Genomic DNA, 56,766 nt, shown 5'->3' on the forward strand with positions numbered 1-56,766 from the left:
CCGGTGATCGAACCACGGTCGACGGTCAGCGAGACCTTGTCGAGCGCAGTGAAGGCGCCGCTGGTGCCGGACGCGGGGAAATGCTTGGAAACGCCGTCGAAGACGACGGCCGCGTCAGCCGATGGCGCGGCGTTTTGGGCGGAAACGCTCATCGTTCGGAATTCCCCGAATGAGGCGCAGTCGGAATGTGCGGGTACATAAGTGCTCTCGGATGTTCAAAACTCATGATCCCGGGCCTGGCCGGGATGGAACGCGCGTCTGGTCAGGCCGACATTCGACAACGCATTCGGAACAGGGAGCACTTCTCTAACATCAAGCAACCAGTCAGTTCAACTTTGCTGCCGCATGGCCCGCATGCGACATAATCTACGGCTCTTATGGAGAATTGCCACGCCCTTTCACAGGCATGATTTTTCCGAATTTGCCAAGCAACGGCAAAACCATGCTCTTTTGCTTCGCAACGCGCCGTCATCCCGCAAATCGCCATCTTGGAAATCCTTGTTCGGGCGGACTGTGTCCGACCGCATTTCATGCTAACGGGCAGGAACAGGATTATGAGGTGAGAAATGCGCATCGTCTTGACCGGAAGTTCCGGCCGCATCGGCAGAGCGATCTACAACGCGCTCGCCGCGGCCGACCATGACGTCATCGGCATCGATCGCGCGCCCTTCGGCACGACGGCCATCGTCGGCGATCTCGTCGATGGCGAACTGCTGGAGCGCGCGATGGAAGGTACGGACGCCGTCATCCATACGGCGGCCCTGCACGCGCCACATGTAGACGCCGTCGCCGACCAGGAGTTCGAGCGCGTCAATGTGATGGGCACCCATCTGGTGATTGCCGCAGCCCAGGCCGCCGGCGTCGGCCGCATCGTCTTTACCAGCACGACGGCACTTTATGGTCATGCGGTCACGGAAGGCGGCTGCGCCTGGATCACCGAGGAGACGCCGCCGAAGCCGCACACCATCTACCACCACACCAAGCTTGCGGCCGAAGCTCTGCTCGAAAACGCGGCGGATCGTGCTTTGCATGTGCGGGTGCTGCGCATGTCGCGCTGTTTCCCGGAGGTCGCCGATCGTATCGCAAGCTACCGCCTGCACCGCGGCATCGATGCGCGCGACGTGGCTGCCGCGCATGTGGCAGCACTCGACAATGGCGGCCCGGCTTTTCAGCGCTACATCATCTCGGGCGAAACGCCGTTCCTTCCAACGGATTGCCGCCGGCTGGCGGAGGATGCCGCGGGGCTCCTGCGTGAGCGTGCGCCAAAACTGTCGCAGGCCTTTGCCGATCGCGACTGGCCGCTGCCCGCGACCATCGACCGGGTGTATGACCCGAGTGCTGCGATCGAAAAGCTCGACTGGAAGCCGCGCTACGGTTTCAAGGAAGTGCTGGCCCAGCTCGACCGGCAGAGCCTGGAAGTCCTGCCGGTCCGGCGGTGAATTGACCGAGCCGCACGGAAGCGTTGCGGGCGGGCCCGCCCGCTTGAGCGTCAGATGTGGTTGCCCTTCGGGAACTGCTCGGCCAGAGCCTGGTACCACTCACCGCTCTTCTTGATGGTGCGGACCTGAGTGTCGTAGTCGACATGGACGATGCCGAAACGCATCTTGTAACCTTCGGCCCATTCGAAATTGTCCATCAGGCTCCAGGCGAAATAGCCGCGCATCGGATAACCCTCGGCGATCAGATCCGCCGTCACCGACAAGTGGTCGGCGATATAGTCGAGCCGCGGCTGGTCGTCGACAATGCCGTTCTCGACGCCCATGTTGTAGCAGGCGCCGTTCTCGGTGATGTAGCAGTCGGGCAGCTGGTAGGTCGCGTTCAGCGTCTTGACCAGGCTGCCGAGCGCCGGAGCGTAAACCTCCCAACCGATATCCGTCTTTGTCTGGCTCACCGGCTTGGCATTGATGGTTGCCGGATATTCTGCGCCCTTGGCCGGATCGGCACTGACCCGCATCGGCGTGTAGTAGTTGAGCCCCCACCAGTCGAGCGGCCGGGAGATCGTCTCCATGTCGCCGTCTTCGATCGCCGGCATGCGATGGCCGAGCGCGCTCATGAAGCTTTCGGGGTACTCCCCCTTGAAGATCGGACCGAAGAAGACGCCATTGTGGAAGTCGAAGGCGCGATCGGCGGCTTTCTTGTCGGCCGCGCTGTCGCTACCCGGGTAGACCGAATGCGCATTGATGACGATGCCCGTAGGCAAGTTCGGCCGCTCGGAGCGGATGGCGTCGACGCCGAGCCCGTGCGCCAGATTGGTAAAGTGCAGCGCATGCAGGGCTGCGTCCATGTTGCGCTCGCCCGGCGCGTGGATGCCATAGAGGTGGCTGAGCCACACCGAGCACCAGGGCTCGTTGAAGGTCGCGACCGCGTCGAGCCGGTCGCCGAGGCGGGCGATCACGGTCTTGGCGTAGCGCTGGAAGGCATAGGCCGTCGTGCGGGCCGTCCAGCCGCCATCGCCCATCAGTGCCAGCGGCAGATCCCAATGATAAAGCGTGGCGAAGGCCTTGATGTTACGCGCCTTCAGACCGTCGACGAGGCGGTCGTAGAAATCGAGACCCTTTTCGTTGATCGGGCCGGTGCCTTCAGGAATGATCCGCGGCCAGGCAACGGAAAACCGATAGGCATCGACGCCGAGGCTCTTGATCAGGTCCAGATCCTCGTCGAGCCTATTGTAGTGATCGCAGGCGACATCGCCGTTGTGACGCCCGAAGACACGGCCCGGCATGTTCGAAAAGGCATCCCAGATCGACGGCTTGCGCCCGTCAGCTTTGGTCGCGCCTTCGATCTGGAAGGAGGCGGTCGCCACCCCGAATACGAAATCGCCCGGGAAGCGCTCTGCCAGGATCTTGGGATCGGTCATATCTTTGTCTCGTCTCGTTCCGGCCCCGCTGCCAGCGGGACCTTGGTTTTCGGTTTGTAGCGGGCCGACCTAAATCCATGCCGGCAAATGTCAACTCGCGAAAAAGGGCGGGAAAACCCCGCCCTTCCGCCGGTATTGGCCTGCGGCTATACCTTTACCCACGCCCCATTTCGTTTGGATGACTGTACGCAGGCATCGACGAAGACCATGCCCTTCATGCCATCGTCGATGGTCGGGTAAGTGACGGCCGGATCGATCTTCTCGCCCTTGCGCTTGGCAAAGATGGCGCGCGCCGCCTCCGTGTAGATGTTCGCGAAGCCCTCGAGATAGCCTTCCGGATGGCCCGACGGAATACGGCTGACGCGGTTTGCGGCCGCACCCGCCCCGGCGCCGGCGCGAGTGAGCAGGCGCTTCGGCTCACCGAACGGTGTGTACCAGAGATAGTTCGGGTCCTTCTGCGTCCATTCAAGCCCGCCCTTGGTGCCGTAAACGCGCACCATCAGGCCATTCTCGTGGCCGGGCGCCACCTGGCTGCACCAGAGCAGCCCCTTGGCGCGCTCGCCGTCCTTCGCCTTGAAGCGCATCATCACATGGGCGTTGTCGTCGAGCTGGCGGCCGCCAACGAAGCTGTCGAGATCGGCAGCGAGTTCTTCGAGTTCGAGACCCGATACGAAGGCGCCGAGATTATAGGCGTGCGTGCCGATATCACCCGTCGAGCCGCCGGCACCCGAGCGCGCCGGATCGGTGCGCCAGGCCGCCTGCTTCTGGCCCGACTGCTCGATGTTTTCGGTGAGCCAGTCTTGCGGGTACTCCATCTGCACCAGCCGCACCGCACCGATCTCGCCATTGGCGACCATCTCGCGCGCCTGCCGTACCATCGGATAGCCGGTGTAATTGTGCGTCAGCACGAACAGCGCATCGCTCTCGTCCGCCGCTTTCTTCAGCTTCTTCGCGTCGCCAAGCGTCGAAGTCAGCGGCTTGTCGCAGATCACGTGGATGCCGCGCTTCAGGAATTCCTTGGCCGCAGCGTAGTGCACATGGTTTGGCGTGACGATCGCCACCGCCTCGATACCATCCTTCAGCTTCGCTTCGCGGATCGCCATCTGCTTGAAGTCGGAATAGACCCGCGACGGATCGAGCCCGAGCTCTCGGCCTGAGCTTTCCGCCTTTTCCGGCGTCGACGACAGCGCGCCGGCCACCAGCTCATAGTGATCGTCGATACGGGCTGCGATGCGATGCACCGCGCCGATGAATGCGCCGGAGCCGCCGCCCACCATGCCGAGCCGGATGCGACGCTCGCGCTTCTCGCTCGTTCCTTCGATTGCCATGATCTTCTCCCCTGTTCGTTCCGTGTTGTTTGTTCGTTTCCTGGCGCAAGGGATGCCCCTCATTCGCCCGCCGGCACCTTCTCCCCGCACGCGGGGAGAAGGGCTCATGCCGCACCCGCTTGCGAAACCGCAGCAACAGCAGCCACGATAGCCCGTGGTCAGCGGCAATCCACGTCCCCTCTCCCCGCCTGCGGGAAGAGGGCCAGTCCTCGGGTTAACCCGAGGAGAGCGGGCAGTCGCACCCTCAGGTCCTACCTGCCTCAGATACCGAGCATGCGCCGGTTGGCCGCCTCGTCCGTGCCAGCCCCGGCAAAGTCGTCGAACGCCTTCTCGGTCACGCGGATGATGTGATGCTTGACGAAATCGGCACCCTCGCGTGCCCCATCCTCCGGATGTTTCAGCGCGCATTCCCACTCGACCACCGCCCAGCCGGCGAAATCGTTGGCGGCCATCTTCGAGAACACCGCACCGAAATCCACCTGGCCGTCGCCGGGCGAGCGGAAGCGGCCGGCGCGGTTGACCCAACCCTGGTAGCCGCCGTAGACGCCCTGGCGCCCGGTCGGATTGAACTCCGCGTCCTTGACGTGGAACATGCGGATGCGGTCCTTGTAGATGTCGATATTGTCGAGATAGTCGAGGCACTGGAGCACGTAGTGCGAAGGGTCATAGAGCATGCAAGCGCGGGCATGGTTGCCGGTGCGCTCCAGGAACATCTCGTAGGTGATGCCGTCGTGCAGGTCCTCGCCCGGATGGATCTCGTAGCAGACGTCGACGCCACAATCCTCGGCATGGTCGAGGATCGGCTTCCAGCGCTTCGCCAGTTCATCGAAGGCGGTCTCGACGAGACCGGCCGGCCGCTGCGGCCAGGGATAGACGAAAGGCCAGGCGAGCGCGCCGGAGAAGCTTGCCATGGCGTTGAGGCCGAGGTTCTTCGAGGCCGTCAGCGCCAGCTTCACCTGTTCCACCGCCCAGGCCTGGCGTGCTTTGGGATTGCCGCGCACCTCGGGTGCTGCAAACCCCTCGAAGGCTTCATCATAGGCCGGATGCACGGCGACGAGCTGACCCTGCAGATGGGTCGAAAGCTCGGTTACCTCGACGCCATTGTCGCGCGCCGTGCCGGCGAACTCGTCGCAATAGGCTTTCGAGGTCGCCGCCTTTTTCAGATCGATCAGCCGCGCGTCCCAGCTCGGCACCTGCACGCCCTTGTAGCCGCAATCGGCCGCCCATTTGGTGATCGCATCCCAGGAATTGAACGGCGCGGCATCGCCGGCGAATTGCGCAAGAAAGAGCCCTGGCCCCTTGATGGTCTTCATGCTGATTTTCCTCCCGATGGAACGGCCGAAATTGGTGTTGGCCTTGTCCTGACAGCCGGCATGAAAGGCGATTGCACGCCTTTGTTTTCTCCCAGAACTGCCGGATCTGAAACGTTGCAGGCGCCGAAGCTAGCAGATTTTCAGCGAGGGGCAACAGCGCACGACCGGATTCCGAAAAGTTTTGTAATCGATTTCATTGCACACGGCATTAGACCAGCCACGGCACGCCCTCGCTGCAGAAATCCGCGACATCAATGATCGCCTCCCGTGCGCGTCGACGAAGAGAAAGGGCGCTTTCAAGGCGCCCTTTCGATATCCATCTCCGCTCAGACGTAGCGGTTGACGACGTTTTCGAGCAGCTCCTGCTTGCCGGACTTCGGCTGCGGGTTGAGGTCCGACTTCAGCACCCAGGCCTCGATCTCTTCCAGCGAGAAGCCGCCGTCGAGCATCTTCTTGGCTTCCGGCACCTGCCAGCCGGCATAGCGGCCTTCGAGCGGTGCGGAGAGCGCGTTGTCCTCGATCATTTTTGCCGCTGCCTTCAGGCCACGCGCGCAGCAATCCATGCCGCCGATATGGCCGATCAGCAGGTCCTCCGGATCGATCGACTGGCGACGCAGCTTGGCGTCGAAGTTCGTGCCGCCGGTCGCAAAGCCGCCGCCGGCAAGAACCTGGTAATAGGCGAGCGCCATTTCCGGCACGTTGTTCGGGAACTGGTCGGTATCCCAGCCGGACTGGTAGTCGTTGCGGTTCATGTCGATCGAGCCGAAGATGCCGAGCGCGTTGGCAAGCGCCAGCTCGTGCTCGAAGGAGTGGCCGGCGAGGATCGCATGGCCCTGCTCGATGTTGACCTTCACCTCGTTTTCCAGGCCGTAGTTCTTCAGGAAGCCGTAGACCGTCGCGACGTCGTAGTCGTACTGGTGCTTGGTCGGTTCCTGCGGCTTCGGCTCGATCAGGATCGCGCCCTTGAAGCCGATCTTGTGCTTGTACTCGACGACGAGGTTGACGAAGCGGCCGAGCTGGTCGAGCTCGCGCTTCATGTCGGTATTGAGCAGCGTCTCGTAGCCTTCACGACCGCCCCAGAGCACGTAGTTCTGGCCGCCGAGGCGCTTGGTGGCGTCAAGGCAGGTTTTCACCGTCGCGGCTGCGAACGCGAAGACATCCGGATCCGGATTGGTCGCCGCACCCGACATGTAGCGCCGGTTGGAGAAGAGGTTCGCCGTGCCCCACAGCAGGTTGACACCGGTCTCGGCCTGCTTCTTTTCGAAGTAGTCGACAATCTCGTTGAGGTTCTTCGTGTTCTCGACGAAGCTTTTGCCTTCCGGGCGCACGTCGGCATCGTGGAAGCAATAGAACGGGACGCCGAGCAGGTCGAAGAATTCGAAGGCGACGTCGGCCTTCAGCTTGGCCGCAGCCATGTCGTCCTTGAACCAGGGACGTTCGAAGGTCTGTCCGCCGAAGGGGTCGCCGCCCGGCCAGACGAAGGTGTGCCAGTAGGCAACCGCGAAGCGCAGGTGATCTTCCATGCGCTTGCCGAGCACGACCTCGTCCTTGTTGTAATGGCGGAAGGCGAGCGGGTTGGCGCTATCCGGTCCTTCATATTTGATCTTGGCGATATCGCCGAAAAAGCCAGTGCTCACGGGTCTTGCTCCTCTTTCAAGAGTGGTGTCGGCCGGCGTCGCCCATGCGATAGGCGCGGCCATTACGTGGAAGGTAATTGGTTTCATTCCCTCGTCCGGCGATACCGGAAGCATCGAAACGCCAAACGAAAGGAACACTTCGATGCACGACTTCAACGCTATCGCCAGAGCCTACATCGCCGCCTGGAACACGACCGACGCCGCAAGCCGCGCCGGCCTGATCGAGAAGGCCTTCACCGCCGACGTCGCCTATCGCGACCCGATCATGCAGGGCGACGGCCATGCCGGCGTGGATGCGCTCATTGCCGGCGTGCACGGACAGTTCCCCGGCTTCCGCTTCACGCTGAAGGGTGCCGCCGACGGTTACGCCGACACGATCCGCTTTTCCTGGGCACTCGGTCCGGACGGCGTTCCCTCTGTCATCGAAGGCACCGATGTCTGCCAGATCGAAGATGGTCGCCTGAAGACGGTCACCGGTTTCCTCGACAAGGTTCCGGCCGGCTGAGCACGCGGCGGCGGATCGAGACAGGGGGCGCCGTATCACGACACGGCGCCCTTGATCGCCGGATAGAGCCGACGGTAGCGCTGGTAGCTCGCCTCATAGGCCGAAACCAGCGACGCCTCCGGCGCAATGGTCTCGGCCGTCTGTGGGGCGTAGCAGCTGACAACGGGATCGGCACCGGTCGCGGCGATCAGGCCGAGGCGGGCCGCCCCGAAGGCAGCGCCGAAATCGCCGTCGGCGGGCAGGTCGACCGGCAGGTTGAGCGCCGTGGCGATCGATTTGAGCCAGTAGCGCGAGCGCGAACCACCACCGATCGCCGTCACCCGAGAAAGCGTCGTGCCGGCGGCGCGCAAGGCTTCCAGGCTGTCGCGAATGGCGAAGGACACGCCCTCCATCACCGCCTGGGTCAGCACCACCCGGCCGCTCTCATGGCCAAGTCCGACAAAGGCGCCACGGATCGCCGCGTCATTGTGCGGCGTACGCTCGCCCGACAGATAGGGAAGGAAAGTGACGCCCGAAGGCGCCTTCAGATGATCGCCGAGTTCGGCGCTCAGGTCGGCAGCACTGCGGCCGGCGATGCCGGAGTACCAGTTCAACGCATCGGTCGCAGACAGGATCACGCCCATCTGGTGCCAGGTATTCGGCAGCGCGTGGCAGAAAGCGTGCACGGCGCTTTCCGGGTTGGGCAAGTAGCTTGCATTCGCCGCGAAGAGAACACCCGAGGTACCGAGCGAGACGAAGGCATTGCCCTCGCCGACCGTGCCCATGCCACACGCAGAAGCCGCATTGTCGCCTGCACCGCCGGCAACCACGACGTCACCGGAAATGCCCCAGCGCGCGGCCAGTTCCGAACGCAGCTTCCCGGCCGCATCGGTTCCCTCGACCAGGCTCGGCATCTGCTTTTCGTCCATGTCGGTGGCGGCAAGCAGGCTTTCCGACCACTGCCGCTTGCCGGTATCGAGCCAGGCAGTGCCGGCGCTGTCGGACATTTCCGACATGTGCTCGCCGGTCAGCCACAGGCGCAGATAATCCTTCGGCAGCAGCACCCAGCGCACCTTGGCGAAGATGTCGGGCTCGTTGGCCCGCACCCAGGCAAGCTTCGGTGCGGTGAAGCCGGGGAAGACGATGTTGCCGGTGATGGCGCGGAACTGCGGGTCCGCATCGAGCGCTGCCGCCTCTCGGAAGCTGCGGGTGTCGTTCCAGAGGATGCAGGGCCGAAGCACCCGGTCGTCGGCATCAAGCAGCGTCGCACCGTGCATCTGGCCGGAAAGGCCGATACCGCGCACCGCCGAAAGCTCCGCCGGGTGTGCCGCCTTCAGCCCGGCAATTGCCTCTTCGGTGGCGCGCACCCAATCAGCCGGGTCCTGTTCCGACCAGCCGGGATGCGGCCGCGAGACGTCGAGCGCGCCGGAGGCCGAACCGACGATGCGCTGGCCGCCATCGATCAACATTGCCTTGACGCCCGAGGTGCCGAGATCCAGTCCGAGATACATGCTTGCCTCCATTGAGCAATTCTTCGAAAGAACTGCGTAAATTCAAAGCGCTACGCCGGATCGACCGGCAGGTTGTCCTTCAGGAAAATTTCGATGCGGATGCGCTCCTGCGCCCCGATCACCGAAAGGCCGTCGGCGCGGGCCTTCAGCACCCGGATGGCGCTGCGCACCTCATGGCCGCCGTCCTGATTGAGGAGTGCGTCGAGCGTGCCGGACAGAAGTGCCGCGCGGCTGTGCGGCGTCAGTTCATGGGCGATGGCGCAGACAGCCTTTTCGCGACCTGCCTTTTCCAGTGCCGCGATCAGGCCGCGATTGCCGGCGCCGAGACTGTAGATGCCGGCAAGCTCCGGTTGATCGGCGAGAAGGTTGGAGACGAGGCGATCGACCTCGGCCGGATCGTCATGGCCTTCGACGACGGGCAGCAGCCGGCGGCCAGGCGCACTTTCTGCCATGGCCGCGCCAAAGCCTTCGAGACGGTCGCGATGGTCGCGCACCAGCATCGAGCCGGCTACGATCGCCACCGGGCCGTTTCGGCCACCGAGGAAACGCCCCATCAGGGTGCCGGCGGTCCGGCCGGCGGCAACGTTGTCGACACCGGCGAAATGATCGCGCGACGACCCCGGCAGGTCGGAAACCAACGTCACGACGGCGACGCCGTCTTCACGCAGCGCATCTACCGCACTGACGACCTCGGGCGCATCGATCGCAACGACCGCGACGCCGGCCGGGTCAAGCGCCCGCGCTTTATGAAGCGCTGCAGCTAACGCTTCCGGGTCGAAGGCCCGGACGGACAAGACCGTGATCGCCGTGCGCTCGACTGCCGAGCGCGCCTTCGCCGCCTCCACCTCGGCCGCAAGACCGCGCATGAAGGTGTTGTCGCCCTCCGGCAGGATGAAGATCAGCGGGTAGATCCGGCTCTTGGCGAGGTTGGCGGCGGCGACGTCGCGCACATAGCCGAGCGCTTCGATGGCGCGCTCGACCTTGTCGCGGGTGACACCACGCACGCCCGGCCGGTTGTTCAGAACCCGGTCGACGGTCGCGAGGCTGACCCCGGCTCTAGCAGCGATATCGTGAACTGTCGGGCGCATGTTTTCCTCCGGGTTCTGCCTTTAGAGGAATTTCTGATGTACGTAAATCAAAAATCCGCAAGACGTGGAAAACGGAGCGCCGCACGGCTGTCCGGAGACAGGGGATTCGACACCTTAAATATTTGATTCAGATAGAGTTTTCGACCTAGGAAAGGCGCTTGCTGAAGGTATCGGTAAAGACAACCTCGCCATGGCTCTGTCCAGCCTCCGCCAGCGCCACGTCCATGAAGCCATCGGTAACGCGCACGACGCCAAAGCCGCCCATGTAAGCGGCCTTCGGCTTGATGAGATCGAGCCCGCCCTGCCGGTAGATCATTGCGGTTTCGTGCTGATGCCCGTGGAACAGGCCTATGACGTTGCTGCCTTTGACGGTGTCGAGCAGCGCCTGGCGCTGAGGGATGCTCCACCAATGCGGAGCGCCGTCGCCTTCGTCGTCGAAAGTCCTGGCCTTCGCATCCCAGACCTCCGTCGAAAAGGCGTCCCAGCCGTAGTGCTGGAAGAGGATCACCGGCCGGCCGTCGGCGGCATAGGACGCCAGATCCTGTTTCAGCCAGGGCAGCGCATTGACCGCACCCTTGGTCTCGTCGCCGCCGAAGCGCTGCAACTGCACCAGATGCAGCCCGCCCCAGTCCCAGGAGTAGCAATCCGACAGCGGATCGTAGTTGGTGACCGGCACCGGAGGCTTGTAGAACACCGACTGGCGGTGGTTGAGCTCAACATAGTCGCGCAGTTCGCGGCGATACCAGTCGACATGCGGCGGGGGCCCATCCTGGTCGAGGTCGTGGTTGCCGAGGCCGACATAGACGGGCATGTGGACGTGGTCGGGTCCCGCCCCTTCCTGGTAGCGACTTGAGAATTGCTGCAACTGCCGCCCCTCGCGCGGCTGGCGCACCTGGCCGCCGCCGTCATCGGTGAGATCGCCGCCGAGCACCAGGCCGAGCGGCTTGCCGATCTCTCGCCCGGCGCTTGCAAGCCCGCTCGGCTTGCCGGCAACCGTCTCCGGCCAGCGCATGGCGTGCACGGCATTCAGCGCCGCGACGTGGCGCAGCAGATTGGCGTCCGTCTTGCCTTCGGCCGCGCAGTTGGGAGCCAGCCCTTCGATCGAAACGAGGCAGGCATGGATATCGTTGGAAAACAGGAATGTCGCGTCGATGGCCGGGACTGCGGCGCGGCTTCGGGAGGCAGCAAGCGCTGCCCCGAGACCAGCAAGGCCCGCAACGAATGATCGCCTGGATATGCCGTCAGAACCCGATCGCCGCATGCCGCTCCCCCTCTCACACTTGGGACAGAAGTGTGCCGCAAGGCGCGGCTCGCGTAAATCGAGAGTCGCGTCCTGCTTAAGAGGGGGAGCTAGTGACCGCCGCCGCTAGGGCCGACGCCCTCGGGCTTCTTGATCATCATGACGCCGAGGATCAGCGACAGGAACAGCACCGTCAGCAGCATGAAAATGTCGCCGAAGGACAGGATGATCGCCTGCTTCTGCGCCATGCCCGCAAGCTGCTTGATCGCGATCGTCGTGCCGTCGAGACCATGGGCGTTGAAGTTGGCGGCCATGTTGTTGAAGCGTTCCATGGCTTCCGGGTTACCCCACTGGATATGCTCGGCAAGGCGGGCATAGTGGAAGTCCTGGCGCTGGGTCAGGATCGTGTTGATAACCGCAAGCCCCACCGCGCCGCCGAGGTTACGGGTCAGGTTGAACAGGCCCGAGGCGCCGCGCATGCGCGCCGGCGGCATGGTGCCGAGCGCGATGTTGTTGATCGGCACCATGCACAGCATCAGCCCGACGCCGCGCAGGATCTGCGGGATGAACAGCTCGTAGAAGTCCCAGTCGGCCGTCAGGTGCCCCATGATCCAGGTGCCGCTTGCAAAGCTGGTGAAGCCGATCGTCATCAGCACGCGCGGATCGAGCTTGCCCGAGAGAATACCCGCAACCGGCGCCGTGAAGAACATGGCAAGGCCCGAGACGAACATGGTCTCGCCGATCATCAGCGAATCGTAGCCGCGGATACGGCCGAGATAGAGCGGATAAAGATAGGTGAGACCATACAGGCCGATGCCCATCACGAAGGAGAACATCGAGCCGAAGGCGAAGTTTCGGTTGGCAAAAGCCCTGAGGTCGACAACCGGGAACTCCACCTTGAAGGCGCGGTAGAAGAACACGATGGCGGCAATCGCCGAAGCGACGGCACCGATGACAATGTGCTCGTCGTTGAACCAGTCGTTGGTGTTGCCCTCTTCCAGCACGTATTCGAGCGCGCCGAGGAAGATCGCCATCGAGGCGAGACCCCACCAGTCGAACTTCTTGAACAGGCCAAGCTCCGGCTTGTCGAAGTCGATGAAGGTCCAGGTGAGCGTCGCAACGATGATGCCGGGAATGACGTTGACGAGGAACAGCCAGTGCCAGGAGAAGGCGTGGCTGAGATAGCCGCCGACCGTCGGACCGATCGTCGGGGCAAGCGTGGCGATCAGGCCGATGATCGGCGAGACGATGTTGCGCTTCGACGGCGGGAAGATGGTGAAGGCGGCCGCAAAGACCGACGGGATCATGCCGCCGCCGATGAAGCCCTGGATCGCGCGGTAGACGATCATCTGGTCGATGTTCGTCGCGGTCGCCGCAAGCGCGCTTGCCGCGGTGAAGCCCGCCGCCGAAACCGAGAACAGCACACGCGTCGAGACGATGCGCGCCAGCGTGCCCGAGAGCGGGATCATGATGACTTCGGCAATGAGATAGGAGGTCTGCACCCAGCCGATCTCGTCGGAACCGGCCGAAAGGCCGGCCTGGATCTCGGCAAGCGAGGCCGAGACGATCTGGATGTCGAGGATGGCCATGAACATGCCGACGACCATGGCGAAGAAGGCGATCAGCCTCTTCGGGTCCATATGTTCCTCGACCTTCGGTGCGGCGGCCGCCACCGAGCCTGCTGTTGCCGTTGCGGCCATCTCAGCCACTCCTTGCATGGGCGCGCTTGGGCGCCAGCGTTCTGGACATGCGCGTTTCGCCGCGCCGGCGTTCCGGACTTCACCGCGCTCCGTAGCGCCGGGGTCTCGACAAAAGGCGCGCCCAAGGGCGCGCCGGCATTTCGTCCGCTTACTTGGTCGCGGCAACCTTGGTCTGATCCGGCGCTGTGCGCGTGTCGACATCGACGACAACGCTCAAGCCCGCGCGCAGGTGACCTTCAGCCAGCACGTCGGCCGGCAGGGTGATGCGCACCGGCACGCGCTGGATCACCTTGGTGAAGTTGCCGGTGGCGTTTTCCGCCGGCAGCAGCGAGAAGACCGAACCGGAGGCCGGCGAGATCGAGGCGACCGTGCCTTCGATCGCATGATCCTCATAGGCGTCGACATGCACCTTCACCTTGGAGCCCGGCACCAGATGGGCGATCTGGGTCTCCTTGAAGTTGGCGTCGATATAGAGCTGGTCGACCGGAACCAGGGCGGCAAGCCGCTGGCCGGCCGACACGAGGTCGCCGACCTGTACCGCGACGTTGCCGACGATGCCGTCATAGGGCGCCTTCAGCACGGTGAAGCCGAGGTCGCGGTTGGCCTTGTCGCGCGCAAGCTCCAGCGAACGGATCTCGCTTTCGGCTTCCGTGCGCTGCGCTTCGAGAACGGTGATGCTGGCGTTGGCAGCGGCGATGTTGGCGTCTGCCCCGGCAAGATTTGCCCGTGCCTGGTCGAGCGCCACATCGGCGTTATCAAGCGAAGCGACGGTGCCAACGGCCTTGGACTGGAGGTCGCTCGCGCGCTTCTGCGCGAGTTCGGCGCCGCGCACCGTCGCTTCGAGAGCCTTCTTCTGCGCTTCGGTCTGGGCAAGGCTCGCCTTGGCGCCGGCGATCTGCGCATCGAAGCGGCTGAGCGCAAGCTTCTGGGTGGCAATCTTCGCCTCGGCCTGCTCGGCGGCGATGCGGTAGTCGCCGTCATCGAGCGTGACCAGCGGGTCGCCGGCCTTCACCTTCTGGTTGGCGACGGCGTCGACCTTGGCGACATAACCGGAAACCTTCGGCGAAATCGTCGCGATGTCGCCTTCGATATAGGCGTCATCGGTCGAGATCATGAAGCGGCCATTGGTCCACCAGTCGTAGCCATACCAGGCACCAGCAGCCAGAAGCGCCAGGCCGAGTACGGGAAGGATGGGCTTGCGCGCCTTCTTCTGCGGCGCGGCGGCTTCCTTTGCCGGAGCCGGCGCGACCGCCTGCTCCGCAGCGGGCGCCTTCGCCTCAAGCGCGGTTTCCTGCTGCACTTCGAAAGTCTCGTCGACGGGACGGACGCGGGCAGCGCTGGACGTGTTGGATGCGGACATTGGGCACCGGCCTGGTTAAGGATTGCTGAACGAACTGAACCGTTCGGTTCGATTGGAACTTGACATAGGCCCTTTCTGGTCGCATATCAAGAGGAAATCGAACCGCGTGGTTCGATGACTTAAATTTAATATGAGCAGGGCGGAAACAAGCGACCATCATGAGCGAGGCAAAGAACGGAACCCAGGACGTCATGCAGCCGGCAGCCGGCATGGATGAGGATCTCTGTTCGGGTGGCGGCCGTCACGCCGCCGGCGAGGATCCAGCCAAGCGTGAACAGATCCTCGAAGGCGCGCGACGCGCGTTCCTGAGCCAGGGTTTCGATGCCGCCAGCATGAACGACATCACCCGCGAGGCGGGCGTCTCCAAGGGCACGCTCTACGTCTATTTCGAGAACAAGGAAGACTTGTTCAAGGCACTGATCATCAAGGGCAAGACCCGGGTGGTCCAGACCGCCAAGCACGCGCTCAACGATCACGACGACGTCGAAGAATCACTCTACGATTTCGGCGTGACGCTGACGACGAGCATGACGGCGGAAGAGACGATCCGCTCCATGCGCATGGTGATCGGGGTGATCGACCGCATGCCGCATCTGGCCGAGCGCTTCTTCAGCGAAGCACCGGAGAACGGCTACACTGTGCTCAAGGCCTATCTCGACCGCCAGGTCCCGACCGGCTTGCTCGACATCGACAACACAGAAATGGCCGCCCGCCAGTTTATCGAGATGGCCCAAGCCGGCCTCTTCAAGCACCGGCTTTTCGGCGGCATGTGTTCGGCACCGCCGAAAGAGCAGATCGAGGCGACAGTGACCGCCGCCGTCCGCGTCTTCATGTCCGCCTACGGTCCGAAGAAGAAGAAATAGGCGGACTGACGCCGAACCTCCTTCAGCCCTCCTGCGTTTCAATCGAGCAATTTCGATCAAGCGCGCCTTCAGCCGAGCCCCTATCAAAAGGGCGTTGCCAGGGGAGTGAAGATGAGTGCCATCGGACGGGCGGTCTGGTTCATCGAGAGCCATTTCGCAAAAGAGATATCGCTGGATGAAATCGCCGGGGCCGCGGGCCTTTCGCGCTTCCATCTTTCGCGCGTTTTCGGGCTGGTCACCGGCCGCTCGATCACCGCCTATATCCGCGGACGGCGTCTCAGCGATGCCGCCAGCGCGCTTGCCGATGGCTCCATCAGCATTCTCTCGGTGGCACTCGATGCGGGCTACAGCTCGCACGAGGCTTTCACCCGTGCCTTTCGCGACCAGTTCGGCGTGACACCCGAAACGGTTCGCAAGCAAAGGCACATTCGAAACATCGAGCTGATGGAGCCTTTAAGAATGGACGATACCCGCCTTCTCAAGATCGACCCGCCCCGCTTCGAAGACAGCCCGCCATTGCTTCTGGCGGGCCTTTCGGAAACCTACACCTACGGCCGCACCGAAGGCATCCCGTCGCTCTGGCAACGGTTCAATCGCCATTTCGGCGCGATACCCGGACAGAGAGGCGACATCGCCTACGGTGTGTGCACCGACAGCAACGGCGAGGCTGGCACCTTCCGCTACATGGCGGCGGCCGAAATCAGCGACGCCGACGACCTGGCGGAAGGCTTTTCGACGCTACGGCTGCCGAAGCAGCGCTACGCCGTCTTTCTGCATCGCGGGCACATCTCCGCGATCGCCAAAACCGCCGACTATGTCTTCGGCACATGGCTGCCCGAATCCGGACTGCAGCATGGAGAAACGCCCGACCTCATCGAACGCTATGATGCGCGCTTTGACCCGCATTCGGGCATGGGCGTGGTCGAAATGTGGATTCCTGTCAAATCGTAAACGGTAAAGCGCCGCTGCAATCGGGCAGCGGCGCTTGTCTCTTCCGCAATGTTTCTTAAATACTTTCGGCGATTCTTGCGCGTCGACGCGCCATCCCCCACAGCGCCGCGCGTCCATCGGACGCGCGGCGCTGTGGAACTTATGAAGTGCTGAAAGAGAAAGATCGCCGATGCAGGATATCCTGTTGCTTGCTCAAGACCCCGCCGCCTGGGTCGCCCTCGTCACCCTGGTCGTCATGGAGGTGGTTCTCGGCATCGACAACCTGATCTTCATCTCGATCCTCACCAACAAGCTGCCTGTCGAGCATCGCGAAAAGGCCCGGCGCATCGGTATCGCCCTTGCCCTCGTCATGCGCCTTGCGCTGCTCGGTACGGTTGCCTGGATCGTCAAGCTGACGACGCCGGTGTTCGAGGCCTTCGGCCATGGCTTCTCCTGGAAGGACATGATCCTGATCGCCGGCGGCCTGTTCCTCGTCTGGAAGGCGACCAAGGAAATCCACCACAATGTCGATCCGGCCGATCACGGCGAGGACTTCATCGCCTCCTCGGCGATCAACAGCTTCGGCGCCGCGATCGCCCAGATCCTTTTGCTCGACCTCGTCTTCTCCGTCGACAGCATCATCACCGCCGTCGGCATGACACCGCACCTGCCGATCATGGTCATCGCCGTCATCGCCGCCGTCACGGTCATGCTCGTTGCCGCCAACCCGCTCGCCAACTTCATCGAGAAGAACCCGACGATCGTCATGCTGGCGCTCGCCTTCCTGCTGATGATCGGCACGACACTGATCGCCGAAGGCATGGGCCTGCATGTGCCGAAGGGTTACATCTACGCCGCCATGGCCTTCTCGGCGCTCGTCGAAATCCTCAACATGGTCGCGCGCAATGCGCGCCTGAGGAAGGCCGGAAAGCTCGACTGACGCGCCGGGCCGAAAACAATCCCGTCATGAGAAGGGCCCGCATCCAAGATGCGGGCCTTCTGCTTGCGGGAGTTCTGGAAGACGCGGAGGCTGGCTGACCGGCCGTCAACCGCGAGCCATCGGCGGCAAGACAAACGGGGTCGTTTCCTCTTTCCGCCAAGCTTGCCGGGGCCAGTCCCCACGCCTTCTGGTTGGACAACGCATCTCCTCAGGAAACGTTCCGATCCGGTTTCAGCCGCTCAAACATCCGGGCGATGGCCGACCTCGACCAGAATGTTGCCGGGTATCACTACGTAGAAAACATAGGCGCCGTGCCGATCGGCAGGCGGGATCACCTGGGCGCCGGATCCAAGCACCCGCTGATAGGCATCGTCGACGTCGGCCCGCACCGGCAGCAAAAAGCCTATGTGGTAGGTCTGGGTCCCGAGGCTGACCTGGTCGCCGCCGCCGAGCGCAGTGATCGGCGGGCTGACGACGAGCACCAGGCCGGAACCGTCCGTCAGGCGGAAAAAGGCATCCTTGCCGCGTTTTTCGACCAGCGTCAGGCCGAAATGATCGATGAGGAAGGACGCCGTTTCGGCAACGACAGGGCTATAGAGGTCGATATGGTTCAGTCGCATGTTTACAGTCTCCGTGTTCGAGAAACGCGGCGGACTGCGTCGATTGCATACACCCCGCCGCGGACCGATGCGATTGCATCGGAACCACGTCGCGGGTTCGAACGGGACGTTCGAGCAGAGCTTCGTTTAGAAAACCGAAGGGACCGGGCTTACCATATCCGGTCCTGCCTTTTTCGACGTCCCCTGCTTAGCGCAGAACGGCCAAGGACGGAAGACGGGCCGGCGATCAGTTCTTGCCGGCACCGGGGTCGACATGCTGGAGTTCCTGCAGATAGGCGTCGAGACGGTCGAACTTCTGCTCCCAGAAGCGACGATAGCCGTCGAGCCAGCTGTTGACGTCCTTCAGCGGGGCGGCTTCAAGCTTGCATGGTCGCCACTGCGCTTCGCGGCCACGGCTGATCAGCCCGGCGCGCTCGAGAACCTTGAGATGCTTGGAGACTGCCGGCAGGCTCATTTCGAAGGGCTCCGCCAGCTCGCCGACCGAGGCCTCTCCAAGTGCGAGGCGGGCGAGAATGGCCCTTCGCGTTGGATCGGCCAGAGCTGAGAGCGTCGTCGACAAGCGATCTTCCGGCATTTTCTAAAAAACCTTTCAGTTAAATAACCTTTCGGTTCATTAACGCCCGCAGGCGGCAGTGTCAACAAAAACCGGCGTGATCGGGTTTCCGTTGACATGATCGGCGTTCTATGGTCTCACGCGAGCCTATTGGAATAGCCTGCCGATACCGTTGTTGCGGCACCCTTGCGGGCCTTTCCTTCCCATAAAATGCGCGCCCCCGGCGGCCGGTTTCTTCTCCGGCAAGGGGCGAAAAGCACGTCAGACGGGCAAAGACCATGGCAAATTCAGCAGTCCGGGTACGCATCGCACCCTCCCCCACCGGCGAGCCGCATGTCGGCACCGCCTACATCGCTCTGTTCAACTACCTCTTCGCAAAGAAGCACGGCGGCGAGTTCATCCTGCGCATCGAAGACACCGATGCCACCCGCTCGACGCCCGAGTTCGAACAGAAGGTGCTGGACGCGCTGAAATGGTGCGGGCTCGAATGGTCGGAAGGTCCTGATGTCGGTGGTCCCTATGGTCCCTACCGCCAGAGCGACCGCAAGGACATGTACCGCCCCTACGTCGAGAAGATCGTCGAGAATGGTCACGGCTTCCGCTGCTTCTGCACGCCCGAGCGGCTCGAGCAGATGCGCGAGAGCCAGCGCGCCGCCGGCAAGCCGTCGAAGTATGACGGCCTGTGTCTCCACCTGTCCGCCGAAGAAGTGACCTCGCGCGTTGCCGCCGGCGAGCCGCATGTCGTGCGCATGAAGATCCCGACCGAGGGCTCGTGCAAGTTTACCGACGGCGTCTATGGCGACGTGGAAATTCCGTGGGATGCCGTCGACATGCAGGTCCTCTTGAAGGCCGACGGCATGCCGACCTACCACATGGCCAACGTCGTCGACGACCACCTGATGAAGATCACCCACGTCGCCCGCGGCGAGGAGTGGCTGGCCTCCGTGCCAAAGCACATCCTGATCTACCGCTATCTCGGCCTCGAGCCGCCGGTCTTCATGCACCTGTCGCTAATGCGCAATGCCGACAAGTCGAAGCTGTCGAAGCGCAAGAACCCGACGTCGATCTCGTACTACACGGCGCTTGGCTATCTGCCGGAAGCGCTGATGAACTTCCTCGGCCTGTTCTTCATCCAGATCGCCGAAGGCGAGGAGTTGCTGACGATCGAGGAACTGGCTGCAAAGTTCGACTCGGAGAACCTCTCCAAGGCCGGCGCGATCTTCGACATCCAGAAGCTCGACTGGCTGAACGCCCGCTGGATCCGCGAGAAGCTTTCGGAAGAAGAATTCGCCGCCCGCGTCCTTGCCTGGGCCATGGAAAACGACCGCCTGAAACAGGGCCTGAAGCTCAGCCAGTCGCGCATTTCGAAGCTCGGCGAACTGCCTGATCTCGCAAGCTTCCTTTTGAAGTCCGACCTCGGCCTCAAGCCCGAAGCCTTCGCCGGCGTCAAGTCGACGCCCGAAGAACTGCTCGAGATCCTCAACACCGTTCAGCCGGACCTTGAAAAGATCCTCGAATGGAACAAGGAATCGATCGAAGCCGAACTGCGCGCGGTCGCCGAGCGCATGGGCAAGAAGCTGAAGGTGATCCTGGCGCCGCTCTTCGTGTCTGTATCCGGCTCGCAGCGCTCGCTGCCGCTGTTCGACAGCATGGAAATCCTCGGCCGCGCCGTGGTCCGCCAGCGTCTCAAGGTCGCGTCCCAGGTGGTCGCCTCCATGGTCGGCAGCGGAAAGTAAGGAGAGCACGATGAACGACAAGACCGAGACCACTGGCCTCTCCTCCGACGCCACGGAAGTGCGTGCACAGAAGCTGAAGCTTTTGCGTGAGCAGATCGGCGACGTCTATCCGGCGCATTTCCACCGGACGATGAGCAATGCCGAGCTGACCGCAAAGTACGAGAGCCTGGAGCCGGACACCGAGACCCAGGATGTCGTGACCGTTGCCGGCCGCGTCTATTCCTCGCGCAACTCCGGCATGTTCATGGACATCCATGACGCCTCCGGCAAGATCCAGATCTTCAGCCATAAGGACACCACGCCGGAAGACGCCCGCGCGCTGCTGCCGATGATCGACATCGGCGACATCATCGGCGTGACCGGCGTCGTTCGCCGCACCAAGCGTGGTGAGTTGACGATCAACGCCCAGGCAATCACCATGCTGACGAAGTCGCTGCTGCCGATGCCCGAAAAGTGGCACGGCCTGTCGGACATCGAGATCCGCTACCGCAAGCGCCACCTCGACATCATGACCAACGAGGAATCGAAGCTGCGCTTCCAGCAGCGCAGCAAGATCGTCTCGGGCATCCGCCGCTTCATGGAAAACGACGGCTTCATGGAAGTCGAGACGCCGATGCTGCACTCGGTCTACGGCGGCGCCACCGCCGAGCCGTTCAAGACGCATCACAACACGCTGAAGCTCGACATGTTCCTGCGCATCGCGCCGGAACTGTACCTGAAGCGCACGCTGGTTTCGGGCCTCACCGACAAGGTCTTCGAGATCAACCGCAACTTCCGCAACGAAGGCGTCTCCACCCGGCACAATCCGGAATTCACCATGATGGAGTGCTACTGGGCCTATGCCGACTACGAGGACATCATGGACCTCGTCGAGCGGCTGTTCGGTGAGCTTGCCATGGCGATCCACGGCTCGACCGAGTTTGCCTATGGCGACAAGGAAATCTCCTTCAAGGGTCCGTTCCGCCGCGTGCCGATGCCCGACGCTGTCAAGGAAGCGACCGGCATCGACTTCCTGGCGATGAAGACCGACGAAGAAGCCCGCGCTGCCGCCAAGGCTGCCGGCTTTGAGGTCGAGAAGGACTGGACCTGGGGCGAGTGCCTCGCCTTCATCTTCGAAGAGAAGGTCGAAGGCACGCTGATCCAGCCGGCCCACGTCACGCATTTCCCGAAGGACATCTCGCCCTTTGCCAAGGAAGTGCCGGGCGAACCGCGCCTCGTCGAGCGTTTCGAGACCTATTGCAACGCCTGGGAACTGGGCAACGCCTTCTCCGAACTTAACGATCCGGAAGAGCAGCGCGCACGCATGGTCGAGCAGCTGGAACAGGCCCACGCCCGCGGCGAAAAGGCCAAGCAGCTCGACGACGAGTTCCTTGACGCGATCGACCAGGGCATGCCGCCGGCCGGTGGCCTCGGCATCGGCGTCGACCGCCTGATCATGCTGCTCACCAACGCACCGTCGATCCGCGACGTCATCCTCTTCCCGGCCCGCCGGCAGAAGGCTGACTGATCAAGGTCGCAAAACCCACGAACACGAAGGCCCGCCGCTCACGCGCCGGGCCTTTTTCAATTCTCAGAAAGAACGGATTACCGAACGTAACCCGGGCCTAGTGGCCCGCAGGCGCCTCGGCGGTCTCGGCCGGCTTGGCCTCCTGCTCACCGGCGCCGCCCTCGGCGCTCACGCCATCGGCCGGTGCGGCCGATGGGTCGATGCATGGCGAATGGTCGTCCATGGCCGCCATCATCGTGCGGATGTCGTCCATCGAAAGGTCGACGGTCTTGCCATGGAAGACGCCGACAGAATTTGCCGTGCCGTCATTGTAGAACGCCCGAAACGTCTCGCTCATGCCCGGAACGCTCTGCGGACCGGGGGCGAAGAGCACCTCCGCACCGATCGCCGCACCGCGCACGTCAGCCCGGTTTTCGGGACCGGCGGAATCGAGCACGACGACCTGATAGAGATCTGCCCGCTCGGCCTTCGCGAGGGCGCCCACGACGCGCAACGCCGTGCGCATGCGCGCCTGGCCGTCGGCGCGGTCGGTCTTGACGTGCATGCGGATCCAGCGCTGGCCGTTGTGGCCGAGCTTCAACGTGCGAATGGTCGTGCACTCGAGGCCCGAAACCTTCGGCTTGGAAAGTTCCGCCATGAGCGCATCGCGGCTGACATAGACGGCAGCACCGCCCGAAGCGGCGGAAACACCGAAAGCCGCCGTGAGAATGACGAGCAGTCTCTTTGATGGCCTGATCTTGCCGAGGATAGCCTTCACGAGCGTGGACTCCGCCATCATATCCAGAAATTGCAGAAAGCCCGGAACGGGCAGCACAACATTAGGCGCGCGACCTTTCGGAAAGTTTAAATTGCGGTAGCGATCTTCCGGCAACCCGCAAGACACCGGCGGGTGGCAGATCAACAGACAGGAGGCCGGTGATTGTGCGCCGGCCTCCTGTCTGAAGCATGCACGCCGATCAGTCGACGGCGATATCGATCCGGTCGCGGCACTCGCGGTAAGGCGAAAGATGCACCTTGCCCGAGGCATCGATCCACCGGCGGTTTTCAACGCAATAGGCGCCCGACTTCGTCAGGATGACCTTGGGGCGCCGTCGGTTGTAGCTGTCGTTGGCATGGGTGAAGGAACCGATGCCGGCATACCAGTCGCTGCTGTCGGAAGAACCGTGTCCGCCACCACCGCCGCCGCGGCCCTTGCCACCGGCACTTTGGGCAAAGGAGGGAGCGGCAAACGACGTTGCAACGGTGACGACGATCATGGAAACAAGGACCAGCCTATGCATGACATTACCTCCCGGTTGACTGGATGAGCCGTTCCCATCCACACGCAAAAGCTTGCCATGCTCGCCCGGTTGGTGATGTTCCCATGGAAACCATGGCCAGAGGCGCGGCCGCTCCCCGCGTCAACCCGGATGGCGATTGACATTCGCGGCCATCTTGCCTCCATTGCGAGCCGTCAAACACAAGAACAAGAAAAGAAGAACGAGAATGCATAAAGTCATCTTTGATACGGATCCGGGCATCGACGATGCAATGGCGCTGCTTTTCCTGCACCGTCACCCGGCCATCGACCTGATCGGCATTACCACCGTATTCGGCAACGCCTCGGTCGAAACCACTACCCGCAACGCGCTGTTCCTGAAGCAGCGTTGGGGCATCGGTGCGCCCGTCGCCAAGGGTCTCGACAAGACTTTCAATCCCGACCGCCCGCATGTCGGCTGGCCGACCTTCATCCACGGTGACGATGGCCTCGGCAACATCGACGTGCCCGAGACGGTCGACCTGCCGGTCGATCCGCGCCCGGCGCACCGCTTCATCATCGACACCGTTCGCGCCCATCCCGGCGAAGTGACGCTGATCGCCGTTGGCCGCATGACCAACTTGGCGCTGGCACTGCGCGAGGATCCCGATTTCGCAGCGCTCGTGCGCGAAGTCGTCATCATGGGTGGCGCCTTCGACGTCAACGGCAACATCACGCCGGCTGCCGAGGCCAACATCCACGGCGACCCGGAAGCTGCAGACGTCGTCATGACGGCCCCCTGGCCGGTCACCGTCGTTGGCCTCGACGTCACCACCCAGACCGTGATGACCAAGGCGATGATCGCCGATATCGCCGAACGCGGCGGCGACGCCGGCAAGCTGCTTGCCGATATCTCGAAATTCTACGTCACCTTCTACGAGCAGCACGTGCCCGACGGCATGGTCGTGCATGACAGTTGCGCCTGCGCCTATGTCGTGGCGCCCGACCTCTTCACCGTCAGGAGCGGATCGATCCGTGTCGTCTGCGGCGGCATTGCCGACGGCCAGACGATCCAGAGCCCCGACAACCGTTTGTTCCCGCCAAGCCCCTGGGACGATCTGCCGAGCCAGAAGGCCTGCATCGACATCGATGCCGCCCGCACGCTGAAGCTCATTATCGACACGCTGGTTCTGCCCGGCTGAACCTGATCGAGGCGCAGCAAATGTTGCGCCTTGAAAAACTTGAACAAGACGGCTGGCGAATGCGCATTCGCCGGCTATCTTTCAGTCCATGAAACCGGACGCCCTGCTCTACCCCGCCCCCAAAGGCCTCTATTGCCCGATCGGTGACTTCTACATCGACCCGATTCAACCGGTCGAAAGGGCGCTGATCACACACGGCCATTCCGACCATGCCCGCGCGGGGCACGGCCACGTGCTCGCCACCCGCGAGACCCTCGACATCATGCGCATCCGCTACGGCGACGACTTCTGCGGCACGAGCCAGGCGATCAGCCTCGGTGACCCCCTTGTCGTCAATGGCGTCGACGTGGGCTTCCATCCGGCCGGTCATGTACTCGGCTCGGCGCAGATCTCCGTTCGTGCAAACGGCGTGCGCATCGTCGCGTCTGGCGACTACAAGCGACGGCGGGATCCGACCTGCGCCGGCTTCGAGCCGGTCGCCTGCGATGTCTTCATCACCGAAGCCACCTTCGGCCTGCCGGTCTTCCACCACCCGGACGATCGCGCGGAAACCCGCAAATTGCTGACGTCGCTCGCCCAGTTTCCCGAGCGCACGCACGTGGTCGGTGCCTATGCGCTCGGCAAGGCGCAGCGGCTGATCGCACTCCTGCGCGAAGAGGGGTATCACCAGCCGATCTTCATCCATGGCGCCCTGCAACGGCTGTGCGACTACTATCAGAGCCAGGGCATCGACCTCGGCGACCTGCGCCCGGCAACGCTTGCCGCCGACGAAAAGCAGGATTTCAGGGGCACGATCGTGATCGGCCCGCCCGCCGCCTTCGCCGATCGCTGGTCGCGGCGCTTCTCCGACCCGATTGCCAGTTTCGCTTCCGGCTGGATGTTGATCCGGCAACGAGCGAAACAGCGGGGCGTCGAGCTGCCATTGATCATCTCCGACCATTGTGACTGGGCCGAACTGACGGCAACGATCACCGACATCGCACCGGCCGAGGTCTGGGTCACGCACGGACGCGAGGAAGCGCTGGTGCGCTGGTGCGAGCTCAAGGGCATCGCCGCCCGCCCGCTTCACCTCGTCGGCTACGACGACGAGGGAGAGTGACGAGATGCGCGCCTTCGCCGAACTGCTCGACCGCCTCGTCCTCAGCCCGCAGCGCAATGCCAAGATCCGCCTGCTTGTCGATTACTTCCGGACCGCGCCGGATCCGGATCGCGGCTATGCGCTCGCGGCGATCGCCGGCACGCTGTCGCTCAACACCGTCAAGCCGGCGATGATCCGCGACCTCTTGCTCGAACGCATGGACGCGGTGCTTTTCCAGTATTCCTACGACTATGTCGGTGACCTCGCCGAAACGGTGTCGCTCGTCTGGGAGCCGCCTACCGGCACCGTAGAGGCGGACATTCCGCTTGGCGAGGCCATCGAGCGTCTGCAAAGGACCGGACGGGCCGATGTGCGCGGCGTCGTTCGCGACATGCTCGACCGATTGGATACGTCGGCGCGCTTCGCCTTCCTCAAACTTGCGACGGGCGGCCTTCGCATCGGGGTATCGGCGAAGCTCGCCAAGCAGGCGCTCGCCGACATGGGCGGCAAGGACGTCGCCGAGATCGAGACCCTCTGGCACGGCCTGTCGCCGCCCTATCTGCCGCTCTTCCGCTGGCTTTCGGGCGAGGCGGAAAAGCCCGAGCTTTCGACGCCGGCCGTCTTCCATTCGGTCATGCTCGCCAATCCTGTCGGCGACGGCGATCTCGACGGGCTCGACCCCAAGGATTTCGCCGCCGAATGGAAGTGGGACGGGATCCGCGTACAGCTTGCCAATATCGGCGGCGTGCGCCGGCTCTATTCCCGCAGTGGCGACGAGATTTCCGGCGCCTTTCCCGACGTCCTGGAGGCCGCCGACTTCACCGGGGTGATCGATGGCGAACTGCTCGTCGGCGGCACCGCGCGCACCAACCGCGCAACCCGAACTTTCGCCGACCTGCAGCAACGGCTGAACCGCAAGACGGTCAGCCCTAAGCTCATAGAGACCTATCCGGCCTTCGTCCGCGCCTATGACATTCTCTTCTCAGGCGAAGAGGACGTTCGCCCACTGGGTTTCGTCGAACGACGCGCGCGGCTCGCCGACGTCGTCGACCGCGCCTCGCCGCAGCATTTCGACCTGTCGCCGCTGGTGCCCTTCTCGTCCTGGCAAGAACTCGACAGCCTGCGCGCCGACCCGCCCGATCCGGTGATCGAGGGCATCATGCTGAAACGGCTGGATTCGCCCTATACGCCGGGCCGCGTCAAAGGCCCGTGGTTCAAGTGGAAGCGCGCGCCCTTCAACATCGACGCGGTGCTGATGTATGCCCAGCGCGGCCACGGCAAGCGCTCGAGCTACTACTCCGATTACACCTTCGGCGTCTGGACCGACATCGACGGAAAGGAAACGCTGGTACCGGTCGGCAAGGCCTATTTCGGCTTCACCGACGCCGAACTGGAAATTCTCGACCGTTTCGTCCGGGACAATACGACCGAGCGCTTCGGGCCGGTGCGCGCCGTCAGGGCCGAGCCCGAGTTCGGTTTCGTCGTCGAGGTCGCCTTCGAGGGTATCAACCGCTCGAGCCGGCACAAGTCAGGCGTCGCCATGCGCTTCCCGCGCGTCGCGCGCCTGAGACAGGACAAGCTGCCGCGTGACGCCGACCGGCTGGAGACGCTGCAGGCGATGATCGAGGCGCGGGAGAATACCTAGCTTCGCGGAACATCCGGCGCTGCCTCGCGTTGGCCAGGGCAACCAACCGAAAGGCGATGTGCCATGCCAGCCAAGTCGAAAGCGCAACAGCGTGCAGCCGGCGCTGCCCTTGCCGCCAAGCGCGGCGACGTCAAGAAATCCAGCCTCAAGGGCGCCTCGCGCGAAATGGAGAAATCCATGAGTGAAGGTGAACTCGAAGACCTTGCAGAAACCAAGCACAAGAAGCTGCCCGAGCACAAAGGTGACTGAGACGCGAAGGAATAAAAGCGGAACCTAAAACAAGGTTTATTAAGACCCTTTTGGGATTATCCGGCTCAAGACATAGCCATTCGCGTGCCGCCGGGGTGTTTCGTGCCTGCCAGACATGCTTTCAACCTCGGGATGAAGAGGCTCTCCAGGGTTTTGACGCCGAGCTATCTTCCGGCGATCATTGCCGCCTTCGTGGTTCTGGTCGCTGGCATCCTTGCGGACAACCAGAACCAGGTGGTCGACGAGGCGCGCCAGCGCGCGCGCGTCGCCGAGGAACTCAATCCCATCCGCTCCAAGCTCGAGGCCAACGTCAACGGCAACATCCAGCTCGTGCGCGGGCTGATCGGCACGCTGGTCACCGAGCCGGCAATGGATCAGCAGCGCTTCGCCGCGCTGTCGCGCAGCGTCTTCACCGAGCGCTCGCAATTGCGCAGCATCGCGGCTGCGCCCAATCTGATCGTCTCGCTTGTCTACCCGCTCGAACAAAATCGCCGCGCACTCGGCCTCGACTACCGCCGGAACGAAGCGCAGCGCGCCGCCGTCATGCGCGTAAAGGACACCGGCCAGATGGTGCTTGCCGGGCCTGTCGATCTCGTCCAGGGCGGCAAAGGGCTGATCGGCCGCTTCCCCGTATCGATCGACGCCGGCGGCGGCAGCAACCGCTTCTGGGGCATCGTCTCGGCCATCATCGACGTGGACCGGCTCTATCGCGACAGCGGCCTTTCTTCCGATGAACTCGGCATAGACGTCGCCATTGCCGGTCAGGACGGCACAGGCGCGCAAGGTCCGGTCTTTTACGGCGACGCCAATATTTTCCGTGGCGCGCCGATCGAAATGACCGTGCTCCTACCCGGCGGTTCCTGGCATATCGCAGCCGTTCCGAAGGGCGGCTGGCCGACGACGGCGGGCAACGCCTGGCTCATCCGCGGCCTCATCGTCATCGGCGGACTGATGATCATCCTGCCGATGGTGTTGACCGGGCGCCTCTTGAGCGAGCGGCAAGGCAACATTCGTGCGCTCAGATACAGCAAGGCGCAGCTCCAGGAACTGTCCCATCGGCTGAAGATCGCGCTCGACTCCTCCCAGATCGGCATCTGGGAACTCGACATCGCCAGCAAGAAGCTGCTCTGGGACGAGCGCACCAAGGAACTCTATGGGCAAAAGACGTCGTTGCGTCAGGCCTATGACGACTGGAAGGACGCGCTGCACCCGGACGACCTCGACCGCGCCGAGCGGGAATTTGCCGAGGCGCTGGAATCCGGGCTCGCCTACAATTCCGACTTCCGCGTTCGCCTGCCCGACGGCAGCACGCGCCACATCCGGGCCAACGGCTCGTTCTATATCGGCGCCGACGGCCACAGGAAGATCGTCGGGGTCAACTGGGACGTGACCGCCGACTTCGAGACCCGCGAAACGCTTTTCGAAGCCAAGCGCACCGCCGAGGCGCACAGCGTCGAACTCGAAGCGGCGCGCCATCGCATGGAGTTCAACGCGCTGCACGATCCGCTGACCGGCCTGCCAAACCGGCGTTTCCTCGACCAGGTCCTGGCCGATCGCGACCGGCATTTCGCGCGGGAGGCGAAACTCAGCATCTTCCACATGGACCTCGACCGCTTCAAGCAGATCAACGATACGCTCGGCCACGCGGCCGGCGACGAGATCCTGCGGCATGCCGCCGAGCTTCTGCGCGGCAATGCCGACGAAAAGGACTTCGTCGCCCGCATCGGCGGCGACGAATTCGTGCTCGTCCGCCAGGATGGAGGCATCGAGCCGGATGCCCGGCTGGCGTCACGCATCATCGAGGCGATGAGCGTGCCCGTCCGCTACAAGGACCAGGAGTGCCGCATCGGCGTCAGCATCGGCATCGCCGCCCAAAGCCAGACGAGCGAAGAGCTGTCGCACGTGCTCGTCAACGCCGACATCGCGCTCTATGAAGCCAAGCGCCGCGGCCGCAACCGCCACGAGATCTTTACCGGCGAACTGAAGACGGCCGTCTTCAAGACCAAGCAGACGGCCGACGAGATCCTGCGCGGGCTCGAACACAACGAATTCATCGCGTATTTCCAGCCGCAGTTCTGCCCGCGCTCGCTCGACATCATCGGTGTCGAGGCGCTGGCGCGCTGGGACCATCCGACCAAGGGCCTGCTCGGCCCACACACGTTCCTGAAGACGGCCGAAGACATCAATGTCGTGGCCGCGATCGACCAGGCGATCCTGGAGCAGGCGCTGTTCCAGATCTATCGCTGGGAAGCAAGCGGCATTCGTATCCCCAAGGTCTCTGTCAATCTCTCCTATGCCCGGCTTCACGACGAAAATCTGATCGAGCGCCTGGAACAGTTGCAGATCCCGGCCGGCCGCCTGTCGTTTGAACTGTTGGAATCGATCTCCTTCGACGAAAGCGACATGACGGTCCTGTCGAACATCCGCCGGATCAAGGAACTCGGCATCGCCATCGAGATCGACGATTTCGGCACCGGCTATGCATCCATCGTCAGCCTGCTGAAGCTGACGCCGCGGCGCTTGAAGATCGACCGCCAGCTCGTCCTGCCGATCCTCAAATCCCCAGCCGAAAAGCGTCTGGTCGAGTCCATCATCGACATCGGCACGTCGCTCGGCATCGAAGTGATCGCCGAAGGCGTCGAGACCCTCGAACACGCGGCCATCCTGAAGGAACTCGGCTGCCATGGGCTGCAAGGTTATGCTTTCGCGCGGCCCATGAGCGCCAACGACCTTGCGACCTTCGCCTTCGAGCGTCGGTGGCTGGCAGCCTGAGAGGCTTCGGCCACAGCTAAAAAGCGCAGGTGCGTGCATTTTTCGCAGGCTTGAGGCTTGGCAGCCCTGCCGCGAATCGCCATAAAAACAATTGCCTGCCTCCACATTCTTGGGAATGGCGGCATCACCTGCGGCAGTCGCTGATGCGACCGCCCTTTCGGGCCTCTAGAGTGTCCCGCTTCAAGTGGAACCACTGAAAGCGGAAAAGATGCTCTAGAATCAAAATCCTGGTGCGTCCCTTGTGCATTCTTTTGGAAAGCACGGCGCTCGGGTGCCCGCTCTCCATGAACCCGAACGAAGGGAACGGTACGATCGAATACGCGGGAAAATTGCTTTCTGTCTTCATTCTCGCCCCATTTGTGGGAAGCCTCCTTGCAATCTTCTTTCCGCCCGATCAGCGCGGTGCGACAGCCTGGTTTGCAGGAGCGATCGCGCTCCTTTGTTTCCTCGTCGCCGCCGGCCTCTATCCCTTCGTCACCTCGGGCGGCGTCCTGCGCTATGACATCGCCTGGCTGCCGGAACTCGGCCTCAACTTCACGCTCCGGATGGACGGCTTCGCCTGGCTCTTCACGGTTCTGGTAACCGCGATCGGCGTGCTCGTGGTGCTTTACGCCCGCTACTATATGGCCGCGGAAGACCCGGTGCCGCGCTTCCTGTCGCTTTTCCTCGCCTTCATGGGCTCGATGCTCGGCGTCGTGCTTTCAGGCAATCTCATCCTGCTCGCCGTCTTCTGGGAACTGACGAGCATCGTCTCCTTCCTTTTGATCGGCTACTGGCACCACAATGCCCACGCTCGTGACGGCGCCCGCATGGCGCTGACCGTAACCGGCACAGGCGGCCTCTGCATGCTCGTCGGCCTTCTGCTGATGGGTCGCATCGTCGGCAGCTACGATCTCGACGTGGTGCTCGCCTCCGGCGACCTCATCCGCAACTCGCCGCTCTACATGCCGGTACTGATTCTGGTGCTGCTCGGGGCGCTGACGAAGAGCGCGCAGTTCCCGTTCCATTTCTGGCTGCCGCACGCGATGTCGGCGCCGACGCCGGTTTCGGCCTATCTGCATTCGGCAACCATGGTGAAGGCAGGCGTCTTCCTGTTGGCGCGCCTCTGGCCGGTCATGGCCGGCACCGAGGCCTGGTTCTGGATCGTTGGCCTTGCCGGTCTTTCGACGCTGCTGCTCGGCGCCTATTTCGCCATCTTCCAGCAGGACCTCAAGGGCCTGCTCGCCTATTCCACTATCAGCCATCTCGGCCTGATCACCGTGCTCCTGAGCCTCGGCAGCCCGCTGGCCGCGGTCGCCGCGGTCTTCCACATCGTCAACCACGCGACCTTCAAGGCGTCGCTGTTCATGGCGGCCGGCATCATCGACCACGAGACCGGAACGCGCGACATGCGCAAGCTCGGAGGGCTGATCAGGTACATGCCTGGAACGGCGGTACTCGCCATGGTCGCGAGCGCGGCCATGGCTGGCGTACCACTCTTGAACGGCTTCATCTCGAAGGAAATGTTCTTCGCCGAAGCGATCGAAACGCACCAGGCCAACATTCTCGATACGATGACGCCCTATGTCGCGACGCTCGCCGGCATGTTTGCCGTTACCTATTCGCTGCGCTTCATCCACAGCGTCTTCTTCGGCAAGACGCCGGAGGACCTGCCCAAGGTGCCGCACGAGCCGCCGCGCTGGATGCGTGTGCCGATCGAGTTCCTGGTGCTCGCCTGCCTCGTCGTCGGCATCATTCCGGCGATCACCATCGGCCCGTTCCTGCACACGGCTGTCGTCTCCATTCTCGGCGCCAACACGCCCTATTACAGCCTTTCCGTCTGGCACGGCTGGAACCTGCCGCTGATCATGAGCTTCGTCGCTCTTGCCGGCGGCATCGGTCTCTACTTCCTGATGCGCAACTACCTCGCCACCAGCGTCGAGGGGCCACCGATCTTCCGCCTGCTGCACGGCCAGCGCATCTTCGAGCGCGTGCTGGTAACGCTCTCCTGGAAATGGGCGCGTTCGCTGGAGCAGCGCCTCGGCACGCGGCGGCTGCAGCCGCAGATGCGCTTCCTCGTCTTCATCGCGATCGCCGCCGGCGCGCTGCCGCTGCTTCTCAATCATTTCGAGCTGCCGCCGCTTCTCGTGCGCAGCATCGATCCGGCCTTTGCCCTCCTCTGGGCGGTCGGCATCGCCTGTGCCATCGGTGCTGCGATCCTGGCGAAGTTCCACCGGCTGGCGGCACTCGTGCTGCTCGGCGGCGCCGGGCTCACCACCTGCCTCACCTTCGTCTGGCTTTCGGCGCCGGATCTGGCGGTAACACAGCTCCTCGTCGAGATCGTCACGACGGTGCTGATCCTGCTCGGCCTGCGATGGCTGCCGAAGCGCATCGAGGACACCGAGGAAACCGAGCTCTTGTCGCTGAAGGTCCGCTTCCGGCGCCTGCGTGACTTCCTGCTGGCGGTCGTCGCCGGCGGCGGCGTGGCGCTGATCGCCTATACGATCATGACCCGGCCCATGCCTGACACGATCGCGAGCTACTTCCTCGAGCGCGCCTACAAGGAGGGCGGCGGCACCAATGTCGTCAACGTCATCCTCGTCGACTTCCGCGGCTTCGACACGCTCGGCGAGATCGCGGTGCTGGCGATCGTCGCGCTTACCGTCTTCGCCCTGCTGCTGCGCTTCCGCCCGCAGGCCGACAGCCTGGAGGCTCCGGAACAGCAGCGCGTCCAGAACGCCTTCGACGACGATCACCCGGATCGCAACAAGGGTGACAGCGTGGCTGAATACCTGTTCGTGCCATCGGTGATCATGCGCTGGATGTTCCCGGTCATCGGCATGCTCGCAGCCTACCTGTTCCTGCGCGGCCATGACCTGCCGGGCGGAGGCTTTGCTGCCGGCATCGCCATGTCGATCGGCTTCATCCTGCAATACATGTCCGGCGGAACCCGCTGGGTCGAGGAGCGCCTGCGCATCCATCCGCTGCGCTGGATGAGCATCGGGCTTCTGGTGGCCGCTGCGACCGGCATCGGCTCCTGGTTCTTCGGCTATCCGTTCCTGACGTCGCATTCGCAATACGTGACGCTGCCGATCATCGGCAAGTTTCCTCTGGCGAGCGCCCTGTTCTTCGATCTCGGCGTCTTCTCGCTGGTGCTCGGCGCAACCGTGCTGATCCTCATCGCGCTCGCCCACCAGTCGATCCGCGCGCCGCGAGCCCATGCACGCGCCCTGCGAAAGGAGGCACGCTGATGGAGATCATTCTCTCTGCCGCAATCGGCGTGCTTACGGCATCCGGCGTCTACCTGCTTTTGCGCCCGCGCACCTACCAGGTGATCATCGGCCTCTCGCTGCTCTCCTATGCGGTCAATCTCTTCATCTTCGGCATGGGGCGCCTTCGCGTGAACGCGCCGCCGGTGCTGGAGCCAGGCGGTGTCGGCGATCTCAGCCGCTTCACCGATCCGGTGCCGCAAGCCCTGGTGCTGACAGCGATCGTCATCGGCTTTGCCATGACCGCGCTCTTCCTCGTCGTGCTGCTCGCCTCGCGCGGCTTCACCGGCACCGACCACGTCGACGGCAGGGAGCAGCGCCATGACTAACTGGATGCACCACCTGCTGATCCTGCCGATCCTGCTGCCGCTGATGGTCGGCGCCGCGATGATCCCGATCGACGAGCGCAACCGCTCGCTCAAGGGTGTGCTGAGCTTCGTCTCGACGCTCGCGCTCTTCATCCTCTCGATCGTGCTGATGCGGATCGCCTCGATGGATGGGGCGCCCGCAGGCAACGGCGTCTATCAGCTCGGCAACTGGCCCGCCCCTTTCGGCATCGTGCTGGTGCTCGACCGCCTTTCGGCACTGATGCTGTGCCTGACGAGCGGACTGGCGCTTGCCGCCCAGGCCTATTCGATCGCGCGCTGGCACACCGCGGGCCATCATTTCCATTCGCTGTTCCAGCTCTTGATCGCCGGCCTCAACGGCTCGTTCCTGACCGGTGACCTTTTCAACCTCTTCGTCTTCTTCGAGATCATGCTGGCGGCGTCCTACGGGCTGCTGCTGCACGGCTCCGGGCCGCTGCGCGTCAAGGCCGGTCTGCACTATGTCGCGATCAACCTCGCCGCCTCCTCGCTCTTCCTGATCGGCGTCAGCCTGATCTATGGCGCGACCGGCACGCTCAACATGGCCGATCTCTCCATGAAGCTGGCGACGCTCTCGCCGGAGGATCGCCAGATGGTTGAGGTCGGTGCCGGCGTGCTCGGCGTCGCCTTCCTGGTGAAGGCCGGCATGTGGCCCTTGAGCTTCTGGCTGCCGACGGCCTATGCAGCCGCGACGCCGCCGGTCGCCGCCGTCTTTGCGATCCTCACCAAGGTCGGCATCTATGTCATCCTCAGGCTGTCGCTGCTGGTCTTCGGCGCGAGTGCCGGCGCGTCTGCCGGTTTCGGCCAGCCGATCCTGCTTGCCGGCGGCCTGCTGACGATCGCCTTCGGCGCCATCGGCGTGCTCGCATCGCAGGCCATGGGCCGCCTCGCCGCCTATTCGGTGCTGGTCTCCTCCGGCACCCTGCTCGCCGCCATCGGCCTCGGCCACCCAAGCATGATCGCCGGTGCGCTCTTTTACCTCGTCAGCTCGACACTGACGATCGCCGCCTTCTTCCTGCTGATCGAACTGGTCGAGCGCGGACGTGACGCCGGCGCCGACGTTCTGGCGGTGACGATGGAAGCCTACGGCGACGCCGACGAGGACGAGGAGGAGGAAGAAGTCGGCTCGGCGATCCCCGGCACGATGGCGATCCTCGGCCTCTGCTTCTGCCTTTGCGCCCTCTTGCTCGCCGGCCTGCCGCCGCTCTCCGGCTTCGTCGCCAAGTTCGCAATCCTCGGCGGTCTCTTCGGCCTGTCGGGAGCGGAAGCCGCCCCGGCGGTCTCCGCCGCCGACTGGACCTATGTCACGCTGCTGATCGTTTCCGGTCTCGCCGCGATGATCGCAATGAACCGCGTCGGCATCCGCACCTTCTGGGCGTCGATCGAAAACACCGTGCCGCGCGTCGTGGTCATCGAGATCACCCCCGTCGTCGTGTTGCTCGCTGCCTGCATCTTCTTAAGCGTGCAGGCCGGGCCGGCGATGCGCTACATGCAGGCAACAGCGGATTCGCTGTTCGATCCTGCGGGTTATACGGAACGGGTGCTCTCAGCGCCGCGGGCGGGAGGGCAATAGGCGATGCGCACCTGGCTCCCCTATCCCCTGCTCTCCGTCGGGCTGCTCATCATCTGGCTCCTGCTCAATCAGTCGGTTGCGCCCGGCACCTTCCTGATGGGGACGGTACTGGCAACCGGTCTTGGCTGGGTGACGCTGAAGCTTGGCCTCGTGCGCTCGCACCCGCGCCGGGTTCTGTTGATCGTGCGCTTCGGCTTTGCCGTCGCCGTCGACGTGATCCGCTCGAACATCGCCGTCATCGCCGTCATCCTGCGTGGCCAGCGCCGACCGCCGAACTCGGGCTTCCTGACCATCGATCTCGATCTGGAAGACGAAAACGCCCTGGCGCTGCTTGCCTGTGTCATGACAGCGACGCCGGGAACGGCCTGGCTCGAATACGATCGCGGCCGCAAGTCCCTGCTCTTCCACGTGCTCGACATGGAGAACGAGGACATCTGGCTCGATACGGTCAAGCGCTATGAGACCGCCCTGAAGGAGATATTCGGATGATGGAACTTTCAATCATCTGGTCGATCCTGATTGCCCAGATCATGCTCGGCCTGGCGATGGCTTTTGCCTTCTATCGCATGGTGAGGGGACCGCGCGCCCAGGACCGCATCCTCGGCCTCGACACGCTCTATATCAACGCCATGCTGATGCTCTTGACCTTCGGCATCCGCACGGCCAACTCGCTCTATTTCGAGTCCGCCCTGATCGTGGCTTTGATCGGCTTCGTCTCGTCGATCGCCTTCGGCAAGTTCCTGATGCGCGGGGAGATCATCGAATGAGCCACCTCACCGACCTTCCCGTCTGGGCCGCCGTTCTCATCTGCGGGCTCACCGTCCTCGGCGCCGCAGTGGCGCTGATCGGCTCAGTCGGCCTGCTCCGGTTCACCAGCTTCTACGAGCGCCTGCACGCACCGACGCTGGCGACCAGCGGCGGCGTACTGATGATCTGCACCGCCTCTATCATCTGCTTTGCCGTGCTGCAGAGCCGCTGGGTATTCCACGAAATCCTGATCATCGTCTTCGTCGTCGCCACCACTCCGGTGACACTGATGCTGCTTGGACAGGCAGCGCTCTACCGCGACCGCGTCGAGGAAAAGCGCGGCGTCCCGCTCAAGCAGCGGCCGCCGCGCGAAGAAACGGCAGAATAGGTTTCAAAACCCTCTCAGCGGGAAACTTAGGCCGACCCCCGAGGGAGTGCGGCCTATTCGCCGCGCCCTCTGAAGCGCCGCTGATAGGCGGGATCGTAGAGCGAGCTTTCACGGAAATCAGAGGCTTCGAGCCCCGGACCGACGAAGATCAGTGCCGTACGCTCGATCGGCTCTTCCGCCACCTTGGCGGCGATGTCACCGAGCGTGCCGCGCACCACGCGTTCGTCCGGCCAGGAGGCCTTGACGACGATGGCGACCGGGCAGTCGGCACCGTAGAGCGGCGTCAGTTCCTCGACCACCTGCTGAAGCGCATGGATCGCAAGGTGGATTGCCAGCGTCGATCCAGTAGCGCCGAAAGCGGAAAGCGTTTCTGAGTTCGGCATCGGCGAGGCGCGGCCCGAAACGCGGGTCAGCACCAGGCTCTGGGCCACCGCCGGAATGGTCAGTTCGCGACCGAGCGCTGAAGCCGCCGCCGCAAAGGAAGGAACGCCCGGCGTCATCGTATAGGCGATGCCATGCTTCTCGAGCCGGCGGATCTGTTCGGCCACAGCACTCCAGACCGAGAGGTCGCCCGAATGAAGCCGCGCCACGTCGAGCCCTTCGGCTTCGGCCTTCACATACTCCGCCTCGATCTCGTCGAGCGACATCGGTGCCGTATCGACAATGCGGGCGCCCGGCGGGCAATATTGCAGCAGCTCCGGCGAGACGATCGAGCCGGCGTAGAGGCAGACCGGGCAGCGCCCGATCAGGTCGCGACCGCGCACCGTGATCAGGTCTGCGGCTCCCGGGCCGGCGCCGATGAAATGTACCGTCATAGGTTACTCTTTCTTTTTCTTGCGCAGTTCCGGACCCAAAACCGCGTCACACTTTCGCTGGAACTGCTTTAGCCCTTCGTCCACGACCATTGGGTGACCGGCATGGCCGGCTTCCAGCCGGTCATGCCACCGATCGGTCCTGCACGCGCGATATCGATGCGGATCAGCGAACCGCCGAGCCGCGCGTGATGATCGAGCAGCACCGCTTCCATGTCCGTCGTCACCGCGTTTGCAACCAGCCGTCCGCCTGACTTGAGCGCCTCGATCGCTGCTTCCATGACGCCGTCTTCGCTGCCGCCGCCGCCGATGAAGATCGCGTCCGGTTGTGGCAGGCCGGCAAGCGCCGCCGGCGCCTCGCCTTCGACAACCGTCAGCCCGGGCACGCCGAACATCGTCGCGTTGCGGCCGATGCGCGCTGCCCGCTCCGGCTCCACCTCGATGGTGATCGCCTGCATGGTCGGATCGGCGAGCATCCATTCGATGCCGATCGAGCCGGAGCCACCGCCGATGTCCCATAGCAGTTCGCCCTTGCGCGGTGCGAGTGCCGACAGCGTCAGCGCCCGGACCTCGCGCTTGGTGATCTGCCCGTCATGTTCGAACAGCGCATCGTCGCGGCCGGCGGCAAGCGGCAGGATGCGCGCGCCCTCGTCGGCCGCCACCTCAATGGCGCAGACGTTCAAAGGATGCACGAGGCCGAGCATGAAGCGCGCGGCGATCTGCGTCGTCACCCGTTCGCCGGCGCCGCCCAGCGCTTCGAGCACGGTCAGTCGCGACTGACCGAAGCCGCTTGAAACCAGAAGCTCGGCAAGGTCTCGCGGACCCGCGCCGTCCGACGTGAGCGTAAGCACACGCGCCCCCGGATGCAAATGCGGTCGCACCAGATCCAGCGGCCGCCCATGTACGGAGACGAGCGTCGCATCCTGCAGCGCCCAGCCGAGGCGCGAGGCGGCAAGACTGATCGACGACGGCGCCGGAAGCGTGCGTATTTCGGCCGAGGCGATGCGGCGCGCCAGCGTCACGCCGACGCCGAAGAAGAACGGGTCGCCCGAGGCAAGCACCACCACCGGGCTGCCGCGACGCGCGACGATCTCGACGACCGAGCGTTCGAGGGGGCTTAGCCAATTGTGCGCTTCGCCGGTGATGAGGGAGGCGGCGAGCTCCAGATGACGATGGCCGCCGTAGACGACCGGCGCTTCGCCGATCAGCCGCTTGGCCTCGTCGCCGAGACCCGCTACACCATCCTCACCGATACCGATGACGGTCAGCCAGGGGGAGACGATGGCGGGTTCGCTGTTCGACACGTCAGCCATGGAAAAACCTCGTATTCTGATTTTGGGTGGCACCACCGAGGCACGCGAACTCGCGCGCCGCTTGGCCGAAGATGTCCGCTACGACACCGCCATCTCGCTGGCCGGCCGCACCGCGGACCCGCGGCCGCAGCCGGTCAAGACGCGCATCGGCGGCTTTGGCGGCGCCGATGGGCTGGCGCATTTCCTGCATGACGAAAACATCGCGCTGCTGGTCGATGCGACGCACCCCTTTGCCGCACGCATTTCGCACAACGCCGCGGACGCAGCGCAAAGAACCGGCGTTGCGCTTATCGCCCTCCGCCGACCGGAATGGGTGCCCCTGCCTGGCGACCGCTGGACTGCTGTCGATAGCGTTGTCGAGGCCGTCAGCGCGCTCGGTGATCGGCGACGCCGCGTCTTCCTGGCGATAGGTCGACAGGAAGCTTTCCACTTCGAGGTCGCGCCGCAGCACAGCTACGTCATCCGCAGCGTCGATCCGGTGACGCCGCCGCTTAATCTGCCCGACCAGGAGGCGATCCTGGCGACCGGTCCCTTTGCGGAAGCCGATGAAGCCACGTTGCTCAGGAGCCGGCAGATCGATGTGATCGTCGCCAAGAACAGTGGCGGCAGCGCCACCTACGGCAAGATTGCCGCAGCGCGCCGGCTCGGCATCGAGGTGATCATGGTCGAGCGGCGCAAGCCCGCGGACGTGCCGACGGTCGGCAGTTGCGACGAGGCACTCAACCGCATCGCTCACTGGCTCGCCCCTGCATAGAAGCGCGGCGTGTAGACGAGATCGGGTTGGCCGTCGCGCTCGACGATTCGCGTCTCCGGCGAGCCGATGATGACGCATGTCGCCATGTCGGCGCGGTTGGCATCGGCCTCGCCGAGCGGCATCACCGCGATCCGTTCGTCCGGCCGCCCGGCCGCACGGCCGAAGATGACCGGAACCGTTGCCGGCAGAACGCTGCGCAGAAGCTCGAAGGCCTCACCGAGCTGCCAGGGCCGCGCCTTGCTGATCGGATTGTAGAGGGCAATGACGAAGCCCGCTTCCGCCGCCAGCCTGAGGCGCCGGGTGATGACTTCCCAGGGCTTCAGATTGTCGGAAAGCGAGATCGCACAGAAATCATGACCGAGCGGCGCGCCGATGCGGGCGGCAACGGCGAGCATCGCGGTCACGCCGGGCGTGATCACCAGTTCAACCGACTTCCATTCCGCTGGTCCTTTGTCGATCGCCTCGCAGACGGCGGCCGCCATGGCAAAGACACCGGGATCGCCACCGGAGACCATGCAGACCTTCACGCCTGCCGCAGCCCGCGTCAGCGCGACCTGTGCCCGATCGAGCTCCTCGCGGTTGTCCGAGGCGACACGGATCTGATCCGGTCTGAGGTTCAGCCGGTCGAGATAGGGAAAGTAGCCGTAAAACTCCTGAGCGGCCGCAACGGCTTCCGCCGTTTCCGGCGTCATCTGCTTGGCGCTGCCCGGTCCGGTACCGACGACATAGAGCGTACCGGTCATGGTCGGTCCTTCCAGCCGGGAACGAGCACCAGCGAGAAATAGGGCGCCTCGTCGTCGGCCTTTTCCGCAAGAGCCGTCATCGCCGCGTTCTTCATCGTGCCGCGTTCGACATAGACGGCCTGGTCGAGACGGCCGGAGGCAGCGAGCGCCCGACGGATCTTCGGCAAATTGCGCCCGACCTTCATGATCACGGCGGCTTCGGTATCCGCAAGCCTGCGGCCGAGCTCGGCCTCGGCCATGGTGCCCGGAAGCACCGAGAGCACGTCGTCGCCCTGCACCAGCGGCAGGCCGGCAAGCGACCAACAGCCGGACATGGCGGTAATGCCGGGGATCACCTCGACCGGGAAACGATTGGCGAGCCGCACATGCAGATGCATGTAGGAACCATAGAACAGCGGGTCGCCTTCACTGAGCACGGCGACCGTGCGCCCGGCGGCAAGATGCGCCGCTACCGCTTCGGCCGACGCATTGTAGAAGTCGGTGATCTGGGTCTTGTAGGCGCCATCGTCCTTGTCGATTTCGGTCGTCACCGGATAGTATAGCGGCAGCTCGACAAGATCGGGCTTCAGCAGACCCTCGACCACCGCGCGGCCGTTACCGCTTCGCCCGGCCTTGGCGAAATAGGCAAGCACATCGGCTTGCCCGAGCGCCTTCACCGCCTTGACCGTCAAAAGTTCCGGATCACCGGGGCCGGTCCCAACACCGATCAGGCGCCCCACGCCGACGCCGCTCACAGGCCCGGCCTCGCGAGCGAGTTGAGCGCTGCCGCCGTCATGGCGCTGCCGCCGAGCCGGCCGCGCACGATGGCGAAGGGAACGCCATAGGAATTCTCGGCCAACGCATCCTTCGATTCCGCCGCGCCGACGAAACCGACGGGCATGCCGAGGATTGCCGCCGGCTTCGGCGCGCCGTCGCGCAGCATTTCCAAGAGGAAGAACAGCGCCGTCGGTGCGTTGCCGATCGCGACCACCGAACCGGCCAGCCGCTCGCTCCAGAGCTTCAGGGCTGCGGCGGAGCGGGTGTTGCCGATCTCGGCCGCAAGTGCGGGCGTGCGAGGATCGCGCAGCGTGCAGATCACCTCGTTGCCGGCCGGCAGACGGGCGCGGGTGACACCGTGCGCAACCATCTCGGCATCGCAGAGGATCGGCGCACCGGCTTTCAGCGCCGCACGGGCCGAGCTTACGAAATCGGGAGAAAACACGAACTGCCTGGTCGCCTCGACGGAACCGCAGGCGTGCACCATGCGCACCGCCAGATCCGCTTCCTCTTCGGAGAAGCGCGACAGATCGGCCTCGGCGCGGATGATGGCGAAGGAACGCTCGTAGATGGCGTTGCCATCGCGAATGTAATTATACTCAGGCATGTCTATCCCTGTTCGAACGCTGCCGAGACGCGCGCAGCTCCGAGCCGTGTAAGACAGGACTGCGCCGATTCGCCAGCGTCTTTGTTTTGCCGCACCAGCCGGCCGAGCCGGGCAAGGGCGGATCCCATTCCATTCTCATCGGTGTAAGCGCTTGGCAAGCCATTGGCAGCCCCATTTACGACAAGCCCGTATCCTGATGGCGCACCGACAAGCGTCAGTTCGGACGGCTTCGGCCGGGCGCAACCCTTGGCGCAGCCGGAGAGATGCACGGTGAGCGACCCGTCGAGCAATTCCGGCGCCGTCTCGACGAGGCGCTCGGCCATGCCCTTGGTTTCCATCCACGCCGAGGCGCAACCCTTGCTGCCGGCGCAGGTGGCGATCGCATTGCGCGGATCCTGCTCGGCAATGCGAAAACCGTGTGACGCTGCCAGGCTCTGCGCCACAGCCGCGGTCTCGGGGCAAAGGCCGAGGACGAAGAAGGCGTGCCCGGGCGCAAGCCGGATCGCATTGGCGCCAAGCGCCTGGACCTGATGCAGGTAGGATGCCAGCGCGGCGGCCTCCACCTGAGCAAAGGCCAGACCGAGGCCGAGAACGGTGTCGGCGTTACCCAGCGCATGAATGCCGGGTATTGCGGCCGAACGCGGAGCGGCCGGGCGTTCGGACGATGTCTCACAGCGACAGAGCGCGCGGATTTCCGACGGGTCCAGATCGCGCCCGCGCATCGTCGTGCCCAGGCTCGCCAGTTTCTCGAGAATGGTGATCAGGGCCGGCACGACCGCGTTGCCGGCCAACGTCCCGACGATCGATGCCTTCGTTGACGTGCCGCCAAGCGACAGCACCCAGGCCACCCCCACGACAGTCGAAACCGCCTGAAGGCGAATGTCGGCGACGACAGCGCCGAGACCAAACCGGCCACCGCTATCGATGACGACGGATAATTTGGGTGCAAGCTTCAACGGCACCTGGCGCACATCCAACGCTTCACGAAGCTCAGTGGCAATCGGCCGCGGATCGGCGATCTCGTCCGGGTCGATGCCGGCCAGGGGCGGCACCTCGATCGCGAGCCCCTCGGCAATGGCGATCTCCGCATCGCCGATCGCCTGCGCCAGCCTTGGCACCGAAGCCGCGCTCAGGCCGCGAAGCTGCAGGTTTCCGCGCGCGGTAATCTCGATGATGCCATTGCCGAAGCGCTCGGCAGCCGTGGCAAGGGCAATGACCTTCGGCAGCGTCAGGCTGTCATCCGTTGGCCTCACCCTCACGAGCAGGCCGTCGCCGGTCTGCATCGGCTCTGCCAAGGACGGGCAGGCGCCGCGGCGCATCGAAGCGACGGTGCCGGCATCTCCGGTCAATGGAAGGGCGCAGCTGGTCATCAAATCCGTCATCACTTGAGGTTCTCCTCCCTGAAGAAGCCTCTTAAGACGCTATAACACAGCCGCAAACCTTGAGTGAGATCAAACACGACGCAGATCGGCCCTCCCCGTCACTCGTCGAAGTCGGCGCCCTTGCGCAGGAGATAGATGTCCATGATCCATCCCATCTTCGCGCGCGCCGCCGCCCGCGTTTCAAGGATCCGGTCCTTCACCTCAGCCACGCGGCCGGAAATGACGATCTCATCCCGCGTGCCGAGATAGGCGCCCCAATAGATCTCCGCCTCCGGGTCCTCGACCCGCTGAAACGCCTGTTCGCCATCGAGCATGACGACCGAGGTCTGGCTCTTCTCGGGAAAGCTTTCGTGCAGCCGACGCCCCGTGGTGATCTCCACCGGCTTGCCGACGAGGTTCAGCGGAATGCGGTGGCTGGCGCAAAGCGCCTGCAGACTGGTGATCCCGGGAATGACGTCGTAGGCGAAGGCGAGCTCACCGCGTGCCTTGACCCGCTCGACGATGCGAATGGTGCTGTCATAGAGCATCGGGTCGCCCCAGACGAGAAACGCGCCAGTTCCCTCTTCGCCCAACTCCTTCGACAGAAGCGCTTCGTAAATCCCAGCGATCTGGGCGTGCCAGTCATCGACGCTGCCGTCATAGCTGACGCCTTCGGTGCGCCGCACGGGCACCGCGAACTCGACGGTGCGGCTGTCCTTGCGCGTGACGTAGCGGGCGCAGATGTCGCGGCGCACTTCGGCAAGCTCGGTCTTCTTCGCTCCCTTGGTCGGGATAAAGAGCACGTCGGCGCAGTTCAGCGCGTTGATCGCCTGCACGGTCATGTGTTCGGGATTGCCCGAACCGATGCCGATGATCAGAATTTTGCGCATGCCCGCCTCCGCCATTTCGTTCGGGCGTCTTAGGCGGATCGCCGCCGCCAAGGCAAGACCTCAGGGCGACGACAAAGCCGTCATTCGCGCCAAGCCTTCAGTTGATGTCCGCTGCCGGATTTTCCGGCAGCCGCCAGTCGATCGGATCGAAGCCTTTGCTTTCGAGGAAGGCATTGGCCTGGGAAAAATGCCGGCAGCCGAGAAAGCCGGAATGGGCTGAGAGCGGCGACGGATGTGGTGCCCTCAGGACAAGATGGCGCGAGCGGTCGACGAAGGCCGCCTTCTTCTGCGCATAGGAGCCCCAAAGCATGAAGACGACGGGATGCTCGGCCTCGTTGACCGCACGGATGATCGCATCCGTGAACTTTTCCCAACCGTGACCCTGGTGTGATGCCGCGTTGCCGCGCTCTACCGTCAGCACGCTGTTGAGGAGCAGCACACCTTGCTTCGCCCAGCTTTCGAGAAAGCCGTGTCGCGCCGGCGGAATGCCGAGATCGGTATTCAGTTCCTTGTAGATGTTGACGAGCGAGGGCGGCGTCCGGACACCGGGGCGAACGCTGAAGCAGAGCCCATGCGCCTGGCCGTCACCGTGATAGGGATCCTGGCCGAGAATGACCACGCGCACCTTGTCGAGCGGCGTCAGGTCGAGCGCGCGAAAATATTCAGGCCCGCGAGGGAAAATCTGCCGGCCCTCGTTCTTCTGGGCCACGAGGAACTGCTTGAGGTCAGCCATGTAGACGCTGGCGAATTCCGGTGCCAACGCTTCCTTCCAGCTTTCTTCAAGCTTCACTGCCGTTTCCATTGCACGTCCGCTCCATGTCAGGGGATCGAGGCCGCAATTTAGGCCGCCCTGACATCATCGCAAGCCCAATCGCGCCCGCCGCAGGAATGCTGCACCGGTTTTGCCGGGCGGCCACAACCACACGGGTATTACGCTAGCCCTTTTGAGGAGCATTGTATTTCAACAGATACAACGGTAATCAGGAGGCGATATCGTTGTATCCTAAGAGATATCACGCATCGTTGGAGGGAAATCGATGATCAAGAGAAGAGACTGGCTGAAGGGACTGGTGCTGGCGCTCGGCCTCGCCTGGGCCGGCGCAAGTGTTCTGCCGGCGTCCGCACAGGCGGAAGAAAAGGTGACGGTCTTTGCGGCTGCGAGCCTGAAGAACGCGCTCGATGCGATCAATGCCGAGTGGCAGAAGGAAAGTGGCAAGGAAACGACCGTTTCCTACGCGGCCAGCTCGGCACTGGCCAAGCAGGTGGAACAGGGCGCGCCCGCCGACGTCTTCATCTCTGCCGACCTCGCCTGGATGGACTACCTCGCCGAAAAGAAGCTGATCAAGGACGACACCCGCGCAAACCTGCTCGGCAACCGCATCGTGCTCGTCTCCGGCAGCCAGGACGCTGCCCCGGTCGAAATCAAGCAGGGCTTCGATCTCGCTGGCATTCTCGGTGACGGTCGCCTTGCCATGGGTGCCGTCGATTCCGTTCCGGCCGGCAAGTACGGCAAGGCTGCGCTCGAAAAGCTCGACGCCTGGAAGGCCGTGGAGGCCAAGGTCGCCGGCGCTGAAAGCGTTCGTGCCGCCCTCCTGCTCGTTTCGCGCGGCGAAGCGCCGTACGGCATCGTCTACCAGACCGATGCCGCGGCAGACCCGGGCGTCAAGGTCGTCGGCACCTTCCCGGAAGACAGCCATCCGCCGATCATCTACCCGATCGCGATCACGGCCGAGAGCAAGAGCCCTGATGCGGCCGCCTATATCAACTTCGTCAAGTCGGCAAAGGCTGCTGAACTCTTTGAAAAGCAAGGCTTCACAGTCCTGAAGTAACCGGCTGAAATAGGCGCTAGTGCCGTCTGTCCAGAGGCAGGCGAAGCATCTAACGTCATGTTCGCGTCGCCCGCGCCCAAACGCGGGCGACGCGAACATTTGTCAGAGGCATAGGGGGCAGACAGCCGCGTCCCATAAGCCTCGTATCGGGGAGCGATATCCATTGGACTGGCTTGCAGTGAGCGATGCGGAATGGACGGCGATCCTGTTGAGCCTGCGTGTCGCAACCGTCGCAATGATCTGCAGCCTGCCCTTCGCACTCGTGGTCGCCATGCTACTTGCCCGCGGGCGCTTCTGGGGCAAGACACTGCTGAACGGCCTCGTTCATCTGCCGCTGATCCTGCCGCCTGTCGTCACCGGCTTCCTGCTGCTGCTGCTTTTCGGCCGCCGCGGCCCGCTCGGCGCCTTCTTCGCCGATTATTTTGGCCTCGTCTTTTCCTTCCGCTGGACCGGTGCTGCCCTTGCCTGCGCCGTCATGGCCTTCCCGTTGATGGTGCGCAGCATCCGCCTGTCGATCGAGGCGGTCGACCGCAAGCTCGAGGACGCGGCGACCACGCTCGGCGCCAGCCCCCTCTGGGTCTTTGCCACCGTCACGCTGCCGCTGATCATTCCCGGCATCATCGCCGGCATGATCATCGCCTTTGCCAAGGCGATGGGCGAGTTCGGCGCCACGATCACCTTCGTCTCCAACATTCCCGGCGAAACGCAGACGCTTTCGGCCGCCATCTACACCTTCACCCAGGTGCCCGGTGGCGATGCCGGCGCCATGCGGCTGACAATCATTTCCGTCATCATTTCCATGGCCGCGCTGATCCTCTCGGAACTGCTGGCGACATTTGCCGCGCGCCGGGTGGCAGCCCAATGAGCCTTACCGTCGAAGCTCATCATCAACTCGGCAATTTTGCGCTCGACGCCGCCTTCACCTCGGATGGAGGCGTGACCGCACTGTTCGGCCGCTCCGGCTCCGGCAAGACCTCGCTCATCAACATCATCGCCGGGCTTCTGAAGCCCGAAAGCGGACGTGTCCTGCTCGATGGCGACGTTATCGCCGACAGCGAGAGGAGAATCTTCACGCCGGTGCATCGCCGGCGCTTCGGCTATGTCTTCCAGGAGGCGCGGCTGTTTCCGCATTTGAGTGTACGCCGCAACCTCGCCTATGGCCGCTGGTTCGCCGGCAAGAGCGGCACCGGCAATGAGTTTACCCGCATCGTCGACATGCTCGGCATCGGCCATCTGCTCGATCGGAGCCCGTCGGCTTTATCCGGCGGCGAGCGCCAGCGCGTCGCGATCGGACGGGCGTTGCTCGCGGCACCGCGGCTGCTGCTGATGGACGAACCGCTCGCCGCCCTCGACGAGGCGCGCAAGGCGGAGATCCTGCCCTATCTCGAACGGCTGCGCGACGATGCGCGCATCCCGATCGTCTATGTCAGCCATTCCGTCAGCGAAGTCGCCCGGTTGGCCCGGCGCGTGGTCGTGCTCGAAAGCGGTCGGGTCACCGCATCGGGCGCGGCCGCCGAGGTGTTGAGCGCGCCCGCCGCAACGCTTGCCACCGGCAGGCGCGAGGCCGGTGTCCTGCTGGAGGGCGAAGTCGAGGGAACCGATCCGGTGCACGAACTGACGACCGTCCGGGTCGGGCGGGAACGGCTGCGCATCGCTGGTGTCAGCGCGACGGCCGGCGTCAGGCTTCGCCTGCACATCGCCGCCCGCGACGTCATGCTGGCGACCTCAAGGCCAGTGGAAATCAGTGCGCTCAATGTGCTCGAAGGGCGCATTCTGACGCTGACATCGGAGGAGGATGGCAGCGTCGATGTCCGGGTGACTTGCGGCGATGCGACGATTGCCGCCCGCATCACCCGCTTTTCCTGCGACGCGCTGCAGCTTGTTCCCGGCAAAACCGTCTATGCCGTCATCAAGTCGGTCGCGATCGATCACTAAAGCCTGTCGCATGAAAACGCATTCGCGCGCCAGGCTCTAAGCTCTTGTTTTTATGCATGTCGTTGCCGCGATACCGCTGCACACTTTTGCGCGACATGCATTAGGCCTTTTTGGAAACAGCCTCGGCCGTATCGAACGCCGGTGTATCGCTGCTCCGAACGGATTCGAGCCAGGCCAGATCCTCGCCGATCGCAAGGCGCGCCTTCTCCTCCATCTCGCGGTAGCGCCGGATAAGCTCTTCGCCGAACGGCGTCACCAGGGCTCCGCCACCCTGCTTGCCGCCGCGCTGTGATTCTACCGAAGGCTCGCTGAACATCCGGTTCAGGGCATCGACCAGCAGCCAGGCGCGGCGGTACGACATGTCCATCGCCCGGCCGGCGGCGGAGATGGAGCCGGTCTCGCGGATCAGTTCGAGCAAGAGGATCTTGCCGCGGCCGAGCCGGTCGGCGGGCGGAAAATCGATGCGCAGGACGGGGCGAAGATCGGGGCGGCTCTCACTCATGCGCGCGAGCATAGAAGCACGCGCAAAATTCCGAAAGACCGTCTCGCGGCGAACCGGACGGGTTGGCGATAAAAGATTGCCAGCAACCGAGCGCCGGCCGACGACGGCCAGATTGCAGGTCTTGATCTCGCGGCGGCGGCATGCACCGATGGCCTCGACACCTCCTGCCCGAAAGTGCCCTCCCCATGCCCGGTCCCACGCTCGATCCGATCGCCACAGACACCACCCTGCCCGCCAGGGCTGACGTCGTCATCGTCGGCGGCGGCATCATCGGCGTCAGCACCGCCCTCTTCCTTGCCGAACGCGGTATCGACGTCGTGCTCTGCGAGAAGGGCACGCCCGGCGCCGAGCAATCGAGCCGCAACTGGGGCTGGGTTCGGGTGATGGGCCGTGACGAGCGCGAAATCCCGCTGGCGATCGAGGCGCTGAAGATCTGGGACACGCTCGACACGCGCATCAATGGCGAGACCGGCTTTCGCCGCAGCGGCATCCTCTATGTCTCCGAGAATGAGCGCGACATCGCCAATCGCGACGCCTGGCTTGCCATGGCCCGACCCTACGGCGTCGACAGCGTGCAACTCAGTTCCGACACGACAGAGGCGATGATGCCGGGCGCCGCCATCCGCTACCAAGGCGGGCTCTTCACGCCGAGCGACGGCCGGGCAGAACCGCAGAAGGCGGTGCCCGCGATTGTCGCCGGTGCACGCCGCGCCGGTGCCCGTATCCTGACGGGCTGCGCCGTGCGCGGGGTCGAAAAGGCAGCGGGCCGGATCTCCGCCGTCGTCACCGAGAGAGGCCGCATCGAGACGTCGACCGTCATCGTCGCCGGCGGCGCCTGGTCCAGGCTCTTTCTCAAAAGCCTCGGCATCCGGCTGCCGCAGCTGAAGGTGCGGAATACGGTGTTGAGAACCGGGCCGGTCTCCGGCGGTCCGGAAGGGGCCGGCGCAACCGCGACCTATGCCTATCGCAAGCGCCTCGATGGCGGTTACACGATTGCCGACGGTGCCGCCAACCTGCACGCGGTCGTGCCCGACAGCTTCGCATTCTTCCGCGATTTCCAGCCGGCGCGAAAGGCGGAGGGCGATGCCGTGCAGGTGGGCATCAACGCCCAGAGCTGGAACGAATTGTTCGAGATCGGCACCGTCCCGCTCGACCGGCCCGGCGCCTTCGAGCGCCACCGCGTGCTCGATCCCAATCCGGATTCGCGGCGCGCCCTGCGGGCCCTCGACGCCGCCGGCAGGGCCTTGCCATTCCTGCGCAAAACCAAGGTGCAACAGATATGGGGAGGACTGATCGATGTGATGCCCGATGCCGTCCCCGTCATCTCACCCGCCGAAACCGTTCCGGGCCTCATTGTCGCGACGGGTTTTTCCGGCCACGGTTTTGGCATCGGGCCTGGCGCCGGACACCTCGTCGCCGACCTCGTAACGGGCGAGAAACCGATCGTCGATCCGACGCCATTCCGGCTCTCGCGCTTCCTCGATGGAACGCCGATCACCATCGCCCCGCCGGTCTGAACGCTACCGCCGACGGATCGCCGCGAAAGAAAATTACCGGCAACGACCGGCAGGAAGGTGAACGACACAACGCGTGGGCGCACTCCCGGCAGGATTCTATCTTTCTTCGCCTGCCCCTGCCCCGCAACACGGAAAGACCTTCATAAGCCCCGGAACTCGTGGCAGTCTGTGAGCATTCCCGTCGGGAGAGCGGGGGCTTTTAGGAGGAGTCTGTGCAGACCTTGGGCGGAGGAGCCTTGCCGGTCACATTGCACGTCCTCGTACACCTCAGGCCCATCGTTATCCCGTCCCAGAGCATTTCCAGCGAGGGTCCTAGCGCCTTTGCGTCCGGAAATGCGTGAGAACAGAAATGAAGAGCGGTTCGACTCGAACCGATCTTGATTTGGTGCACTGCGCACTCCGGAGGAGGCCGGAAACCGCATGAGCGATCTCGATCGACTTAGCCTGCATGTCCCCGAACCCGCCGTTCGGCCCGGCGGCCAGCCGGATTTCTCCAACGTCAAGATCCCGAAGGCTGGCTCCGTGCCGCGCCCGGAGGTGGACGTCGCGCCGGAAGAGATGCGCGACCTCGCCTATTCGATCATCCGCGTCTTGAACCGCGACGGCGAAGCGGTCGGCCCCTGGGCCGGGCTGCTTTCGGATGACGAGTTGCTCTCCGGCCTCAGGCACATGATGCTGCTGCGCGCCTTCGATGCGCGCATGGTCATGGCGCAGCGTCAAGGCAAGACCTCCTTCTACATGCAGCATCTGGGCGAAGAGGCCGTCAGTTGCGCCTTCCGCAAGGCGTTGGTGAAGGGCGACATGAACTTCCCGACCTATCGACAGGCCGGTCTTCTGATCGCCGACGGCTATCCCATGGTCGAGATGATGAACCAGATCTTCTCGAACGAGAGCGACCCTCTGCGCGGCCGGCAGCTGCCGATCATGTATTCCTCCAAGGAGCATGGCTTCTTCACCATCTCCGGCAACCTCGCCACCCAATATGTGCAGGCGGTCGGCTGGGCGATGGCGTCGGCCATCAAGCGCGACACCAAGATCGCAGCCGCCTGGATCGGCGACGGCTCGACGGCGGAATCGGACTTCCACTCGGCGCTCGTCTTTGCCTCCACCTACAAGGCGCCCGTTATCCTCAACATCGTCAACAATCAGTGGGCGATCTCCACCTTCCAGGGCATCGCCCGTGGCGGCTCCGGCACATTTGCCGCCCGCGGCCTCGGCTTCGGCATCCCGGCGCTGCGCGTCGACGGCAACGACTATCTCGCCGTCTACGCCGTCGCCAAATGGGCGGCCGAGCGCGCCCGTCGCAATCTCGGTCCGACACTGATCGAATATGTCACCTACCGCGTCGGCGCCCATTCGACCTCCGACGATCCGAGCGCCTACCGCCCGAAGACGGAATCGGAAGCCTGGCCGCTCGGCGACCCGGTGCTGAGATTGAAGAAGCACCTGATTCTGCGCGGCGCCTGGTCGGAAGAGCGCCACACCCAGGCGGAAGCCGAGATCCTCGACGAAGTGATCCAGGCCCAGAAACAGGCTGAAGGCCACGGCACGCTGCATGCCGGCGGCAAGCCCTCGGTGCGCGATATCTTCGAGGGCGTCTATGCCGAGATGCCGCCGCACATTCGCCGCCAGCGGCAGAAGGCAGGATACTGATATGGCCAGAATGACAATGATCGAAGCCGTGCGCAGCGCCATGGACGTATCCATGGAGCGCGACGACAATGTCGTCGTCTTCGGCGAGGACGTCGGCTATTTCGGTGGAGTCTTCCGTTGCACGCAAGGCCTCCAGGCGAAATACGGCAAGACCCGCTGTTTCGACGCGCCGATCAGCGAAAGTGGCATCGTCGGCACGGCGATCGGCATGGCCGCCTACGGGCTGAAGCCCTGCGTCGAGATCCAGTTCGCCGACTATATGTATCCGGCCTACGACCAGATCACCCAGGAAGCGGCCCGTATTCGTTACCGCTCCAACGGTGATTTCACCTGCCCGATCGTGCTGCGCATGCCGACCGGCGGCGGCATCTTCGGTGGCCAGACGCATAGTCAGAGCCCGGAAGCGCTCTTCACTCACGTCTGCGGCCTGAAAGTCGTCGTGCCGTCCAATCCCTATGACGCCAAGGGCCTGCTGATCGCCTCGATCGAGGATCCGGATCCGGTGATGTTCCTGGAACCGAAGCGGCTCTACAACGGCCCCTTCGACGGCCACCATGACCGGCCAGTCATTCCCTGGTCGAAACACGATCTCGGCGAGGTGCCGGAAGGCCACTACACCGTTCCGATCGGCAAGGCGGAAGTCCGCCGAGAGGGCTCCGCCGTCACCGTCGTCGCCTATGGCACCATGGTGCATGTGGCGCTCGCTGCTGCCGAGGAAACCGGCATCGACGCCGAGGTGATCGACCTGCGCAGTCTGCTGCCGCTCGACCTCGATACGATCGTCAAGTCGGTCGAAAAGACCGGCCGCTGCGTCGTCGTGCACGAAGCGACGCTGACGTCGGGCTTCGGCGGCGAAGTGGCCGCCCTCGTGCAGGAGCACTGCTTCTACCATCTCGAAGCGCCCGTCGTGCGCGTCGCCGGCTGGGACACGCCCTACCCGCACGCGCAGGAATGGGACTATTTCCCCGGCCCCGCGCGCGTCGGACGCGCGCTCGTCGAAGTGATGGAGGCCTGACATGGGCGAATTCGTAATCAAGATGCCCGATGTCGGCGAAGGCGTGGCCGAGGCTGAACTCGTCGAATGGCATGTGAAGCCCGGTGACCCCGTGCGCGAGGACATGGTGCTCGCCGCCGTGATGACCGACAAGGCGACCGTCGAAATCCCCTCGCCCGTCACCGGCACCGTGCTCTGGCTCGGCGCCGAGGTGGGCGACACCGTTGCGGTGAAGGCGCCATTGGTGCGCATCGAAATCGCTGGCGAAGGGGAAAGCTCGACGGCGGCTGACGACAAGCCGGTTGCCAAGGCGGAAGAGAAGCCCGTTGTAAAGGCCGAGGCGCCCGCACCGGCGGCCAAGCCGGCGCAACCCGCCAAAATCGAGGCAAAAGCACCGGCCGCGAACGGCGTCCAAGCCAACGGCGTGCACCAGACTGGCGAGCGGCTGGAAAAGGCACTGGCTTCGCCCGCCGTGCGCCTGCGCGCCAAGGAAAGCGGCGTCGATCTGCGCCAGGTGACCGGCACCGGTCCGGCCGGCCGCATCACCCATGATGACCTCGACCAGTTCATCGCCCGCGGCGCCCAGCCGGCGCTTGCGCCGGCCGGCCTGCAGCGCAAGACCGCCGTCGACGAGATCAAGGTAACCGGCCTTCGCCGTCGCATCGCCGAGAAGATGTCGCTTTCGACCTTACGCATTCCCCACATCACTTATGTGGAAGAGGTCGATATGACCGCGGTGGAAGAGCTGCGCACCACCATGAACCGCGACCGTAAGCCCGACCAGCCGAAGCTGACGATCCTGCCCTATCTGATGCGGGCGCTTGTCAAGGCGATCGCTGATCTGCCCGCCGTCAATGCCACGTTCGACGACGGCGCCGGCATCATCAGCCGCCATCACGGCGTGCATATCGGCATCGCGACGCAGACGCCGGCCGGCCTCACCGTTCCGGTCGTGCGCCATGCCGAAGCCCGCGGCATCTGGGATTGTGCCAACGAGCTCAATCGCCTCGCGGACGCTGCCCGCACCGGCACGGCCACCCGCGACGAGCTCACCGGATCGACCATCACCATCTCTTCGCTCGGCGCGCTCGGCGGCATCGTCTCCACGCCGGTCATCAACCATCCGGAAGTCGCGATCATCGGCGTCAACAAGCTCGCCGTCCGCCCGGTCTGGGACGGCACGCAGTTCGTGCCGCGCAAGATCATGAACCTGTCCTCGAGCTTCGATCACCGCGTCATCGACGGCTGGGATGCGGCCGTCTTCGTGCAGCGGCTGAAGACCCTGCTCGAAACGCCGGCGCTTATTTTCGTGGAGGCCTGAGGCGATAATGAAGGAAATTTCCTGCAAGCTGCTCGTCATCGGCGCCGGCCCCGGCGGCTATATTTGTGCCATCCGCGCCGGTCAGCTCGGCATCGACACGGTCATCGTCGAAAAGGCGAAGGCCGGCGGCACCTGCCTCAATGTCGGTTGTATTCCCTCCAAGGCCCTCATCCATGCGGCGGAAGAGTTTCATAAGCTGCGCTCGGCCGCTTCCGGCCGCAGCCCGCTCGGTCTGTCGCTCGCCAATCCGACAATCGACCTCGCCCGCACCATCGCCTGGAAGGATGGCATCGTTGGCCGGCTGAACGGCGGCGTCATCGGGCTTTTGAAGAAGGCCGGCGTCAAGGCGGTGATCGGCACCGCCCGTTTCGTCGACGGCAAGACCGTCGATGTCGACACCGAGATCGGACTGCAGCGCATCCGCGCCGAGACGATCGTCATTGCCACCGGCTCGGCGCCGGTCGAGCTGCCCGACCTGCCTTTCGGCGGGTCGATCATTTCCTCGACCGAGGCCCTGTCGCTGAAAAGCGTGCCGAAGAGCATCGCCGTCATCGGCGGCGGTTACATCGGTCTCGAACTTGGCACCGCTTTCGCCAAGCTCGGCAGCCACGTGACCGTACTCGAAGCGCAGCCGCGCATTCTGCCGCTCTATGACGCCGATCTGACGAAACCGATCGCCAAGCGTCTCGGCGAACTCGGCATCGAGGTCTTCACCCAGACGGTCGCCAAGAGCTACTCCACCGAAACCGGCAGCCTGCAAGCCGAACACAACGGCCGCGCAATCGATGTCGCCGCCGAAAAGGTGCTGGTCACCGTCGGCCGCAAACCCGTGACCGAGGGCTTCGGCCTTGAGGAAATCGACCTCGACCGCACCGGCCGCTTCATCCGCATCGACGACCAGTGCCGGACGTCCATGCGCGGCATCTATGCAATCGGCGACGTCACCGGCGAGCCGATGCTGGCGCACCGCGCCATGGCGCAAGGGGAAATGGTGGCGGAGATCGTCGCCGGTCACAAGCGCAACTGGGACAAGCGCTGCATCCCGGCCGTCTGCTTCACCGATCCGGAGATCGTCACCGCAGGGCTCTCGCCCGACGAGGCGCGTGCGAGCGGCATCGAGATCAAGATCGGCCAGTTCCCCTTCCAGGCGAATGGCCGCGCCATGACGACGCTCGCCGAAGACGGTTTCGTTCGCATCGTCGCTCGCGCCGACAACCACCTGGTGCTCGGCATCCAGGCCGTCGGCCACGGCGTCTCGGAACTCTCGGCAAGCTTCAGCCTGGCGATCGAAATGGGCGCGCGCCTCGAAGACATCGCCGGTACGATCCATGCGCATCCAACGCAATCGGAAGCTTTCCAGGAGTCCGCGTTGAAGGCGCTGGGGCACGCGCTGCATATCTGACGTCGAGGGGCGGTTGGGGCAAAAGTGCCCCTCATCCGGCCTGCCGACCACCTTCTCCCCGCCACGCGGGGAGAAGGACACACGCGGGGCACGCACTCGCGCCAACCATTGCCTTTTGCCGTATGGGAGAAAGACATGAGCAGAACTGACCCGATCGTCATCGTTTCGGCGGCCCGCACGCCAATGGGCGCCTTTCAGGGCAGCCTCAAGGATTTGACCGCGCCGGAAATCGGCGCCATAGCGCTCAAAGCCGCACTCGATCGTGCCGGCCTTGATGCTGTCGACGAGGTGTTGATGGGCAATGTGCTGCCGGCCGGCATTGGCCAGAACCCGGCGCGCCAGGCAGCCCTTGGCGCCGGCCTCGGCAAGGAAACGCCGTCGACGACCATCTCCAAGGTCTGCGGCTCCGGCATGAAGGCGCTGATGCTTGGCCACGATGCTCTGCTGTCCGGTAGCGCGTCGGTGCTTGCGGTCGGCGGCATGGAGTCGATGACCAACGCGCCCTATCTGCTGCCGAAAGCGCGCGGCGGCTTCCGCCTGGGTCATGGCGAAGTCAAGGACCACATGTTCCTCGACGGCCTCGAAGACGCCTATTCCGGCCGGCTGATGGGCACCTATGCCGAGGACACGGCCGAGCACTATCAGTTCTCGCGCGCCGATCAGGACGGCTTTGCGCTGCGATCCCTGGAGCGCGCAACCCGCGCAGCCGAGGATGGTTCCTTTGCCGCGGAAGTCGTGGCAGTCGCTGGCGCCGGCAAGCGCCAGACCGCCAATCTCGACCGCGACGAACAGCCGACCAAATCGGATCCGTCAAAGATCCCGAAGCTGAAACCCGCCTTCCGCGACGGCGGCAGCGTGACGGCCGCCAATTCGTCGTCGATATCAGACGGGGCAGCGGCGCTGATCCTGATGCGCGCCAGCGAAGCGGAAAAGCGTGGGCTGACCCCGCTTGCTATCGTCGCGGGCCATGCGGGCCACGCCCAGGAGCCGGCCTGGTTCACGACGGCCCCGATTGGCGCAATCGACAAGCTGCTGGCAAGGCTCGCCTGGGAGAAGGGCAGCGTCGGCCTCTACGAAATCAACGAGGCCTTCGCCGTGGTGGCGATGGCGGCGATCCGCGACCTCGGCCTGTCGGACGAGATCGTCAACATCAACGGCGGCGCCTGCGCACTCGGCCATCCGATCGGAGCATCCGGCGCCCGCATCATCGTGACATTGCTTCACGCCATGCGCGCCAACGGCGTCAAGCGCGGCATCGCCTCGCTCTGCATCGGCGGCGGCGAGGCGACGGCGGTCGGGCTTGAGCTGTTGCAATAGCGTAGCGCGTTCCGGTCGCCTCGCGCTCCAACCTAAGAGAAACGCCGCCGATCGAACCGGCGGCGTTTCTCGTTTTCAGCATGCGATTTGCCTGACGCCTCACCCCATACGCTCGGAAGCATAGGAGCCGGGGCTCGGCGGGAAGACGACGACACGGTTGCCGTTGATGAAGCAACGGTTGTGGATATGGGCGTGCACGGCGCGCGCCAGCACCTGGCTTTCCACGTCGCGGCCGATCGAGACATAGTCTTCGGCGCTCTGGGCGTGGGTGATGCGGGCGATGTCCTGCTCGATGATCGGGCCTTCGTCGAGGTCGGCGGTGACGTAGTGCGCCGTCGCGCCGATCAGCTTCACGCCGCGCTCATAGGCCTGCTTGTAGGGGTTGGCGCCCTTGAACGACGGCAGGAAGGAGTGATGGATGTTGATGATGCGGCCCGACATCTTCTTGCAGAGCGCGTCGGACAGGACCTGCATGTAGCGGGCAAGCACGATCAGTTCGGCGCCGGTCTGGTCGACCAGTTCCAGCAGCTGGGCTTCCGCCTTCGGCTTGTTCTCCTTCGTCACCTTGATGCAGTGGAACGGGATATCGTGGTTGACCACCACCTTCTGGTAGTCGAAGTGGTTGGAGACGACACCGACGATATCGATCGGCAGTGCGCCGATCTTCCAGCGATAGAGCAGGTCGTTGAGGCAATGGCCGAAACGCGACACCATGAGCAGCACCTTCATGCGCTCCTCGCTGTCGCGGATCTCGGCGTTCATGTCGAAGCGCTTCACCACCGCTTCGAAACCTGCCTTCAACTCGTCGAGTTTTGCGCCTTCCTGGCTGATGAAGCTGAGACGCATGAAGAACAGGCCGGTTTCGAGGTCGTCGAACTGCGAACTGTCG

52 protein-coding genes (2 of these 52 running past the window's edge) are annotated in these 56,766 nt (G+C 64.0%); 28 read left to right on the plus strand and 24 right to left on the minus strand.

The genetic code is table 11. From position 1 onward, the window contains the following. Positions 1-152 carry the start of a methionine ABC transporter ATP-binding protein gene (locus IB263_RS20055; RefSeq protein ID WP_034787001.1) on the minus strand. Its footprint begins 931 nt before the window's first position, so only the first 152 of its 1,083 coding nucleotides appear in the window; it begins with the start codon at positions 150-152; its stop codon lies beyond the left edge, outside the window. Positions 153-566: 414 nt separating this feature from the next. On the opposite strand from IB263_RS20055, the gene IB263_RS20060 reads away from it, so the two are divergent. After that, positions 567-1,439 carry an NAD(P)-dependent oxidoreductase gene (locus IB263_RS20060; protein ID WP_060604645.1) on the plus strand — a complete coding sequence of 291 codons (873 nt, stop codon included), beginning with the start codon at positions 567-569 and terminating at the stop codon, positions 1,437-1,439. Between the two features lie 50 nt (positions 1,440-1,489). On the opposite strand, the gene IB263_RS20065 is transcribed toward IB263_RS20060, so the two are convergent. From IB263_RS20065 to xylA, 4 genes are all read right to left on the minus strand, one after another. After that, complete coding sequence (locus IB263_RS20065; RefSeq protein ID WP_112985164.1) at positions 1,490-2,857, minus strand: GH1 family beta-glucosidase; 1,368 nt, start codon at positions 2,855-2,857, stop codon at positions 1,490-1,492. Between the two features lie 146 nt (positions 2,858-3,003). Next, on the minus strand, positions 3,004-4,185 hold the full coding sequence (locus tag IB263_RS20070) for a Gfo/Idh/MocA family protein (RefSeq protein WP_060517518.1): 1,182 nt from the start codon (positions 4,183-4,185) through the stop codon (positions 3,004-3,006). Positions 4,186-4,445: 260 nt separating this feature from the next. Continuing rightward, on the minus strand, positions 4,446-5,498 hold the full coding sequence (locus IB263_RS20075; RefSeq protein ID WP_034787015.1) for a sugar phosphate isomerase/epimerase: 1,053 nt from the start codon (positions 5,496-5,498) through the stop codon (positions 4,446-4,448). Positions 5,499-5,824: 326 nt separating this feature from the next. Continuing rightward, a complete protein-coding gene (gene xylA / locus IB263_RS20080) occupies positions 5,825-7,135 on the minus strand; it encodes a xylose isomerase (RefSeq protein ID WP_060604640.1) in 1,311 nt (436 codons plus the stop codon). A gap of 142 nt (positions 7,136-7,277) precedes the next feature. On the opposite strand from xylA, the gene IB263_RS20085 reads away from it, so the two are divergent. Further along, on the plus strand, positions 7,278-7,640 hold the full coding sequence (locus IB263_RS20085) for a nuclear transport factor 2 family protein (RefSeq protein ID WP_060581313.1): 363 nt from the start codon (positions 7,278-7,280) through the stop codon (positions 7,638-7,640). A 35-nt stretch (positions 7,641-7,675) separates the two neighbouring features. Here the strand turns inward: IB263_RS20085 and xylB are convergent, their stop codons facing one another. From xylB to IB263_RS20110, 5 genes are all read right to left on the minus strand, one after another. Then, positions 7,676-9,130, minus strand: coding sequence for a xylulokinase (gene xylB / locus IB263_RS20090; RefSeq protein ID WP_060604788.1), 1,455 nt, complete (start codon positions 9,128-9,130; stop codon positions 7,676-7,678). A gap of 50 nt (positions 9,131-9,180) precedes the next feature. Further along, the gene (locus tag IB263_RS20095; protein WP_060604637.1) at positions 9,181-10,218 is read right to left on the minus strand and encodes a LacI family DNA-binding transcriptional regulator; all 1,038 of its coding nucleotides are present in this window, start codon (positions 10,216-10,218) and stop codon (positions 9,181-9,183) included. A 145-nt stretch (positions 10,219-10,363) separates the two neighbouring features. Beyond that, on the minus strand, positions 10,364-11,479 hold the full coding sequence (locus IB263_RS20100) for a metallophosphoesterase (RefSeq protein ID WP_060530583.1): 1,116 nt from the start codon (positions 11,477-11,479) through the stop codon (positions 10,364-10,366). An 89-nt stretch (positions 11,480-11,568) separates the two neighbouring features. Next, a complete protein-coding gene (locus IB263_RS20105) occupies positions 11,569-13,158 on the minus strand; it encodes a DHA2 family efflux MFS transporter permease subunit (protein WP_089044924.1) in 1,590 nt (529 codons plus the stop codon). Between the two features lie 148 nt (positions 13,159-13,306). Continuing rightward, positions 13,307-14,518, minus strand: a complete 1,212-nt coding sequence (locus tag IB263_RS20110) for an HlyD family secretion protein (RefSeq protein WP_034787034.1) — start codon at positions 14,516-14,518, stop codon at positions 13,307-13,309. Between the two features lie 191 nt (positions 14,519-14,709). Here IB263_RS20110 and IB263_RS20115 point away from each other — a divergent pair, with 191 nt between their 5' ends. From IB263_RS20115 to IB263_RS20125, 3 genes are all read left to right on the plus strand, one after another. Beyond that, entirely contained in the window at positions 14,710-15,381 is a 672-nt protein-coding gene (locus tag IB263_RS20115; protein WP_246811050.1) for a TetR/AcrR family transcriptional regulator, read from the plus strand. A 111-nt stretch (positions 15,382-15,492) separates the two neighbouring features. Next, positions 15,493-16,332 carry an AraC family transcriptional regulator gene (locus IB263_RS20120; RefSeq protein ID WP_034787039.1) on the plus strand — a complete coding sequence of 280 codons (840 nt, stop codon included), beginning with the start codon at positions 15,493-15,495 and terminating at the stop codon, positions 16,330-16,332. Positions 16,333-16,501: 169 nt separating this feature from the next. Then, a complete protein-coding gene (locus IB263_RS20125; protein WP_034787044.1) occupies positions 16,502-17,251 on the plus strand; it encodes a TerC family protein in 750 nt (249 codons plus the stop codon). A gap of 239 nt (positions 17,252-17,490) precedes the next feature. Here IB263_RS20125 and IB263_RS20130 read toward each other — a convergent pair whose 3' ends face one another. Together IB263_RS20130 and IB263_RS20135 are read right to left on the minus strand one after the other, a co-directional pair. Beyond that, on the minus strand, positions 17,491-17,871 hold the full coding sequence (locus IB263_RS20130) for a VOC family protein (protein ID WP_034787050.1): 381 nt from the start codon (positions 17,869-17,871) through the stop codon (positions 17,491-17,493). Positions 17,872-18,097: 226 nt separating this feature from the next. Then, positions 18,098-18,445 (minus strand): helix-turn-helix transcriptional regulator, encoded by a 348-nt coding sequence (locus IB263_RS20135; protein ID WP_034787053.1) that lies wholly within the window; start codon positions 18,443-18,445, stop codon positions 18,098-18,100. A 257-nt stretch (positions 18,446-18,702) separates the two neighbouring features. Between IB263_RS20135 and gltX the strand changes: the two genes are divergently transcribed. Next, entirely contained in the window at positions 18,703-20,160 is a 1,458-nt protein-coding gene (gene gltX / locus IB263_RS20140; RefSeq protein WP_034787058.1) for a glutamate--tRNA ligase, read from the plus strand. Between the two features lie 10 nt (positions 20,161-20,170). After that, positions 20,171-21,667 (plus strand): lysine--tRNA ligase, encoded by a 1,497-nt coding sequence (gene lysS, locus IB263_RS20145; RefSeq protein WP_034787063.1) that lies wholly within the window; start codon positions 20,171-20,173, stop codon positions 21,665-21,667. A 97-nt stretch (positions 21,668-21,764) separates the two neighbouring features. On the opposite strand, the gene IB263_RS20150 is transcribed toward lysS, so the two are convergent. Next, a complete protein-coding gene (locus IB263_RS20150) occupies positions 21,765-22,424 on the minus strand; it encodes a hypothetical protein (RefSeq protein WP_034787288.1) in 660 nt (219 codons plus the stop codon). 199 nt (positions 22,425-22,623) lie between these two features. After that, positions 22,624-22,947, minus strand: coding sequence for a hypothetical protein (locus tag IB263_RS20155; protein WP_112985169.1), 324 nt, complete (start codon positions 22,945-22,947; stop codon positions 22,624-22,626). Positions 22,948-23,152: 205 nt separating this feature from the next. Here IB263_RS20155 and IB263_RS20160 point away from each other — a divergent pair, with 205 nt between their 5' ends. From IB263_RS20160 to mnhG, 11 genes are all read left to right on the plus strand, one after another. Then, complete coding sequence (locus IB263_RS20160; RefSeq protein ID WP_089044921.1) at positions 23,153-24,106, plus strand: nucleoside hydrolase; 954 nt, start codon at positions 23,153-23,155, stop codon at positions 24,104-24,106. An 88-nt stretch (positions 24,107-24,194) separates the two neighbouring features. Next, entirely contained in the window at positions 24,195-25,205 is a 1,011-nt protein-coding gene (locus IB263_RS20165; protein WP_192438909.1) for a ligase-associated DNA damage response exonuclease, read from the plus strand. Between the two features lie 4 nt (positions 25,206-25,209). Beyond that, positions 25,210-26,829, plus strand: coding sequence for a cisplatin damage response ATP-dependent DNA ligase (locus IB263_RS20170; protein ID WP_192438910.1), 1,620 nt, complete (start codon positions 25,210-25,212; stop codon positions 26,827-26,829). A 63-nt stretch (positions 26,830-26,892) separates the two neighbouring features. Then, positions 26,893-27,078 carry a DUF3008 family protein gene (locus tag IB263_RS20175; RefSeq protein WP_034787077.1) on the plus strand — a complete coding sequence of 62 codons (186 nt, stop codon included), beginning with the start codon at positions 26,893-26,895 and terminating at the stop codon, positions 27,076-27,078. 132 nt (positions 27,079-27,210) lie between these two features. Continuing rightward, positions 27,211-29,850: an EAL domain-containing protein gene (locus tag IB263_RS20180; protein WP_192438938.1), complete on the plus strand. Its 2,640-nt coding sequence runs from the start codon at positions 27,211-27,213 to the stop codon at positions 29,848-29,850. Positions 29,851-30,134: 284 nt separating this feature from the next. After that, positions 30,135-33,080 (plus strand): monovalent cation/H+ antiporter subunit A, encoded by a 2,946-nt coding sequence (locus IB263_RS20185; protein WP_089044916.1) that lies wholly within the window; start codon positions 30,135-30,137, stop codon positions 33,078-33,080. Then, positions 33,080-33,427 (plus strand): Na+/H+ antiporter subunit C, encoded by a 348-nt coding sequence (locus IB263_RS20190; protein WP_034787081.1) that lies wholly within the window; start codon positions 33,080-33,082, stop codon positions 33,425-33,427. Before IB263_RS20185 ends, IB263_RS20190 begins: the two co-directional genes overlap by 1 nt. Next, the gene (locus IB263_RS20195) at positions 33,420-35,036 is read left to right on the plus strand and encodes a monovalent cation/H+ antiporter subunit D (RefSeq protein WP_090298015.1); all 1,617 of its coding nucleotides are present in this window, start codon (positions 33,420-33,422) and stop codon (positions 35,034-35,036) included. Before IB263_RS20190 ends, IB263_RS20195 begins: the two co-directional genes overlap by 8 nt. 3 nt (positions 35,037-35,039) lie before the next feature. Then, complete coding sequence (locus tag IB263_RS20200; RefSeq protein ID WP_034787086.1) at positions 35,040-35,525, plus strand: Na+/H+ antiporter subunit E; 486 nt, start codon at positions 35,040-35,042, stop codon at positions 35,523-35,525. Continuing rightward, complete coding sequence (locus IB263_RS20205) at positions 35,522-35,803, plus strand: K+/H+ antiporter subunit F (RefSeq protein ID WP_034787089.1); 282 nt, start codon at positions 35,522-35,524, stop codon at positions 35,801-35,803. Before IB263_RS20200 ends, IB263_RS20205 begins: the two co-directional genes overlap by 4 nt. Continuing rightward, a complete protein-coding gene (gene mnhG / locus IB263_RS20210) occupies positions 35,800-36,171 on the plus strand; it encodes a monovalent cation/H(+) antiporter subunit G (RefSeq protein ID WP_192438911.1) in 372 nt (123 codons plus the stop codon). Before IB263_RS20205 ends, mnhG begins: the two co-directional genes overlap by 4 nt. Before the next feature lie 53 nt (positions 36,172-36,224). Here mnhG and cobM read toward each other — a convergent pair whose 3' ends face one another. Beyond that, positions 36,225-36,986 (minus strand): precorrin-4 C(11)-methyltransferase, encoded by a 762-nt coding sequence (gene cobM, locus IB263_RS20215; RefSeq protein ID WP_060517490.1) that lies wholly within the window; start codon positions 36,984-36,986, stop codon positions 36,225-36,227. A 68-nt stretch (positions 36,987-37,054) separates the two neighbouring features. After that, on the minus strand, positions 37,055-38,296 hold the full coding sequence (gene cbiE / locus IB263_RS20220) for a precorrin-6y C5,15-methyltransferase (decarboxylating) subunit CbiE (protein WP_192438912.1): 1,242 nt from the start codon (positions 38,294-38,296) through the stop codon (positions 37,055-37,057). On the opposite strand from cbiE, the gene IB263_RS20225 reads away from it, so the two are divergent. Further along, complete coding sequence (locus IB263_RS20225) at positions 38,265-39,050, plus strand: cobalt-precorrin-6A reductase (protein WP_192438913.1); 786 nt, start codon at positions 38,265-38,267, stop codon at positions 39,048-39,050. The genes cbiE and IB263_RS20225 overlap by 32 nt on opposite strands. On the opposite strand, the gene IB263_RS20230 is transcribed toward IB263_RS20225, so the two are convergent. The 6 genes from IB263_RS20230 to ung form a co-directional block, all read right to left on the minus strand. Further along, positions 39,029-39,793 (minus strand): precorrin-3B C(17)-methyltransferase, encoded by a 765-nt coding sequence (locus IB263_RS20230; RefSeq protein WP_060517485.1) that lies wholly within the window; start codon positions 39,791-39,793, stop codon positions 39,029-39,031. The two genes, IB263_RS20225 and IB263_RS20230, sit on opposite strands and share 22 nt — an antisense overlap. After that, positions 39,790-40,527, minus strand: a complete 738-nt coding sequence (locus IB263_RS20235; RefSeq protein ID WP_034787112.1) for a precorrin-2 C(20)-methyltransferase — start codon at positions 40,525-40,527, stop codon at positions 39,790-39,792. The genes IB263_RS20230 and IB263_RS20235 overlap by 4 nt, the downstream gene beginning before the upstream one ends. Beyond that, positions 40,524-41,156 carry a precorrin-8X methylmutase gene (locus IB263_RS20240; RefSeq protein ID WP_192438914.1) on the minus strand — a complete coding sequence of 211 codons (633 nt, stop codon included), beginning with the start codon at positions 41,154-41,156 and terminating at the stop codon, positions 40,524-40,526. The genes IB263_RS20235 and IB263_RS20240 overlap by 4 nt, the downstream gene beginning before the upstream one ends. A gap of 2 nt (positions 41,157-41,158) precedes the next feature. Beyond that, positions 41,159-42,526, minus strand: coding sequence for a precorrin-3B synthase (gene cobG, locus IB263_RS20245; RefSeq protein ID WP_192438939.1), 1,368 nt, complete (start codon positions 42,524-42,526; stop codon positions 41,159-41,161). A 110-nt stretch (positions 42,527-42,636) separates the two neighbouring features. After that, positions 42,637-43,407: a precorrin-6A synthase (deacetylating) gene (gene cobF / locus IB263_RS20250; RefSeq protein ID WP_192438915.1), complete on the minus strand. Its 771-nt coding sequence runs from the start codon at positions 43,405-43,407 to the stop codon at positions 42,637-42,639. Positions 43,408-43,504: 97 nt separating this feature from the next. Next, positions 43,505-44,209, minus strand: a complete 705-nt coding sequence (ung, locus tag IB263_RS20255; RefSeq protein WP_060581245.1) for a uracil-DNA glycosylase — start codon at positions 44,207-44,209, stop codon at positions 43,505-43,507. 235 nt (positions 44,210-44,444) lie between these two features. Between ung and modA the strand changes: the two genes are divergently transcribed. From modA to modC, 3 genes are all read left to right on the plus strand, one after another. Next, positions 44,445-45,236, plus strand: coding sequence for a molybdate ABC transporter substrate-binding protein (gene modA, locus IB263_RS20260; RefSeq protein WP_192438916.1), 792 nt, complete (start codon positions 44,445-44,447; stop codon positions 45,234-45,236). Positions 45,237-45,399: 163 nt separating this feature from the next. Beyond that, a complete protein-coding gene (modB, locus tag IB263_RS20265) occupies positions 45,400-46,101 on the plus strand; it encodes a molybdate ABC transporter permease subunit (protein WP_034787131.1) in 702 nt (233 codons plus the stop codon). Beyond that, positions 46,098-47,171 (plus strand): molybdenum ABC transporter ATP-binding protein, encoded by a 1,074-nt coding sequence (gene modC, locus IB263_RS20270; RefSeq protein ID WP_192438917.1) that lies wholly within the window; start codon positions 46,098-46,100, stop codon positions 47,169-47,171. The genes modB and modC overlap by 4 nt, the downstream gene beginning before the upstream one ends. A 100-nt stretch (positions 47,172-47,271) precedes the next feature. Here modC and IB263_RS20275 read toward each other — a convergent pair whose 3' ends face one another. Further along, complete coding sequence (locus tag IB263_RS20275) at positions 47,272-47,673, minus strand: winged helix-turn-helix domain-containing protein (protein ID WP_060517635.1); 402 nt, start codon at positions 47,671-47,673, stop codon at positions 47,272-47,274. Between the two features lie 185 nt (positions 47,674-47,858). Between IB263_RS20275 and IB263_RS20280 the strand changes: the two genes are divergently transcribed. From IB263_RS20280 to IB263_RS20305, 6 genes are all read left to right on the plus strand, one after another. After that, positions 47,859-49,190: an FAD-binding oxidoreductase gene (locus tag IB263_RS20280; RefSeq protein ID WP_192438918.1), complete on the plus strand. Its 1,332-nt coding sequence runs from the start codon at positions 47,859-47,861 to the stop codon at positions 49,188-49,190. A 420-nt stretch (positions 49,191-49,610) separates the two neighbouring features. Beyond that, positions 49,611-50,843 carry a 3-methyl-2-oxobutanoate dehydrogenase (2-methylpropanoyl-transferring) subunit alpha gene (locus tag IB263_RS20285; protein WP_113535966.1) on the plus strand — a complete coding sequence of 411 codons (1,233 nt, stop codon included), beginning with the start codon at positions 49,611-49,613 and terminating at the stop codon, positions 50,841-50,843. A gap of 1 nt (position 50,844) precedes the next feature. Continuing rightward, positions 50,845-51,858 (plus strand): alpha-ketoacid dehydrogenase subunit beta, encoded by a 1,014-nt coding sequence (locus tag IB263_RS20290; RefSeq protein WP_034787163.1) that lies wholly within the window; start codon positions 50,845-50,847, stop codon positions 51,856-51,858. A 1-nt stretch (position 51,859) separates the two neighbouring features. Then, positions 51,860-53,158: a dihydrolipoamide acetyltransferase family protein gene (locus IB263_RS20295; RefSeq protein WP_192438919.1), complete on the plus strand. Its 1,299-nt coding sequence runs from the start codon at positions 51,860-51,862 to the stop codon at positions 53,156-53,158. Positions 53,159-53,165: 7 nt separating this feature from the next. Next, complete coding sequence (lpdA, locus tag IB263_RS20300; protein ID WP_134886256.1) at positions 53,166-54,560, plus strand: dihydrolipoyl dehydrogenase; 1,395 nt, start codon at positions 53,166-53,168, stop codon at positions 54,558-54,560. A 135-nt stretch (positions 54,561-54,695) separates the two neighbouring features. After that, positions 54,696-55,877 carry an acetyl-CoA C-acyltransferase gene (locus tag IB263_RS20305; protein ID WP_112771876.1) on the plus strand — a complete coding sequence of 394 codons (1,182 nt, stop codon included), beginning with the start codon at positions 54,696-54,698 and terminating at the stop codon, positions 55,875-55,877. A 99-nt stretch (positions 55,878-55,976) separates the two neighbouring features. Here IB263_RS20305 and purU read toward each other — a convergent pair whose 3' ends face one another. Beyond that, on the minus strand, positions 55,977-56,766 hold the 3' portion of the coding sequence (gene purU, locus IB263_RS20310; protein ID WP_034787183.1) for a formyltetrahydrofolate deformylase. 95 nt of this gene lie beyond the right edge of the window; 790 of the gene's 885 nt are visible here — the last part of the coding sequence; the start codon falls outside the window, past its right edge — the gene reads right to left on this strand; it ends in the stop codon at positions 55,977-55,979.

Origin of the sequence: Ensifer sp. ENS03 (genome assembly GCF_014852035.1) — a bacterium.
GTDB classification, from domain to species: Bacteria; Pseudomonadota; Alphaproteobacteria; order Rhizobiales; family Rhizobiaceae; genus Ensifer; species Ensifer adhaerens.

Excerpts from the sequence above, each read along its gene's own strand:
- cobM (WP_060517490.1), bottom strand. The coding sequence starts at position 36,986 with ATGACGGTACATTTCATCGGCGCCGGCCCGGGAGCCGCAGACCTGATC.
- IB263_RS20060 (WP_060604645.1), top strand. The coding sequence starts at position 567 with ATGCGCATCGTCTTGACCGGAAGTTCCGGCCGCATCGGCAGAGCGATC.
- IB263_RS20185 (WP_089044916.1), top strand. The coding sequence starts at position 30,135 with ATGAACCCGAACGAAGGGAACGGTACGATCGAATACGCGGGAAAATTG.
- mnhG (WP_192438911.1), top strand. The coding sequence starts at position 35,800 with ATGAGCCACCTCACCGACCTTCCCGTCTGGGCCGCCGTTCTCATCTGC.
- IB263_RS20190 (WP_034787081.1), top strand. The coding sequence starts at position 33,080 with ATGGAGATCATTCTCTCTGCCGCAATCGGCGTGCTTACGGCATCCGGC.
- IB263_RS20075 (WP_034787015.1), bottom strand. The coding sequence starts at position 5,498 with ATGAAGACCATCAAGGGGCCAGGGCTCTTTCTTGCGCAATTCGCCGGC.
- IB263_RS20230 (WP_060517485.1), bottom strand. The coding sequence starts at position 39,793 with ATGACCGGTACGCTCTATGTCGTCGGTACCGGACCGGGCAGCGCCAAG.
- IB263_RS20165 (WP_192438909.1), top strand. The coding sequence starts at position 24,195 with ATGAAACCGGACGCCCTGCTCTACCCCGCCCCCAAAGGCCTCTATTGC.
- lysS (WP_034787063.1), top strand. The coding sequence starts at position 20,171 with ATGAACGACAAGACCGAGACCACTGGCCTCTCCTCCGACGCCACGGAA.
- IB263_RS20105 (WP_089044924.1), bottom strand. The coding sequence starts at position 13,158 with ATGGCCGCAACGGCAACAGCAGGCTCGGTGGCGGCCGCCGCACCGAAG.
- IB263_RS20130 (WP_034787050.1), bottom strand. The coding sequence starts at position 17,871 with ATGCGACTGAACCATATCGACCTCTATAGCCCTGTCGTTGCCGAAACG.
- IB263_RS20280 (WP_192438918.1), top strand. The coding sequence starts at position 47,859 with ATGCCCGGTCCCACGCTCGATCCGATCGCCACAGACACCACCCTGCCC.
- IB263_RS20180 (WP_192438938.1), top strand. The coding sequence starts at position 27,211 with ATGAAGAGGCTCTCCAGGGTTTTGACGCCGAGCTATCTTCCGGCGATC.
- IB263_RS20110 (WP_034787034.1), bottom strand. The coding sequence starts at position 14,518 with ATGTCCGCATCCAACACGTCCAGCGCTGCCCGCGTCCGTCCCGTCGAC.
- IB263_RS20155 (WP_112985169.1), bottom strand. The coding sequence starts at position 22,947 with ATGCATAGGCTGGTCCTTGTTTCCATGATCGTCGTCACCGTTGCAACG.
- IB263_RS20160 (WP_089044921.1), top strand. The coding sequence starts at position 23,153 with ATGCATAAAGTCATCTTTGATACGGATCCGGGCATCGACGATGCAATG.
- IB263_RS20175 (WP_034787077.1), top strand. The coding sequence starts at position 26,893 with ATGCCAGCCAAGTCGAAAGCGCAACAGCGTGCAGCCGGCGCTGCCCTT.
- IB263_RS20195 (WP_090298015.1), top strand. The coding sequence starts at position 33,420 with ATGACTAACTGGATGCACCACCTGCTGATCCTGCCGATCCTGCTGCCG.
- IB263_RS20120 (WP_034787039.1), top strand. The coding sequence starts at position 15,493 with ATGAGTGCCATCGGACGGGCGGTCTGGTTCATCGAGAGCCATTTCGCA.
- IB263_RS20115 (WP_246811050.1), top strand. The coding sequence starts at position 14,710 with ATGCAGCCGGCAGCCGGCATGGATGAGGATCTCTGTTCGGGTGGCGGC.
- IB263_RS20065 (WP_112985164.1), bottom strand. The coding sequence starts at position 2,857 with ATGACCGATCCCAAGATCCTGGCAGAGCGCTTCCCGGGCGATTTCGTA.
- modA (WP_192438916.1), top strand. The coding sequence starts at position 44,445 with ATGATCAAGAGAAGAGACTGGCTGAAGGGACTGGTGCTGGCGCTCGGC.
- IB263_RS20205 (WP_034787089.1), top strand. The coding sequence starts at position 35,522 with ATGATGGAACTTTCAATCATCTGGTCGATCCTGATTGCCCAGATCATG.
- cobG (WP_192438939.1), bottom strand. The coding sequence starts at position 42,526 with ATGACCAGCTGCGCCCTTCCATTGACCGGAGATGCCGGCACCGTCGCT.
- cbiE (WP_192438912.1), bottom strand. The coding sequence starts at position 38,296 with ATGGCTGACGTGTCGAACAGCGAACCCGCCATCGTCTCCCCCTGGCTG.
- modC (WP_192438917.1), top strand. The coding sequence starts at position 46,098 with ATGAGCCTTACCGTCGAAGCTCATCATCAACTCGGCAATTTTGCGCTC.
- IB263_RS20170 (WP_192438910.1), top strand. The coding sequence starts at position 25,210 with ATGCGCGCCTTCGCCGAACTGCTCGACCGCCTCGTCCTCAGCCCGCAG.
- IB263_RS20240 (WP_192438914.1), bottom strand. The coding sequence starts at position 41,156 with ATGCCTGAGTATAATTACATTCGCGATGGCAACGCCATCTACGAGCGT.
- xylB (WP_060604788.1), bottom strand. The coding sequence starts at position 9,130 with ATGTATCTCGGACTGGATCTCGGCACCTCGGGCGTCAAGGCAATGTTG.
- IB263_RS20125 (WP_034787044.1), top strand. The coding sequence starts at position 16,502 with ATGCAGGATATCCTGTTGCTTGCTCAAGACCCCGCCGCCTGGGTCGCC.
- lpdA (WP_134886256.1), top strand. The coding sequence starts at position 53,166 with ATGAAGGAAATTTCCTGCAAGCTGCTCGTCATCGGCGCCGGCCCCGGC.
- IB263_RS20135 (WP_034787053.1), bottom strand. The coding sequence starts at position 18,445 with ATGCCGGAAGATCGCTTGTCGACGACGCTCTCAGCTCTGGCCGATCCA.
- IB263_RS20295 (WP_192438919.1), top strand. The coding sequence starts at position 51,860 with ATGGGCGAATTCGTAATCAAGATGCCCGATGTCGGCGAAGGCGTGGCC.
- cobF (WP_192438915.1), bottom strand. The coding sequence starts at position 43,407 with ATGCGCAAAATTCTGATCATCGGCATCGGTTCGGGCAATCCCGAACAC.
- IB263_RS20095 (WP_060604637.1), bottom strand. The coding sequence starts at position 10,218 with ATGCGCCCGACAGTTCACGATATCGCTGCTAGAGCCGGGGTCAGCCTC.
- IB263_RS20100 (WP_060530583.1), bottom strand. The coding sequence starts at position 11,479 with ATGCGGCGATCGGGTTCTGACGGCATATCCAGGCGATCATTCGTTGCG.
- ung (WP_060581245.1), bottom strand. The coding sequence starts at position 44,209 with ATGGAAACGGCAGTGAAGCTTGAAGAAAGCTGGAAGGAAGCGTTGGCA.
- IB263_RS20290 (WP_034787163.1), top strand. The coding sequence starts at position 50,845 with ATGGCCAGAATGACAATGATCGAAGCCGTGCGCAGCGCCATGGACGTA.
- IB263_RS20085 (WP_060581313.1), top strand. The coding sequence starts at position 7,278 with ATGCACGACTTCAACGCTATCGCCAGAGCCTACATCGCCGCCTGGAAC.
- IB263_RS20225 (WP_192438913.1), top strand. The coding sequence starts at position 38,265 with ATGGCGGGTTCGCTGTTCGACACGTCAGCCATGGAAAAACCTCGTATT.
- IB263_RS20200 (WP_034787086.1), top strand. The coding sequence starts at position 35,040 with ATGCGCACCTGGCTCCCCTATCCCCTGCTCTCCGTCGGGCTGCTCATC.
- IB263_RS20275 (WP_060517635.1), bottom strand. The coding sequence starts at position 47,673 with ATGAGTGAGAGCCGCCCCGATCTTCGCCCCGTCCTGCGCATCGATTTT.
- IB263_RS20070 (WP_060517518.1), bottom strand. The coding sequence starts at position 4,185 with ATGGCAATCGAAGGAACGAGCGAGAAGCGCGAGCGTCGCATCCGGCTC.
- IB263_RS20305 (WP_112771876.1), top strand. The coding sequence starts at position 54,696 with ATGAGCAGAACTGACCCGATCGTCATCGTTTCGGCGGCCCGCACGCCA.
- gltX (WP_034787058.1), top strand. The coding sequence starts at position 18,703 with ATGGCAAATTCAGCAGTCCGGGTACGCATCGCACCCTCCCCCACCGGC.
- IB263_RS20285 (WP_113535966.1), top strand. The coding sequence starts at position 49,611 with ATGAGCGATCTCGATCGACTTAGCCTGCATGTCCCCGAACCCGCCGTT.